Genomic DNA, 57,120 nt, shown 5'->3' with positions numbered 1-57,120 from the left:
AGCGACAGGATTCTCACGTTGCGTCCCTCCCGACGTTAGCCCGGTCGTCGCAGGACGGGCAGTTTCAGGCCGGTTCCCGGTCGGCCTCTGCCAGACGGGCGGCGTAGCGGGCCATGGTGTCGACTTCCAGGTTGACCGCTTCGCCGACCTGCCGCACGCCCCAGGTGGTGACGGACAGCGAGTGCTGGATGAGCAGCACGTCGAAGCGGCGGCCCTCGACCCTGTTGACGGTGAGCGACGTGCCGTCGAGCGCAACGGAGCCCTTCGGCGCGATGAAGCGGGCGAGCTCGGCCGGCGCCTCCAGCGTGAAGCGCACCGCGTCGCCCTCGTCCTTGCGCCCGACGATCGCCGCCTTGCCGTCGGCATGGCCCGAGACGATGTGCCCGCCCAGTTCATCGCCGATCTTCAGCGCGCGTTCGGTGTTGATGCGGGTGCCGACCTGCCAGTCCGACACCGTCGTCAGCCGCAGCGCCTCTTCCCAGGCCTCCACCTCGAACCAGCGCGCATTGGAACCCTCGGGCGGCAGCGTCACCACCGTCAGGCACACGCCCGAGCAGGCGATCGAGGCGCCGATGGCGATGCTCGCGGGATCGTAGGCGGTCTCGATGCGGAACCGCACGCCCTCGTTGAGAGGGCGCTTCTCGGCGACGGTGCCGACGTCGGTGATGATACCCGTGAACATGTCAGGCCCTGTCGTGGATGAACAACCGGTCTTCGCCGAAAGCCTCCGTCGCTGTCAACACGAAGCCCTGTGGCCGCGCATCCGGTGCGATCGGCGACGTCACGTGGCGGGCCGGGTCGATGCCCGCGCCCACCGGCCGGGCGCCGACGAAGAGCGCGATCCGGTCGACAAGTCCCGCCTCCAGGAAGGCCGCCGCCACGCGGGCGCCGCCTTCCACCATGACGCTCTGGATGCCGCGCGCACCGAGATCCTCGAGCAGTTCGGGAAGCGCGATACGCCCTTCGTCGAATTCGCAGGCGAGGAACTCCGCGCCGCTGTCGGCGAGCGCGGGATTGGCCGGTCCCGCCACCAGCAGCGGCACGTCACGCGCGGTGGCGACCAGCTTCAGCCCGGCATGAAGCCTGGAATTCGCGTCCAGCACGATGCGCAGCCGCGACTGGTCCTCCAGCCCCGCCAGCCGGCAGGTCAGTTCCGGATCGTCCTCGATCGCCGTCCCCGCGCCGATCAGGATCGCATGGTGCTCGGCCCGCATGAGGTGCACCTGCGCGCGCGCCTCGGCGGCGGTGATCGCCACCTGGCGCTCGCCGCGCAGGCCGAGCAGCCCGTCGGGCGAGACCGCGAGCTTCAGCGTGACGAAGGGCCGGCGCAGGCTCTTGTGCACGAGATAGGCGGCAAGACCGCGCCGCGCCTCGGCCTCCAGCAGGCCGGTCTCGACCGCGACGCCGGCCGCACGCAGCATGGCGTGGCCCTTGGAGTTTACCCGCTCGTCAGGGTCCACCACCGCCGTCACCACCCGCGCGATGCCGGCGGTGATCAGCGTGCGGGCACAGGGCGGCGTCGCGCCGTGATGGGCGCAGGGCTCGAGCGTGACGTAGGCGGTGGCGCCCTTCGCGAGATCCCCGGCCTCGGCCAGGGCGACAGGTTCCGCATGCGGCCGCCCGCCGAGCGCCGTGACGCCGCGGCCGACGACCATGCCGTCCCGCACGATCAGGCAGCCGACGGAGGGGTTGGTCCCCGTGCGGCCAAGGTTGCGGCGGGCCAGCCGGATCGCGGCGGCCATGAAGCGGAGGTCTTCGTCTGTCGTGCTCATGGAGCCTGCCATAGCGCAGGCCGGTGTCGCGGGGGAAGCGCCAGCAGCGGCCGGCCGATCAGTCCTGCCGGTCCATCTCGCGCAGGAAACCCTCGAAGTCCTCGGCCTTCTGGAAATCCTGGTAGACGGAAGCGAAGCGGACATAGGCCACTTCGTCGATGTTCTTCAGCCCTTCCATGACCAGGCGCCCGATGGTGCTGGACGAAACCTCGCTCTCGCCGGAACTCTCGAGCTGCCGCACGATGCCCGAGATCATCCGCTCGACTCGCTGCGGGTCGATCTGGCGCTTGCGCAACGCCGTCTGCACCGACCGGTCGAGCTTGTCGCGGTCGAAGGGCGTGCGCCGGCCCGACTTCTTCGTCACCACGAGATCGCGCAGCTGAACGCGCTCGAAGGTGGTGAACCGGCCGCCGCAATCCGGGCACACCCGCCGCCGTCGGATCGCCGCGCCATCTTCGGCCGGACGTGAATCCTTCACCTGGGTGTCTTCGGACTGGCAGTAAGGGCAGCGCATGGAAGGCCTGTCGCGTTGGGTTCGGACGCGCAAGGCTTACGGGATTCGGTTGGCGCGTGCAAAGCGACCGTTCGAACCTCCCTTCCCCGCGGCGCGCCCGAAGTCCCCGGCCGATGGCCGAGCGCGGTTTTCGGCACCACGCGGAGAGCCTGGACGTCTAGCGTTTCCAGACCCGTCGGGGGGCCGCTGCCGACGATCGTGGCGATCGCGGATGATTTCCCGCGATCGCCACGAGGTTCTCTCGGCCCTAGGCCGCGAGCCAGGCCTGGGTGAAATCCTGTTCGTAGGCCTGGTGCATCTGGTAGCCGTGCAGCCGCTGGTTCATGTGGCAGAACAGCTTTCGCCAGTAGGGCTGCACGATGATGCCCGAATCCCGCAACCGCGTCTGGAGCTCCTTCATGATCGGCCGACGCTGGTCGGCGTCCGCGATCGAGTTGGCCTTGTCCACGAATGCATCGAACTCGGGATCGGAAAATCCCGTCTCGTTCCAGGCGGTACCCGACTTGTAGGCGAGCGCATAGGTCTGGATGCCGAGCGGACGCGCGTTCCAGTTCGTCGTGGCGAGCGGATACTTCGTCCAGTCGTTCCAGAACGAGCTTTCGGGGATCACCGTGCGCTTCACCTTGAATCCGGCTTCACGCAGCTGCTGCGCGGCGGCATCGGAACTCTCCTTGCGGTAGTCCGCCTCGACCGAGATGATCTCGAACTCGTGCTCGAGCTGCCCAGCCTCGGCCAGCAACGCCATGGCTTTCGCGGTGTCGCGCGCGATCGGCGGCAGTTCAGCGTATTCGGGATGCATCAACCCGACATGGTGGTTGTGCGCGACTTCTCCCTGCCCGTCGATGCCGAGGATCATCACCGACTCGTTGTCGATGGCCAGCTGGATGGCGTTGCGTACGCGCTTGTCGTCATAGGGCTTAGCATTGACGTTCGTGCGCAGCACGATGGTCGCCGCCGTGACGATCTCCGATTTCTTCATCCCCATGTCGTCCAGCCCGCGCACGTCGTAGGATTGGGTCTGGGCGGTGAGGTCGATCTCGCCGGACTCCATGGCCGCGATCGTCGGCCCGGTCTCGGTGCCGTAGTCGGTCCAGTCGACGCCGTCGAGATGGACGTCGCCGCCCCACCAGGACCCATCCGGACGCTTGCGGACCGAGGCACCCACGCCGACGTCGTGTCGGGTGAGTTCGAACGGCCCGGTCCCGACCGGCGCCTGCGACAGCGTCGCCGTGGACGGGTCGAAACCGCGGTGGACGATCAGCGCCGGATAGTCCGTCATGCCCGGGATGATGGAAATGTCGGGCCGCGAAAGCTTGAGCGCGACCGTATGCGTGTCGAGCATCCGGATGGCGCCATCACGCGCCGTCTTCGTGTCCGCATCGATCAGCGTTCCCATGCGGCCGGCCATGGAATTCCCCGCGACGTCCTTTTCACACCAGCGGGAGATGTTGAAGACGACATCCTCGGCGGTGAAGTCATCGCCGTTCGACCACGTCACGCCCTTGCGGACGTGAAGCACGTATTCGGTCGCATCGGCGTTGACCTCCCAGCTCTCGACGAGCATCGGCCGGAAGGTGAAGTCCGGCTTCCAGCGCACCAGCGGCTCGATGAACTGCATGGCGATGTTGCCCATCTGCGATGTCCGGAAGAGGCGCGGATCCTCCAGCGCCATCACCTGCATCGAGACCCGCACGACGCCGCCGCGACGCGGTTCCTGCGCCGCCGCGACCGTCGGCGCCTCCAGCCCCAGAAGTCCGTAGGCTGCCGCCGTGGATGCGCCGAGCGCGCTGGCGGTCGCCAGAAACTCCCGGCGGTTCATGCGGCCCTCGCGCGCCTCCCGCGCATACATGCCGATCGCCGGATGAAGCCTGCGTGTCATTTGGTGTCTCCCTCTGTTGATTTTCCGTTCGAACCGGGCCGACAGTGGGGCGCCCCGCTGCCGGAGCTTCCTGGAGGTCCCCCGTGAACCTGCTTATTGCGATGAAGGTCTATGATCGCGTCTGTACGCTCGGCAGCCTGTCGGCGGCTGCGCGCGACCTCGCCATGTCGACGACGGCGGTGAGCAGGCTGCTGAAGGATCTGGAAGAGGATCTCGGGGTGCGGCTGCTCAACCGCACGACGCGGCGCATGAGCCCCACCGAAGCCGGCCGGGACTATGCCGAGCGCGTCAAGGTGCTCCTGGCGGACGTGGAGGAACTGCAGGACCAGACGCGGCGGCTCGACCGGGGAACCCGCGGCCTCCTGCGCATCTCCTGCTCCAACGTGCTGGCCCACGCGCGGATCACGCGGCTGATCCCGAAGTTTCTCGACGAGAACCCGATGATCTCGATCGAGTTCAACCTGACCTCGCGCTACGTGGTGGGCATCGTGGAAGAGGGATACGACGTCGCCATCCGCTTCGAGGCACAGACCGACTCGGAAATCGTCTCGCGCGGGCTGGGCAAGGTGCGGAACTTCGTCTGCGCTTCGCCCGACTATCTGCGCCGGCGCGGTCGTCCGCGAGACGTCGCCGAACTCGCAGTCCATGATTGCGTGCTGTCGAGTTTCGCAAAGCGGCTGGGGAGCTGGCCCTTCGGCGCCGGCGAGGCAAGAGTGTTCGTACCCGTCAGCGGGCGCGTGTCGACCAACAACATCGAGGCTGCATATCAGATGACGCTCGCGGGCGCGGGGATCGGCTACCTGCCGAGCCTTGTCGTCCGTGAGGCGCTCCAAGACGGCCGGCTCGAAGCGCTGCTCGAACAGCACGGCCCGGTGCCCAGTCCGATCTATGCGCTCTATCCGCACCGGACCTACGTCGCCATGAAAGTGCGGGTCTTCATCGATTTCCTCATGCGCGAACTCTCTCCCGATCTGGATTAGGGGATGCGCCGGCCGGACCGGCGCCCGGCCTCAACCGGCGATCGCCGGCTGGGAAGACGCGGCTTCGTCCGTCCAGCTTTCCCGTGCGTAGAACGGGCCGGGGAACTCCCGCAGCTGCTCGTACTTGCAGATCTCGGGTTCCGGCCCCAGCGGGACCGAACGGCCATCCCGGAAGACCCATTCGCCACGATCGGGCGAATCCTCCGCACGCACGTAGTTGTCGATGAGGAGGATGCGCGGATCGTTCGAGATGTTGGGACCGGACCCGTGGACGGTGAACAGCGTCCAGATCGCGAGATCGCCCGGCTCCATCTCGAGCTGCACGACCTCGGACGGATCTATGCCCGCGGACTTCAGTTCCGCCCCCTGCTCCATCGCCCCCACCATGATGCCGCCGCCGTCTTCCGCGAGGCCAAGGTAACCACGCTTGTGGTGACCGGGGACGACCTTGAGCGCGCCGTTCGAGGCGTCCTGGCGGTTGAGGGCGAGACCGAGATTGAGCGAGTAGCGGTCGAGATTCGCAAACAGCTCGGGACGTTGGCGGAACCTCACGTCCTGATGCATGCGATAGTAGGTGTACTTGCCGCCCGGCGCCTTCCAGTGAAGCTGATTGGCGATCTGCTTGATGTCGGGACCGAGCAGCGGCGCCAGCACCTCGAAGAGTTTCTGCGAGCGGCGGTACTGCTCGAACACCGGATTGATCCAGGAAAACCAGTGCGCCTGCGGAACGGCACGACGACCGCTCCCCGCATCCTCGATCACCTCGAAATAGAGGTTCTTGTCCCGGTAGGTGGCGTGGTGGCGCAGGCCTTCCTCGTAGACCTTCTCGCTCTCGCGACGCAGTTCCGCGACCTCGTCCCCGTTCAGGAACCCCCGAATGACGGCATAGCCGTCCTCTCGAACATCGATGACGTGCCTGGTACCCATGATTGTCCTGCCGCTGCCTGCGCCCATGCTCCGGTGAGCGTCCTCATTTCGTGGAGCAGATTTCTCTGCCTCGACGGGAGGGATGATATCCGGGGAGGAGCAGGACTGAAGCTGCCCAGGCAGGCAACGACCTTCCCGGAAAACGGGATAATCGTCGGCGGGAATCGGAGGATCCCTCGCGGGGGGCCGACGTCCTCTCATCGACCCTGGGTCGCTTCGGACCGGCGCAGGGGCAGCACGTGGAAGGCTGTTCCATGTCTGGAACGCGCTCCCGCATCGCCATTGCAGGGCCGTCGATGGTCGACGCGCGGCACAGAAAGGGAATAGCCGACCCTGGGCAGCGCGTTCGGGTGTTCCCTGTCGCCGACGCGCTGCCCCCGACCGTCACGGGTGGAGGGGCAGCCGGTCAACGATCGATGCTGCGGTCAGTCGCGCAAGCGGTAGGCGACCACCTGGTCGGACACTTCCGGCTTCAGGATCGAGTTCCCGCCGACCGCGAAGACCGCGTAGTCGACGCCCTCATGCGTGAAGACGGCCGGGATGGAGACCGCGGGAGCATCGACCAGATCGGACCAGAGTTCCTCGCCGGTCGCCGCATTGAGCGCCCGGACACGCGAATCGACCGATGCGCCGATGAAGGCGACGCCCCCTGCCGTCACGACCGGTCCGCCCAGCGTCGGCGAGCCCCAGGATTCAAGCCCGTAGAAGCCTTCCAGCTGTGCCCGGCCGAATGGCGTCTCGTAGAGGAGTTCGCCCGTGGCCAGATCATAGGCGGAGAACGTGCCGAAGGGAGGTTCCCAGCAAGGCATGCCGGCCCAGTTGCTCCAGTCGGTGAGGTAGATCCCGTAGGGGGAACCCTCCTGCGGGGAATAGCCCTCCTCGTTGCCGCTCTCGGCCGATTCGAGCTGATCGTACTCGGCCCGGGGGATGAGACGGATCAGCTGCACGATCCGCGACGCGTTGACGTAGAGGATGGCGTTGCGGGGGTCGACCGCGACACCGCCCCAGTTGGTGGCACCGGCGGTGCCGGGAAAGAAGAGCGTGCCCTGTTCGGACGGCGGCGTGTAGATGCCTTCGTAGAGGTATTTCTCCCGGTCCCGCGAGCACTGGCCGAAGCTCACGATGTCGGCGAGCGTCCAGACGTCCGGCAATTCCAGCGCCCCGCCCACCGGTGCCGGCGTCATGGCGAAGGGCTGGGTCGGCGCGGCAACCTCGCCGTCGGCGGTGCTCGGCGGCGTCGGGCGCTCCTCGATCGGGAACAGCGGTTCGCCCGTGCGCCGGTCGAGGACGAAGAGGAACCCCTGCTTGGTGGCCTGGACGAGCGCCGGGATGGTCTCGCCGTCGCGCTCGATGTCGACGAGCGAGGGGGCAGACGGTGTGTCGTAGTCCCAGATGTCGTGGTGGACGTGCTGGAAGCTCCAGACGATCTCGCCGGTCTCGATGTCGATGGCGCTCACCGACGTGGCGCGCGGCATCGGGTCGGTGCGATCGCCGCCCCAGTAGTTGGGGCTCGGCGAGGAAACCGGCGCGAAGACGAGGCCGAGATCCGCATCGGCGGTCATTGCCGTCCAGATGTTGGCGGTTCCCGTGCGCGGGATCATCTCCTCCGGGACGAAGCCGGTATCCCACAGCAACTCGCCGGAGCGCGCGTCGATCGCCAGCAGGTTGCCGGGCGGCGCGACGCTGTAGGCCCAGTCCTTGCCGGCCCAGCCGAGCAGTAGCGTGTCGCCCACCACGAGCGGCGGCTGCAGCAGCGAAAACGGGAAGACGTCGTTGACCTCGTTCCACTGGTTGACGTTCAGCACGCCGCCATCGGCGAAGTCGGCGCAGCGCAGGCCCGTGTCGGCATCGACCGCATGCAGCTCGGCGTCCATGGTGCCCAGGAACACGCGTTTTTCGCAGACCCCGTCGAGCCCGCTTTCCCAGTAGGCGACGCCGCGGTTCTTGAGCGCCGGCTGGGTCAGGGCCTCCAGCCGCGATTCGCTGTCATAGGCCCAGCGCTCCGCTCCGGTGGCGGGATCGAGCGCGACGATCCGATAGAAGGGCGTGCCGAGATACAAGGTCCCGTTGGCGTAGACCGGCGTCGCCGACCAGACCGTCTCCGGAAGATCTCCCGTCCCGTCCGACACGTCGCCGGTGCGGTACTCCCACGCCCGCTCCAGATCGCCCACCGTCTCCGGCGTGAAGCTCTCGACTTTCGAGAACTTGGTGGAGGCGAGATCGCCGTGGAATGCTGTCCACTCGGCCTGCTGGGCGAAAGCTGGAACGGTCCACACGAGAAGCGGGACGAGCAATGGGTTGAAACGCATCAGGCGGTCCTCCGCAGACGATGGTCGAGGGATCGCGCAACGACATGCCCGAGCAGCGCCAGCACCATGGCGATCGCCAGGGCGAACTGCATCAGGAAGTAGGCGGCAACCGCGGTGAGGCTTGCTGCGAGGATGATGAGAACGGTCAACCCGGTCCGGACGCGGGCGCTGTGCGGCTGCGACATGGCGGCGGCGATGCCGGCCGTCGTCGCGACGGTGCCGATCAGAGCCAGAAGCGCGCCGATCGAACCGTCGACGCCGGTGTTGCCGAGCGGCCCGAAATAGGCGGTGATGGCCAGGAGAAGGCCGATGGCGGAAAAGAACAGGCCGGCAAGATGGAGAATGCGCATACCGCCGAACGGTCGCGTGCCGAAATTGTTCCAGAGCGGAAGAGGAAACCGCGAGGCGGCGGAGGCTCGCACCCCCGCCGCGGTTCAATCCGTCGCGGCGCAGTCCCGATCCGTGGCCTGGCGCATGCCGAAGCCCGGCAAGCGCGTCTGCCGGAGCTTGCGGCAATCCGAGGGTCGTTCCGGTCGAAGCGGGGCGGCATCCCGGCAGGAAAGCCGCCCTGCGTCGCTCAATCCATGAAGGGATAGAGCGGGAACCGGTCGGTCAGCGCGATGACGCGGGCCTTGACGGAGGCTTCCACCGCAGCGTTGCCCTCGTCGGAATTGGCAGCCTTCAGCCCGTCCATGACCTCGGCGATCAGCTGGCCGATCTCGCGGAACTCGGCCTGGCCGAAGCCGCGGGTGGTGCCGGCCGGCGTTCCGAGACGGATGCCGGAGGTGACGAAGGGCTTCTCCGGATCGAAGGGAATGCCGTTCTTGTTGCAGGTGATGTTGGCGCGGCCGAGCGCCGTCTCCGCCCGCTTGCCGGTGGCGTTCTTCGGACGCAGGTCGACCAGCATCGAGTGGTTGTCGGTACCGCCCGAGACGATGTCGAGGCCGGTCTCCTGAAGGCTCGCCGCCAGCGTGCGGGCGTTGGCGACGACGTCGTGCGCGTAGGTCTTGAAGTCGGGACGCAGCGCCTCGCCGAAGGCCACCGCCTTGGCGGCGATGACATGCATCAGCGGTCCGCCCTGGAGGCCCGGGAACACCGCTGAATTGACCTTCTTGGCGATGTCCTCGTGGTTGGTGAGGATCAGGCCGCCGCGCGGGCCGCGCAGCGACTTGTGCGTGGTGGAGGTGACGACATGGGCATGCGGCAGCGGCGAGGGATGCGCGCCGCCGGCGACGAGGCCGGCGATGTGGGCCATGTCGACCATGAAGATCGCGCCGACCGCGTCGGCGATCTCGCGAAAGCGCTTCCAGTCCCAGATGCGCGAATAGGCCGTGCCGCCGCCGATGATGAGCTTCGGCTTGTGCTCGTGCGCGAGGCGCTCGACCTCCTCCATGTCGATCTGGTGGTCGTCGCGGCGCACGCCGTAGGAAACGACGTTGAACCACTTGCCCGACATGTTGACCGGCGAACCGTGCGTCAGGTGCCCGCCCGAGTTCAGGTCGAGGCCCATGAAGGTGTCTCCAGGCTGCAGCATCGCCAGGAAGACCGCCTGGTTCATCTGCGAGCCCGAATTCGGCTGGACGTTGGCGAAACCGCAGTCGAACAGCTTCTTCGCCCGCTCGATGGCGAGCGTCTCGGCAATGTCGACGAACTGGCAGCCGCCGTAATAGCGCTTGCCCGGATAGCCCTCGGCATACTTGTTCGTCATCACCGAGCCCTGCGCCTCGAGAACGGCGCGGCTGACGATATTTTCCGAAGCGATCAGCTCGATCTCGTGGCGCTGCCGACCGAGTTCCTTGCCGATGGCGCCGAAGATTTCCGGATCGGCCTCTTCCAGCGGCAGGTTGAAGGGGTTCTCCTCGAACGTCTTGGCGGCGGTCGCGGTGGCCATGGGCATCCTTCCTCGGATGGTGGTTGCAGTTGCGGGCGCAATATCACATCGCAGATGGCGGTGCCACGCCGTGGACTGCGAAACCGGCTGTCGCGAATGCGGCAGATTTGCAACGCGCCGGCGACGGCATCGGCGACGAGGCAAAAACGTCCCCATCATATCTTGACTCGATATGTCATGTTCTACATGTGGGCGCCACGGAAGCCAGACCGCGCGTCGAGCCACCACGAAATCCGTTCCAGCACGTGGGGGCACGATGCGCAGGCTCATCCTGGCTTTTTCCATCTCGACCATTCTCGTACCCGCCTCGGCGATCGCGCAGGAAGCGGCTGCCGACGGCGAAGCGACGGAACTCGAACGGCTGGTGATCGCGGCCGGCCGCGCCGAACGGTCGGTCTCGACCGTGGCACAGTCGGTGATCGTGCTCGAGCGCGACGAGATCGAGGCGGCGATGCGGATCTCGCCGAATGCGGCCGACCTCATCGCCCGCATCGTGCCGGGCTACGCGCCCAGCACCCAGACCATCTCGGGCGCTTCGGAGACGTTCCGCGGCCGCAACGTTCTGATCATGGTCGACGGCGTGCCCCGCAACACGCCGCTGCGCGACGTCTCGCGCATCCTGTCGATGATCGACCTCGCCAGCGTCGAGCGCATCGAGGTGGTGAACGGCGCGTCGAGCCTCTATGGCGCGGGCGCGACCGGCGGCACGATCAACTTCATCACCCGGCGGGGCGACAGTGAGAAGCCGAAAGTGACGGTGCGCACCGCCGCGAAGGCCTTCAGCGCCGACATCGCGGAATCGGCAGCCCCCGAGACGAGCGTCACCGTCAGCGGCAAGACCGGCAGGGTCGACTACTTCTTCGCCGCCACCGGCGACCTCTCGCGCCTGACCTATGACGGACGCGGCAACGAGATGGCGTCCGATGCGATGCTCGGACAGGGCGGCGGCGACCGCACCGGCTCGGCCAACCTCTTCGGCGTCGTCGGCTACGAGGTCGACCAGCGCCGCTTCGAGGTCAGCGCCGACTGGACCTATGCCCGCCAGAAGCCCGATTGGTTCACCGACTACACCACCGATCCGGTCTCGCCGGACTACTCCGCCCGCTATACGGGCGAGCCGCTGGTGGAGGATTCCAGATACGTCACGGCCAAGTACACCGATGCGGCCTTCGCGCTCGGAGGGCTTGAGGTGAAGGCCTTCTACAACCAGGTCTTCAAGCAGTCGCCGTTCACGACGCTGTCGGCGGTGAACTCGATCGTCTACTATTCCGGCGATCCGCTGAACCCGACGGCGAGCTACAACCAGTCGGCCCTGTCGAGCGACCGGACCGGTCTCAGCGCGACCGTCGAGACGCCGATGGATGCGCTGCGCGACGGCGCGACGCTGACCTGGGGGGTCGACTACGCCTATGACCAGACCCGCCAGCAGCTGACCAACGGCTGGGAGGTGATCTCGCCGATGAGCCAGCACTCGCTGGCCGGCTTCGCGCAGGCCGAGCTTCCGGTCACCGACCGGCTGCGCCTGCAGGGGGGCCTGCGCTACGAGCAGTTCTGGCTGACGGTCGACGACTTCACGCGGCCCGCCGCGGTGCAGTATCCGGCGACCTCGCTCGCCTATCTCTATCCGGCGATCAGCGTCCTCGGCGGCACGTTCGACTACAACGCCCTCACCTTCAATGCGGGCGCCGTGTTCGACGTCAACGACCATCTGCAGCTCACCGGCAATTTCTCGCAGGGCTACACCATCACCGACATCGGCGCCTTCACCCGCCGCGCCGGCGTGAACACGCGGGCCGAGATCTGCGACGCCTACGGCGCGCTGGCCTCCGTCTACGGCTGCTCGGGCACGCCCGACTACACGATCAGCTATGCCGACATCGCGCCGCGGCCGCAGCTCGTCAACACCTACGAGGCCGGCCTGCGGGGCGACTGGGGTGACATCCGCTCGACCTTCTCCGCCTATGTCTCGACCTCCGACGACGGCGTGAACTACGACGTCGCCGCAAACCGCGTCAGCCAGCAGAAGGAGCGGATCTGGGGCGTGGAGATGACCGGCGCGATCGACGTCAGCGAGACGGTCACGCTGGGCGGTCTCGTCGCCTACCAGGAAGGCAAGTACGACGCCGACCAGGACGGCACGATCGAGGAGGACGAATACCTGCCGAACAACCGCATCCCCTCGACGTTCAAGGGCCTCGTCTATCTCGACGCGACCTTCGGCGACGGGTTGACCGGGCGCGGAGAAGTCGAGTTCTTCAGCGGTCGCGACAAGACCCAGCAGGAACTTTCCGGCACGGCGCTGGTCAATTTCGCCGTCACGAAGACCTTCGGCAACGGCAACGAGCTGAGCTTTGCGGTGCGCAACGTCTTCGACACGTTCTACATCAACCCACGGCGTCGGCGACGCGCGGCGCGGACGTGCCCGGGCTCGGGCGCACCTTCCTCGCCGCATACACCCATACGTTCTGAGGCCGGCGATGACCGTGAGGCTCGACAGGACGCAAGGCGGGCTCGGGCTCCTCGTGGAAGAGCCCCGCCTTGGCGACGATCCGGAGCGATACCTGGAGGGGCTGGAGGCGATCGGCGCGCGGGAGGAACCTTTCGTGCTCCTCATCTCGATCACGATTCCCCTCGAGCTTCCGCACCCCCTCAGGAAGGCGCAGAACCTCTGGTTCAAGGCCACCCGGCAGCGTCTGAACGGTCTCTGCCGCGCCTGTGCAATCGTGCGGCTCCAGCCGACCGAGGACATGCAGAAGGCGTTTCAGGGGCTGTGGACCTTTCCGGTCAAGGTGACGGCAAGCCTCGCCGAGGCGCAAGCCTTCCTTGCGTCGCACGACCGGCCCGCGGAAGCCACGGACGGAGACGGAAGCAGATGACGACGACCGCGGCTGCGGCCGCCGCTGCCGGGCGCGGCGAGAGGCTGAGGCTCTTTGCCGTCCTCGCCGGCCTCTATCTCGCGCAGGGCATCCCGACCTACCTCATCGCGGCGGCCCTGCCCCCTGTGCTGCGCGAGCACGGCGTCTCGCGCACGTCCATCGGGCTGCTGTCGCTGCTCATGCTGCCGCTTGTGATCAAGTTCGCCTGGGCGCCGCTCGTCGACCGGTTCCCGCTGATGCGGATCGGCCACCGCCGCGGCTGGATCATCCCGACACAGATCGCCACCGCGGCGGGCATTGCTGCCCTCGCCTTCGTCGAGCCGACCGACATCGTCGCGATCTTCGTGATCTGCTTCGTGATCAGCCTGGCCATGTCGACGCAGGACATCGCCACCGACGGCTATGCCACGTCCAGGCTTGCAGCGGCCGACCGGGGCATCGGAAACGCCATCCAGGGCGGTTCGGTCGCCTTCGGCGTCGTCGTCGGCGGAACGCTCTCCCTCGTCCTGTTCGAACACATCGGCTGGCGCTCCACCATGCTGCTCGTCGCGGCCATGTCGGCGCTGCCGCTTGCCGCGACCCTGTTCATGGATGGCGACGAGGTGGCTCCGGCGCCCCCGAAGCCGCCGCGCCTGCGCGCCTTCTTCGCCCGGCCCGAGGCGGTGCGCGTCCTGATGATCGCTCTCGTCTACCGGCTGTCGGAAGGGCCGGTGAAGGCGATGGAAGGTCCCTACCTGGTGGATGCCGGGCTGCCGCTGTCGTGGATCGGCTATCTGAGCGGCGGAGCGGCGGCGACTGCGGGCCTGGCCGGTTCGGTCGCGGCGGCCTGGCTCCTGCGCGAGCGCGGAACGGCGGCGACGCTGGTGCTGCTCGGCGGGCTGCGCACGGTGTGCTTCCTCGCCTTCGGCATGCATGCGCTCGACGTCTGGAGCGGCATGTGGGTGGTGATGTCGGCGGCCGCCTTCCAGACCTTCATTCGCTACATGGAGATCGTCGCGCTCTATTCGCTCTTCATGGCCGTCTCGTCGAAGGAGCAGCCCGGCACCGACTTCACGATCCTGTCCTGCGGGCAACTGGTCGTCTATCTCGCCGGCACGTCGATGGCCGGAATCCTGGCCGATGCATTCGGCTACGCCGCCGTCTTCCTGGGGGCTGCGGCAGGCTCGCTGCTGGCCGTCGCCGTCACTGCGGCGATCCTGCGCGGAACGGCGTCGCCGCCTTCGAACGCGAAAGGCCGCCCCGAGGGAAGGCCATCGTAACGCGCATTGTGCCGGGCGCTCAGAGGGCGGCGGAGATCATCAGCTCGTCGACCCCGTCGCGGCCATAGATGTCGTTGCGGAAATGCACGACGCGGTCGCCGGTCGACCAGGCGGAGACATAGGTGAAGTAGACCGGCACGGGCGCGGTCAGCGCCACCGGCGTGCTCTCGCCGCTCTTGATCGACTGCTCGAAGCGCTGGCGATCCCAGCCCGGCGTGTCGCGCAGCAGCCAGGTCACCAGGTCGCGGACGTTCTGGACGCGCACGCAGCCGGACGAATGGAAGCGCTCGATCTGGTTGAACAGGCTCTGCTGCGGCGTGTCATGCATGTAGACGGCATGCGGATTGGGGAAGTTGATCTTCACCGAGGCCATGGCGTTGATCTTGCCCGGATCCTGGCGGAAATGCAGCTTGGCCGCCTCTTCCGTGTTCCAGTCGATGCTCATCGGATCGACCTCGCCCTGCGGGCCGAGGATGCGGATGTTGTTCTCCGTCAGATAGTTCGGGTTCTTGCGCATCAGCGGAATGATGTCCTTGCGGACGATCGATTCGGGCGCGTTCCAGAACGGGTTGACGATGACCTCGTTGATCTTGGAATTGAGGATCGGCGTCTGGCGGTCGATCTTGCCGACGATGGCGGTGTGGCGCAACACGACGCGGCCGGCCTCGACGGCCTCGATCTGCGCGGCCGGGATGTTGACCATCACGTAGCGGTCGCCGAGGAAGCCAGACATGGCGCGAAGGCGCACGAGATTGGTGTCGAGCTGGCCGAGGCGCACCGGAGCCGAGACGTTCATAGCAGCGTAGGAGTACTCGCCCATGACGCCGTCGGACGGCAGCCCGTGGCGAAGCTGGAAGCGCTTGACGGCGGCATCGACATAGGAATCGAAGGCCGGCGAGATGCCGGCGCTGGTGGACAGGTCGCCCGAGATCATCAACCGGCGACGCAGCGTCTCGACATCCCCGTCGACCACGCCGAGGCGCAGCTTCTTGGACGCCGGAACCGTCGGCCAGCCGCCCTGCGCGACGATGCTGCTGTACTGGCCGATCGCCTGCTCTACATGCGTGACCGTCTCGGCGCTGAAGATCGGCAGGCTGGTCGCCACGCGGCCGCCTTCGGAGGCGCGGGCGTCGAACTGCTCGTCCCAGTTGCCGCGGCGCGGCGACAGGATGAGGTCGCGGATCACGTCCTGCGCCTGGGCCGAGCCGGACGCCAAAGTGGCGGCAACCGCGCCGGCACCGGTCAGAAAGGAACGACGGTCAGTCTTCATCGGGCAAACGGCCTCATTCTGGAACGCGGGAGTCCGCGGCGGACGGGTCTCGACGATAGGCAGGGTCCGTTAAGAAAGCACCAACCATGCCCTGCGACCACGGGAAGCCACAGTCGCACAGCTAGGCTTGACCATCCGAATATGGCCGCAACATGGCTCCTGCCACACACGAACCGGTGAAGTCGCCACAAGCGAAAAGGGCCGGCCACTGGCCAGCCACGTTCCGCCGTCCGTGTCCGGATCGTCGCCGCAACCTACATGCGATAGGCGATGGTGTCGTTCCAGAAGCGGTCGAGGCGCAGCAGCGCCTTGTTCATGGCGCGGAATTCGTCGACGTTGATGCCGCCCACCTGCTCGATCGAACCGATGTGGCGATCATAGAGGCCCGCGACGATCTCGGCGATGTCCTGGCCCTTCGGCGTCAGGCTGATGCGGACCGACCGGCGGTCGATGCGCGAGCGCTGATGGTTGATGAAGCCCAGGTCGACCAGCTTCTTCAGGTTGTAGGAGACGTTCGAGCCGAGGTAGTAGCCGCGGGTGCGCAGTTCGCCCGCCGTCAGCTCGGAGTTGCCGATGTTGAACAGCAGCAGGGCCTGGATCGCGTTAATGTCGGAGCGGCCGTTGCGCTCGAACTCGTCCTTGATGACGTCGAGCAGCCGGCGATGCAGGCGCTCGACCAGCTGAAGTGCCTCGAGGTAGAGCGAGCGGATGGCTTCCTTGCGATCGTCCGGTGCGGGGACGGGCTTCGGTGCCTGTCGGGAGTTGATCATGGTTGTGCCTCTCGTTTGACGCCTGGCGAGTATTATTTTTACTTCTCACCTTGACCTCACCCTAGCGGGCACACCTAAAATTCGACTTAAACGTCAGGATTAACAAGGACTTTCGTTCGAGCAGCCGGCCAGCGCGGTTAACGTTCCGCTACTTTCGCGTCTGACGCGCGTGCCAGACCAGCGCGGCTCGGAAGCCGATATAGAGCAGCGCGATCAGGATATAGGACGCCACCAGCATCCACCGGCTGCCGAAGACGCCGCCCATCACGCCATACATGACGATCTCGATGGCGGCGCAGATGAACCAGATGACGGGTCCCCACGACGCGGTCATCCACAGGCCGATGCCGGCGACGGGATAGAGCGCCGCGAGGGTGACGGACACGACCTGCCATTCCACCGGCATCGTGTCGAAGCGCCACAGCGGCCCGGGGAAATAGCCGATCAGCCGGATCCAGTAGAACACGCCGAACAGCAGGCAGTAGGCTGCCACGATGCGCTGGAACGCGGCGAAGAGGCTCTCGATCAGCGCCGGCTGCAGCACCGATGCCTTGATGCCATCCTGCGTCAAACCGCGAGTTCCCCGTCGGCGAGCGGTGCGAAATAGGCCTCGATCGCGGCCGGATCGACGTCCTCGATGCGGGCAGGCCGCCAGTCGGGCGTCGAGCCCTTGTCGATCAGGACGGCGCGGATGCCCTCGTAGAAGTCGTGGCCGGTCAGCATGCGGTTGAGGATGCGGAACTCCATGCGCATGCATTCGTCCATGTCGAGCATGCCGCCGTCCAGGATCTGCCGCAGCGTGACGAGAAGGCTCGTGGGCGAACGCGTCCGGATCGTGGCCAGCGCGTCGCGCGCCGTCTCGTCGCCGTGATCGGCCGCCTGACCCAGGCTGGCCAGGATGTCTTCCATTCGCTCCAGCGAGAAGTGGCGGCCGATCGTGGTGGCGGCGGCATCGCTCGTCTCGCGCGGCGCCTCGACCGAGAAGCGCGCGCAGGCGGCGTCGGCATCCCCGGTCTCGCACAATTCCTCCAGAAGAGCCGGCAGGTCGCTGGCCTGAGCGGCATGCGTGGCGATCCCGCACCAGAGCGCGTCCCCACGGCGGATGCGGTTGCCGGTCAGCGCCAGATAGGCGCCGAAGCTGCCCTTCAGGCGGGGCAGGAAGTAGCCGCCGCCGACATCGGGAAAGAAGCCGATGCCCACCTCCGGCATGGCGAAGACGGCGTTTTCGGTGAAGACCCTGTGGCTGCCATGGACCGAGACGCCAACGCCCCCGCCCATGACGATGCCGTCGACGAGCGCGACATAGGGTTTCTTGAAGCCGGCGATCGCGGCGTTCAGGCGGTATTCGTCGGCGAAGAACGAGAAGAGCGGCGTGCCGGCCTTCCCCGCCTCGTAGACCTTGAGGATGTCGCCCCCCGCGCAGAAGGCGCGGCCCTCGCCCATGATGACGACGAGTTCGACCGAATCGTCCTGCGCCCAGGCGTCCAGTGCGCGCGAAAGCGCCCGCACCATGTCATGGGTCACCGCATTGAGCGCCTTGGGGCGCGTCATCGTCACGATGCCCGCCCGTCCCCGGCGCTCGAAGCGGATCTCCTGGCCTCCTGCGAAATCCATCTGCGGCCCTTCCTAAGTCTCGTCACGAGGCTTAAGCAGGGTTGGCCGTAGCGTCAATGCCGGCAAAGGCACGGCGGTGGTGTGGCAATCGAAGGGCGTCGCTTGGAGCGGGGCGCCGTGAATTTCGGAGGACGCGTCATGAACAGGATGTTTCGCGGGGCCGGTCCGGCGGCCCGCTCGGTGGACGAGATCACCGGCTCGCGGCGGATGCGGCGCATGCGCAAGGCCGACTGGTCGCGCAGGCTGGTGCAGGAGAACCGGCTCACCGTCGACGACCTGATCTGGCCGATTTTCGTGATCGACGGCGAGAACCGCCGCGAGCCGATCGAGGCCATGCCCGGCGTCTTCCGCATGACCATCGACATCGCGGTCCAGGAGGTCGAGAAGGCCGCGCGGCTCGGCGTGCCGGCGATCGCAACCTTCCCTAACGTCGATCATTCGCTGCGCGACCAGACCGGCTCGGAAATCCTCAATCCCGACAATCTTCTCAACCGGGCGTCGCGCGCCATCAAGGCGGCGGTTCCGCAGATCGGCATCATCACCGACGCCGCGCTCGATCCCTTCACCAGCCACGGCCATGACGGCATCCTGCGCGACGGCATCATCGTCAACGACGAGACCGTGGCGCAGATCGCCGAGGCGGCGGTGCTGCAGGCGGCAGCCGGCGCCGACATCATCGCGCCATCCGACATGATGGACGGGCGCATCGGCGCCATCCGCGACGCGCTCGACGATGCCGGCTTCCACGACGTGGCGATCATGTCCTACGCCACCAAGTTCGCGTCGGCCTTCTACGGCCCCTACCGCGAGGCGATCGGCACGGCGGGCCTGCTGAAGGGCGACAAGAAGACCTATTACATCGACCACGCCAATTCCGAGGAGGCCGTGCGGGAGGCGGAGCAGGATGTCGACGAGGGCGCCGACATGCTGATGGTCAAGCCCGGACTGCCCTATCTCGACATCATCCGGCGGCTGAAGGACGAGCTCGGCCTGCCCACCTTCGCCTACCAGGTGTCGGGCGAGTACTCGATGGTCAAGGCCGCCGCTGCCAACGGCTGGATCGACGGCGAGAAGGTGATGATGGAGACGCTGCTCGCCTTCAAGCGCGCCGGATGCGACGGCATCCTGACCTATTTCGCGCCAGAGGTTGCCGCACTGCTGCAGAAGCGCGGCTGACTGCCGGCCAGGGACATTCGAAGGGGAAGACGGGAATGAACGATCGGGTGGCGTATCTGCAGAGCCTGTTCTCGGGCGCGCGCCAGGAGGACCGGTTCGACCGGCAGCACGAGCTGTTTCCGGTCGCCACGATGACCGCGGCTCCGGAGCCGCAGCCCTTTCCGCAAGGGACGGCGATAAGCCTGCCCGCGACCTACCGGTTCGGCGATGCCGACAGGGACACGGCCGCCTTCCTGGCGGAGACGGATACGGTCGCGCTGATGGTGATCCACGGTGGCCAGGTCCGTTTCGAGGACTACTGGCTGACCGGCGGCCCGGGTGTCACCTGGGTGTCGATGTCGGTCGCCAAGAGCTTCGTGTCGGCTGCCCTCGGCATCGCCCAGGCGGAGGGACGCTTCGCCTCCGTGGAGGAGCAGATCGTCGACCACGTGCCCGAACTGAAGGGCTCCGCCTATGACGGCGCGCGCATCAAGGACGTGCTGCAGATGTCGTCCGGCGCGCGCTGGAACGAGGATTATTCCGACCCGAACTCGGACATCAACCGCTTCATCGCCGTCTTCGCGCATGGCGGCTCGTTCAACGACTTCACCGCGACCCTGACGCGTGCGCGCGAGCCCGGCACCTACAATCTCTACAACTCGACCGACACCCAGGCGCTCGGCATGCTGCTGAAGAACGTCACCGGCCGGAGCATAAGGGACTATGTCGAGGAGAAGCTCTGGCATCCGCTCGGCATGGAGGACGATGCGCACTGGCTCGTCGATTCCGCCGGAATGGAGATGGCCTTCGGCGGGCTGAACGCCACCGCGCGCGACTATGCCAAGCTCGGCGAGCTCTATCGGCTGGGCGGGCGCTGGAACGGGCGGCAGATCGTGCCGGAGGCCTGGGTGCGCGATTCGGTCACCGCCGACGCACCGCACCTGAAGGCGGGCGCCGGCGGGCTCGCCGGCACGATCTTCAACTACGGCTATCAGTGGTGGCTGCCTGGCGACGACGGAGAGTATTCGGCGATCGGCGTCTACAACCAGTTCGTCTATGTCGACCCGCGGCGCGACCTCGTCATCGCCAAGCTGTCGGCCAACCACCGCTACGGCACGACCAACGACGAGAGCTCCTACCGCGAGGCCGAGACGATCGGCCTCTTCCGTGCGATCGGGCAGGCCCTGGCGGGCTGAACGGGGTTGCGCTGCGCATGCGCCTGGCGCCGCGGTGAAACCCCGTGCCGCGCGCTTTCGTAGCTTGCAGGTGGGCCGTCGCGGCGGGGCTTGAAACGGGTCCTCGCGATGGGCATCTGCCTGCAGGGCGCAGTGCCGGACATGCGGTGATCCGCGGCAGGGACCCGGAGGAGAACAGGCCATGGCGAACCCGCTGCCCGACGACTTCTATGCGCGCCTGAAGCCGGAGAGCGAATTCGACCGGCTGGCCGACGCCGGCGCCTATGTTCCGTTGCCGGACGACTGGTATGTCGGATCCGCCGACATCGTCGGGTCGACGGCGCACATCGCGGCGGGGCGCTACAAGACCGTCAACACGGTCGGCGCGGCCGTCGTTTCCGCCCAGATGAATGCGGCCGGCGGCATGACCTTCCCGTTCGTCTTCGGCGGCGACGGCGCGGGCTTCGCGTTTCCGCCCAGTCATCTGGACCGCGCGCAGGACGCGCTTGCGCGGGTGCTGCGCTGGGCCGACCAGTCCTTCGGCTTCGAGATGCGCGGGGCGATCGTCCCGGTGGCAGACATCCGCGCCGCCGGTTTCGACGTCTCGGTGGCGCGCTACCGTCCCTCGCCGACAATCGACTACGCGATGTTTGCGGGCGGTGGCCTGGCCTGGGCCGAACGGCAGATGAAGGCCGGGCGCTACCGGATCGAACCGGCGCCTGAAGGCGCGGTGCCCGACCTTGCCGGCCTGTCCTGCCGCTGGACACCCATGAAGGCCCGCAACGGTTCGATCCTGTCGATTCTCGTCCTCCCCAGGCCCGGCGCCGCACCGGCCGCCGTCGCGGCCGTGTCTCACCGGGTCGTCGCCATGACGCGCGAACTGGCGGGCGGCGGTCACCCGGTTCCGCCGGAGGGTCCGAGCGTCACCTGGCCGAATGACGGCATCGCCATCGAAGCGCATGCCTCCCGCGGCAAGGGGTCGCTGCTGCGGCGCAAGATCGAACTGCTCGCCACGACGCTGATCGCGAACTTCTTCTTCGTCACCAGGATGAAGACCGGCGTCTTCGACCCGACGCACTACATCAAGGTGACGCGCGACAATGCGGATTTCCGCAAGTTCGACGACGGGCTGAAGATGACGATCGACTGCGACCCCCGAACCCGCACCCGGATCGAGGCGGTGCTGCAGGAAGCCTCCGCCGCCGGAATCGTCTCCTACGGGCTGTTCGAGCAGGATGCGGCGATCATGACCTGCATCGTGCCGTCGGTCACGAGCGACAACCACGTCCATTTCATCGACGGCGCGGCCGGCGGCTACACCAGCGCGGCGATGGCGATCAAGGACCATCCGCAGACGGAGCCTCTCGGCTGAGTTCGCCGAAGGCGGTTGGCCGGTCAGGCCGTCTGAAGGCGCACCGGCGCGCCCATCCGGTTCCAGGCGTCCAGCCCGGCGATCTTGTAGGCCTCGGCCAGCGTCGGATAGTTGAAGGTGTTCTCTACGAAGAAGTCGACGGTGCCCTTCAGGTTGATCACCGCCTGGCCGATGTGGATCAGCTCCGTGGCGCCCTCGCCGACGATGTGAGCGCCGAGCAGCCGACGCGTCTCGAGCGAGAAGATCAGCTTCAGGAAGCCGGTGTTGACGCCCATGATGTGGCCGCGCGACGTCTCGCGGAAGCGCGCGATGCCGCATTCATACGGAACGCCGCTCTTGCGCACCTCCTCCTCCGACTGGCCGACCGTGGAAATCTCGGGAACGGCGTAGATGCCGTACGGAAACGTCTCGGGCGGCGGCGGCAGCGGCATGCCGAAGGCATGGCAGGCCGCGACGCGGCCCTGCTCCATCGAGGTGGAGGCGAGGCTCGGGAAGCCGATGACGTCGCCGGCGGCATAGATGTTGGGCACGGCGGTCTGGAAGGTGACGGGGTCGACCCTGATGCGGCCGCGCGGATCCGCCTCGATGCCGACGACGTCGAGACCGAGGTCGCCGACGTTGCCGGTGCGGCCGGCCGCATAGAGCACGACCTCGGAGCGGATAAGCCGCCCGTCGGCGAGCCTGACCTCGACATGCCCGCTGCCGGCGGCGATCCCGGCCACCCCGCAGCCGAGCCGGACGGTCATGCCGCGGTCGCGCATCTGGTGGACGAAATCCTCCGCGATCTCGCGGTCGACGAAGTCGAGGATGGTCGGCCGGCTTTCGACGAGCGTCACCGGCACGTCGAGGGCCGAGAAAATGGTGGCGTATTCGACGCCGATCACGCCGCCGCCGATCACGGTCAGCGAACGGGGCAGATGCGGAAGGTCGAGGATCTCGTCGGAATCCAGGATGTGCCTGCCGTCGAAGGGAATGGTGTCCGGCCGGTAAGGCCGGGTGCCGACCGCGATCAGCGCATTGGCAAAGCCGACCTCGCTCTGCTCTCCCCTCTCGGTGACGAGCCGCACCCGGTTCGGTCCGGTGAAGCTGGCGGTGGCATGCAGGCTGCGGACCGTATTGCGCATGAACTGGTGCTGCAGCACCTCCACTTCGTGGTCCAGCGTCTTGTGCAGCCGCGAGACCAGATCGGCCATGCCGATCTCCTGCTTGACGCGGTAGCCCTGACCGTAGAAGCCGCGCTCGCGGAAGCCCGACAAGTTCAGCACGGTTTCGCGGATCGTCTTGGACGGGATGGTTCCGGTGTGCACCGACACGCCGCCGAGGCGCCTGCCGCGATCGACGACCAGGACCGACTTGCCGAGCTTGGCAGACTGGACCGCGGCGCGGCGTCCCGAGGGGCCGCTGCCGATCACCATCATGTCGTAGTCATGCATCCCCGTCTCCCCAGATTCCCCGTGCAGGATGCCGCACTGCACATGCTGCAACGCACATAACCCTGCGTCAATGACGGGAAGAACTCAACAGGAGGAGAAGCGGTTCTTTCGCATCGGAACAAGCGAGGCCCGGCAGGGGTCGCCGCGGGAGCGAAACTGCGATATGATCGCGCACGATATATTAAACCGACCATGCGAGCCCCGCCCATGACGCAAGACGATCCGACCCCGTCGCTGGCGCTCGACCATTTCCTCTGCTTTTCCATCTACGCGGCCAACCATGCGTTCAACCGCGTCTACAAGCCGCTGCTCGACGCGATCGGTCTGACCTACCCGCAATATCTCGTCATGGCGGTGCTCTGGGAGAAGGACGACGTCACCGTCGGCGCGATCGGCGAGCGGCTGTTCCTCGAATCGAGCACCCTGACGCCGCTCCTCAAGCGGCTCGAGGGGATGGGGCTGGTGACGCGGTCGCGCGACCGGCAGGACGAGCGCCAGGTGCGGATCGGCCTCACCGAAGCCGGCCGCACACTGCGCGGGAAGGCCGCCGGCGTCCCGGCCTGCATCTTCGAAGCGTCGGGTCTCGACGTCGAGACGGGGACGCGTCTCAAGCAGGACCTTGACGCGCTTCGCCAGCGGCTCGCCCGCTGACGACGGACCGGCCCCGAAGACGCCAATCTTGCATTTGGGGCGGACATCCCCATCTCTGCCACGTAGCGACCGCCACGCGGCAAGGGCAAGGATCATGACGGAACGCATTCTCGACGGCGAAATCATCCAGACGCGGCTCGACGACTGGCGCGCCTATGATGGCGTGCGCACGCGCCGCGTCTTCGCGTTCCTGCTCGACTATCTGATCATCGGCCTGCTGTGCATTCCCTTCGCCGTGCTGGTCGCGGTGCTCGGCGTCATCACGCTCGGGCTGGGCTGGGCGCTCTACGGCGTCCTCGGCCCGCTCGTCGCGCTGATCTACGTCTGGAACACGCTCGGCGGCGACAGGCAGGCCACGGTTGGCATGCGCATGATGGGCATCCGGCTGGACCGGCTCGACGGCCGGCCCGTGGAGGGGATGCTCGCGGTCGTCCACACGGTCCTGTTCTGGGCCGGCAACGTGCTGCTGACGCCGCTGGTCCTGATCGCGCCCCTGTTCATCGACCGCAAGCGGACCCTGCACGACCTGCTGCTCGGCACGGTCGTGACCCGCGACGACTTCTGAAGCAGCGCCGCCGCACCGCCCCGGCGCTGGGCCGGCGTCATTTCTCGACGACCCGGCGCCTCACCCTGTTGACCTTTCGCCCCGCGCGGACGATTTTGCGGGATAGCCCTAGAGTCCGCGATCGATGACGCATCACCCGACACAGTCGCCGCAGTTCTTCCTGACGGCCCCCTCCCCCTGCCCCTATATCGACGGGCAGTTCGAGCGGAAGGTGTTCACCCATCTCGTCGGGGACAAGGCGCCGGAGATGAACGATCTCCTGACGCAGGGGGGCTTCCGCCGGTCGCAGAACATCGCCTACCGCCCGGCCTGCGAGACCTGCCGCGGCTGCGTGTCGGTACGCATCCTCGCCAACGAGTTCGAACCGTCGAAGAACATGAAGCGGGTGCTGCGCCGCAATGCCGATCTCGTCGGCGCCGTCCACGACGCCGAACCCACCACCGAGCAATATTCGCTCTTCCGCACCTATCTCGACGCCCGCCACCGCAAGGGCGGGATGTCGGACATGACGGTGCTGGACTATGCGATGATGGTGGAAGACACCCATGTCGACACCAAGATCATCGAGTACCGCCGCCGCGGCCCCGATTCCTTCATCACCGGCCGCGGCGAAGGCGAACTGATCGCGGTCGCGCTGACCGACCGGATGGCAGACGGGCTCTCGATGGTCTATTCCTTCTACGTTCCCGACCAGGAGGATCGCTCGCTCGGCTCCTTCCTCATCCTCGACCACATCGCCCGCGCGCGATCGGCCGGGCTGCCGCACGTCTATCTCGGCTACTGGGTCGCGGGCTCCCGCAAGATGGCCTACAAGATCCGCTTCGGTCCGCAGGAACATCTCGGCCCGCGCGGCTGGGAGCGATATGACGACGCCCGCGGCTGATCGCTGGACCAGTCCTTGCCGTTGACGAAGCGCTGTCGGGAGCGCAGATCCTCGCCTAGATTGACCGCCCGTTCGAAACCCTTCCCCGCGGAACAAGCCCGGCCCGGTGAGGCTGCCGCCCTCCGTCAGCCTCCATCATGACGGAACGACCGCATGTCCGCACCTGCAAGCGATCACACCAAGGGCCTCGTCATCACCGCGATCGGCGGCATGGCGCTGACGGTGGACATTCCGCTGATCCGGCTTGCCGACGGCGAACCGTGGTCGATCCTGCTCCTGCGCTGCGGCGCGACGGTCGCGGCCACGCTCGTCATCTGGACGCTGTGGCGGCTTCTCGGCGGCAGGCCGCCGGCGCTGGTGCCCGGGCGTGTCGGCCTCGCGGTCGCCGGTCTCTACGCGATCTCGACGCTGACCTTCATGACGGCGGTCTACAACACCTCGACGGCCAATCTCGTCTTCATCCTGGCGTTCAACACCATGTTCGCCGCGCTGCTGTCCTGGATCTTCCTCAAGGAGCGGCCGCGGCCGGCGACGCTGATCGCCATGGCGCTGATGATGGTCGGCGTGCTGGTCATCGTCGGCGACGGCATCTCCAGCGGCAATTTATTCGGCGACCTGATGGCGCTGTCGTCGGCCTTCTTCATCGCCTGCGCGATCACCATCACGCGCGCGTCCGGCGCCGAGATGGGTTTTACCGCGCTCATCGCGGTCGTGGCGCCGTTCCTCGTCGCCCTGGCCATGGTCGGGCAGGTCGGCTACGCCGTCGAGGCACCCTGGTGGATCCTGTTCAACGGCGCGGTGGTCATGCCGATCGCCTTCTTCTGCCTCGCCACCGGACCGCGCTACATCTCCGGCCCCGAGGTGGCGATGTTCTACCTGCTGGAAACCGTGCTGGCGCCCGTCTGGGTCTGGCTGATCTTCACGGAGGTGCCGTCGCGGGCGTCGATGATCGGCGGCTCGATCCTGATCGTCACGCTGGTCGGCCACTCGATCTGGCAGTTGCAGTCCGGCCGGCGCCGCCGCGCCGCCGCGGCGGTGCGGCATCCCGTCTGAGCGACCCGAACCTGCCGCCGGCCTGCCAGGCACCGCGGGCTATCGGCATTGCCGATGCCCCCGGCCGACACTATCCTTTGCCTGTCGCGGCGCGGAGGGTTACCGGCACATGAGGCCGACGCCAGCCGACCGACGGACGACCTGGCCGCTCGAGACGTTCCCGGAGGCGACCCCATCATGATCGACAGCGCGGCCGGCTGGCTGCTCGTCCTGAACCGGGAGCTCGTCGCCCCGCTTGCCGGCGCGCTGTCGCTCGGCCTGTCGGCGATCGCCTTTGACCCGGCCGCCTTCCGTGCCGCTGCGACGCCCGCCGGGCGCGATCTCGCGCTGCTGCTGGCCTTTCTCGCCGGCGTCTCCCAGGCGGCAGGGCACGGGCTCGTGCTGTTTCTCAACCGGGTGCCGCTCGCCCGCTTCGCGCTCAGCCTTGTCCTGATGGCCTCGATCTACCTCGCCAGCGCGGTCGTCACTGCCGTCACCACGACGCTTGCCGTCGACTACGCCTTCCGGCGCGAGATCGCCTACGGACCGGTCATCGGCATCATCGCGCTCGCGCAGGCGCCTCGCCTGTTCGGCATCCTGACGCTCGCGCCCTATTTCGGCGAGGCGCTCAGCCGTCTGCTCGACGTCCTCGTCTTCGGGCTGATCCTGTTTGGCCTGTATCACGGGATCGGCATTCCCGTCGGCATCGCCGCGATGGCGGCCCTTCTCGGCTGGGCCGCGATCCGGCTGATGTCGCTGCTGTTCGGCCGCCCGCTCGGCAGGGCGATCGAACGCCTGCGCCATGCGGTTGCCGGCGGTTCGCTCACGGTCACGTCGCAGAACCTCGCCGAACACCTGAAGGGGCAGGCCAGAAAGCTCACCGTCGGCAAGAGGCCGCGCGAATGATCGGGGTCCTCGACCACGTCGTCCTGCTCGGCGTCCTGATCTTCGTGGTGTCGATGATCATGGCGCCCTTCGAGACGCTCGGCTGGTGGGCGGGCTGGCTCGGCCCCGGCGAGGAGACCGAACGGCCGCCGGCGGCCGACGGGCCGGTCGAGCCGGAGCGCTCCGCCCCGCCGGCGGTACCGCGCGCCCATGTCGTGTTCCTGTCGGGCATCGGGTCGATCTCCGGCGAGGAGCAGATCCCCTCGGACGAGGCCTTCCTCGCGCGCCTGCGGGCCGCGCTGCCGCGGCTGGCGATCGTGCACGACATCTTCCCCTACGCGCCGTCGGGCCTGCCGCTGTTCACCGGGCAGCGCGTCTTCCGCTGGCTCTGGCGCACCGCGCGGCGCTGGCACGGCGGGCAGACCTACCTGCTGCCGCCGATCCTGCACATGCGCAACATCTTCCAGGTGCTGGTGGCGGCCGACAACCGCTACGGCCCGATCTATGGCTACGGCCTGTCGCGCGTCATCCTCGACCGGCTGATCGCCAACGGCTACGCCGCGGATGGCGGCGGGCCGATCATCCTTCTGGGATCCAGTGGCGGAGGCCAGATCGCGGTCAGCGCCGCGCCCTATCTCGGCGCCGCCACCGGGGCGCCGGTGTCGGTCGTGGCCTTCGGCGGCGTCATGGCCTCCGACCGTGGTGTCACGGAAACCGGCCGCCTGATCTCGCTCTACGGATCGCGCGACTTCGTCTACCGGCTGGCCCGGTTCGCCTTCCCGGGCCGCTGGCCGGTCTTTGCATCCTCGCACTGGAACCGGGCGCTGCGCGCGCAGAGGCTGGTCGAGCGGGAGATCGGGCCACTCGAGCACTCCGGCCGGGGCGGCTATCTCGACGAAAGGTCCAGGTGGGACGGCGTCTCCCACCTGGACCTGACAGTTCGCGAGGTCGGCGCCGCCATCCGGTCGGTCGTCGAAGAGACCGCGCCGGACCTTCAGCCCGCCTGAGCCCCTACTCGGCCGCGAGCGGCATGGGCGAGGTCGCCGGCCGGTCTGTGTCTGGCCGTTCGGCCGCCGCATGAACCGGCTGGGCCTCGTCCGCCTCGTCGCGCTCGTTCGGCCGCAGCACCCACCGCGCCACCTTGCCGGTGAAGATCGAGGCGTCGTCCATGATCGTGTACATCGACGGGATGAAGACCAGCGACAAGACGGTCGACACCAGGAGGCCGCCGATCACCGCCACCGCCATCGGCGCGCGGAACTCGCCACCGTCGCCGAGCGCCAGCGCGGCCGGGATCATGCCCGCCGACATGGCGATGGTCGTCATGATGATCGGCCGGGCCCGCTTGCGGCAGGCATCGACGATGGCCTCGCCGCGCGGCACGCCGTGGCGCACCTCCTCGATGGCGAAGTCGACGAGCATGATCGCGTTCTTGGTGACGATGCCCATCAGCATCAGGATGCCGATGACCACGGGCATGGAGACCGCGGCATTGGTCAGCCAGAGCCCCGCCACGACGCCGCCGATCGACAGCGGCAGCGATCCGAGGATCGTGATCGAGTGGAAGATCGAGCCGAACAGCAGGATCAGCACCACCAGCACCAGCATCAGGCCGGTGATCATCGCCAGCGCGAAGCCGGAAAAGACCTCGCCCATGATCTCGGCATCGCCGGTCTCCTGGACCCGCACGCCGGCCGGCAGGTTCTGCACCAGCGGCAGCGCGTTGACGAGCGCCAGCCCCTCGCCGATCTCGTAGCCCGGCGCCATGTCCGCGCCGATGACGACGCGGCGCTCGCGGTTGAAGCGCTGGATCGACGACGGTCCCTGGCCGTAGCTGATCTCGGCGACCGACGACAGCGGCACGGTCACCCCGGTTGCCGTCTGCACCGGCAGCGCGCTGACCACCGAGAGATCCTCGCGGGAGGCCTCGTCGATCTGGACGCGGATCGGGATCTGCCGGTCGCCGACCGTGTATTTCGCCAGGTTGGCGTCGACATCGCCGATGGTGGCGATGCGCAGGGTCTCGGCCAGCGTCGCCGTCGAGATGCCGAGTTCCGACAGGCGGTCGAGATCGGGCCTGACGATGACCTCCGGCCGGTCGAGCGCGGCGTTCGAGGTGATCGCCCGGTACTTGCCGGTCTGCGCCATTGCCGTCTGGATCTCGCGCGCCGTCTGGTCGAGCAGCGGGCCATCGGTGCCCATGACGCCGAACTCCAGCGCGCGCTGGCCGCGATCGTTGACGAAGTAGACGCGCAGGTCCGGCACGACCTCGAGCTTCGTCAGCAGGATCTCCTCGATCTGCTCCTGCTTGATGTCGCGCTCCGACTTGTGGACCAGATCGGCGATCACCGTCGCGCGGCGCGGTTCCAGCGTGCCGGTCGGGCTCGACCCGCCGATCACGTAGACGTTCTCGACCTCGGGCAGTTCGAGCATGACGTCGGTGACGCGGTCCGTGGTCTGGCGCGTGTCCTCCAGCAGGGTGCCGGGCGGAAGCTCCAGCGAGAACACGATGCGGCTCGCGTCCTCCTTGGGGATGAAGCCCGACGGCAGGAGGCCGATCGCATACATCGAGCCGGCGAAGAAGGCGACGCCTGCCAGCATGGTCAGCCAGCGGAAGCGCAGCGAGGTCGCCAGGAAGCCGAGATAGCCACGCATGATGGCGCCCGGCTTCGGCTCCTCATGGCCGTGGCCGCGCAGGAAATAGGCGGCGAGCATGGGGGTGATGAGGCGCGCGACCAGCAGCGAGAAGAACACCGCCACCGCGACCGTCAGGCCGAACTGCTTGAAGTACTGGCCGGCCACGCCGCCCATGAAGGAGACCGGCGCGAAGACGGCCATGATCGTCGCCGAGATCGCGATGACGGCGAGGCCGATCTCGTCGGCCGCCTCCAGCGAGGCGCGGTAGGGCGACTTGCCGAGCTTGATGTGGCGGACGATGTTCTCGATCTCGACGATGGCGTCGTCGACCAGGATGCCCACCACCAGCGTGATGCCGAGCAGGCTGACCAGGTTGAGCGAGAAGCCCATCAGGTCGAGCGCCCAGAAGGTGGGGATGGCGGAGAGCGGCAGGGCGGAGGCCGCCACCAGCGTCGCGCGGAAATCGCGCAGGAAGAGGAACACCACGATGACCGCGAGGACGGCGCCTTCGACCAGCGTTTCCATCGCCGAATCGTAGTTGCCCTCGGTGAAGGTGACGGAATCGTCGACCTTCTCGATCGAGACGTCCGGATTCTGCTGGCGCAGTTCCGCGATCGCCGCCGTGGCGCGCTCGTTGACCTCGACGTCGCTCTCGCCCTTGCCGCGGAAGATGCCGAAGGAAACGACCGTCTGGTTGTTCAGCCGGGCAAAGGACTTGGGCTTTGCCCAGGAATCCGTCACCGTGGCGATGTCCGACAGGATCACGCGGCGCCCGCCCGAAAGCGGGATTTCCAGGCTGCGCAGGCCCTCGATGCTGCGCGTGCTGCCCAGCGTCCGGATGGTCTGGTCGCGGCCGCCGAACTCGCCATTGCCGCCGGTCAGGTCGACATTGGCGGCCCGCAGCGCCCGGTTGACGTCGCCCGCCGAGGCGCCGAGCGCCCGCAGCCGATCAGGATCGATCTCGACCTTGATCTCGCGCGTCACGCCGCCGTTGCGGTCGACGCGGGCGACGCCCTTCAGGCCCTGCAGCTTGCGGATGACGACGTCGTCGACGAACCAGGACAGTTCCTCCAGCGTCATCGCCGGCGCCTGCACCGCATAGGTCAGGATGGCCTGCCCCTCGACGTCGACGCGGTTGACGACCGGATCGTCGGCGGTGGCAGGCAGGTTGGCCCTGATGCGCTCGACCGCGTCCTTGATGTCCTGGACGGCGGTCTGGGTCTCGACCTCGAGCCGGAACTCGATCACCGTCTGCGAATTGCCTTCGGTGATCGTCGAGACGACGTTCTTGACACCCGTGACGTTGGCCACGGCATCCTCGACCCGCTTGGTGACCTGGGTCTCGAGCTCGCTCGGCGCGACGCCCGGATCCTTCACCACCACCGAGACGAGCGGGATGTCGATGTTTGGGAAACGCGTGATCGGCAGGCTGGCGAAGCTGTAGAGCCCCAGCGCGGTCAGCACGATGAAGAGGAGGACGGACGGAACCGGGTTGCGGATCGACCAGGCGGAAAAGTTCCAGTTCATCGGGTGACCGCTCCCGTGTCTTCTTCACGCACCGGCGTGACCATGTCGCCGTCGGCCACGAAGGTGCCGGCGCGCGAGACCACCTCGTCGCCTGCCGCAATGCCGTCGACGACTTCCACGAAGCCCTCCGAGCGGACGCCGATCTCGACCGGCACGGTCGAGACCCTGCCCTCCGCCACCTTCTGGAGGTACCCGTCGGTGCCCCGGTAGATCAGCGCGGCGGAGGGGACGGCGACGCCGTCGCGGCGCATCGTCTCGATGGCGCCGCGGGCGAAGTTGCCGACGCGGACCGCCTCGCCCTCGTCCAGCGCGATGCGGACGATGCCCATCCGCGAAGTCTGGTTGACCTCGGGCTCGATCATGCGCACCTGGCCCCTGGTCGGCGCCGCGGCTCCGGCCACGCTGACCTCGACCGGCATGCCGGCCTTCAGCCGCCCGAGCGAGGTCTCGGCGACGCTGGCGGAAAGCTCCAGATCGCCATCGATGGCGATGCGGAACAGGGCGCCGCCGCTGGCACCGACGATGCCGCCGAGCGTGGCGTTGCGGTCGAGGATCAGTCCGTCGGCGGGCGACCTGACCTCCGTCTTTTCGATCTGCAGCTCGACATTGCGCTTCTGCGCGTCGATCACGCCCAGCTGCGCCGTCGACGCCGCGAGCGCCTTGCGGGCGGATTCGAGCTTGGCCACCGCGCTGTCATAGGCGTTCACCGCATTGTCGAGCTGCGACTGGGCGGCGATGCCCTTCTTTTGCAGCTCGCGCGCCCGTTCCAGCGATTCGGAAGCCTGGCGGACGCCGATCTCGGCGTCGGTGATCTGGGCGGCCACCTGCGCGATGCTCGCCTCGGCCTGGGCGCGGTTGGCTTCGGCCTGAGCGAGCTGCGTGTCCAGCATCGACCGGTCGAGCACCGCAAGCACGGCGCCCTTCTTCACGACGTCGCCTTCGTCGGCGAGCAGTTCCTGGACGATCATGCCGGAGAGGTCGATGCCGACGGCGGCTTCCTGCCGGGGCACGATGCTTCCGGTGACGACGAGTTGCTCGACGAGTTCACGCCGCTCCGCCGCCACCACCCGGATGGCGGGCGGGGCCGGCGTGCGGACGGCCTCGGCGGGCGCCGGCGCTGCCGTCTCGGCGGTCTGCGTGTAGCCGAAGGCCGCAGCACCGCCGAGGAGGAAGAGAGTGGTCAGGACCAGGATGCGACTTGTCTTCATCGGGCGCCTCTGAGGGGTGGCGTTGCGGTTTGGCGTATGCAGAGCTTACGGCTTGGCATGCGGTTCGGATTGCAGGGTCGCGGCGCGGCCGGTCGGCCGCAGCACGGCGATGGCGATGGCGCGGATGACGGTCTCGAGGCGGTCGAGCGACACGCCCTGCGCCGGCAGATCGTTGATCGCCAGGCCTTCGCCGAAGGCCACCATGACCGGCAGGATGGTGCCGAGTTCGGCGCAAGGGTCGATCTCGCCGCGATCGATGCCCGCCTGCAGGAAGGAGCGGAAGCTCGCATCGACGTCCTTCATCGACATCTTGCAGGCGAAGTCGATCGAATCGTTGCGCATCGACTCGGCGCGGATCTCGGCAAAGAGCGGCGCGTTGCCGCTGTCGTGCATGTAGCGGATATGCGCCATTGCGGCGGCAACGAAGCCGTCGACGACGTCCCCGCCCTGCGTCAGGAGCGAAAACACCTCCGCATCGCGGCGCCGGTCCGCCTCGGTGATCGCCTCGATGATCGCTTCCTTGGAGGGGAAGTAGCGATAGAGCGCGCCGGGGCTCATGCCGACTTCCGAACAGATCTGCTGCATCGACGCGCCCTGGAAGCCGGAGCGGACGAAACAGGTCTTGGCCGCGTCGAGAATGCGCGCGACCTGCTGGTCGCGCCGCTCGCTGCGGCTCACCGCGGCGTCCGCTTCGGCATCGGAACTGGCTTCAAGGGGAAGGACGGGAGGCATCTCGATCCATTTATGCGAATGATCATTCGCAATTTATGCGAACGATTGATCTCAGTCAAGATGCTGCAGTGCAAGAGAAGAGAGGCGGGACGCAAAACGTATCCGCGCGGATACAGGTGGCGCGCGAAGGCCGGCTTGCCAATGGGCGCGAATGTAAAGTTGTGTTGCTGCCGACGGCACGGTGTCAGGAGCACCGAAAAAGCCGTCGGAAATGCGGGGACAGTTTACCGATTTCCGGCACGTACTTCCCCCGCAGCGGGCGGTCCTCATCGAAAATCGGCGGGCTCTTCCCGCAATTCCGCCCTTCCCCGCGTCAGCGCAACGCCGTCAGGAAGGCGTCGGCGGTCGCCCGCATGGCGGCGAGCTGCGCGGGATCCATGCGATCGAGCGTCGCGATCATCATCGCCATGCGGCGGTTGCCGGCGAAGCGCTTCCGGTGGCGGGCGAGAAAGTCCCAGTAGAGCGGGTTGAAGGGGCAGGCATCCGGGCCGACGCGCTGCTTCACGTCGTAGCGGCAGCCATTGCAATAGTCCGACATGCGGTCGATGTAGGCGCCGGACGCCGCATAGGGCTTGGAGGCCAGCAGGCCGCCGTCGGCGAACAGGATCATGCCGACGACATTGGGCATCTCGACCCATTCATAGGCGTCGTGATAGACGAGAAGATACCACTCCTGTACTGCGCGCGGATCGAGCCCGGCGAGCAGGCAGAAATTGCCGATCACCATCAGGCGCTGGATGTGGTGGGCATAGGCGTTGGCCTTGGTCTCGCCGATCGCCTTGCGCAAGCAGTTCATGTCGGTTTCGGCGGTCCAGAAGAAGGCGGGCAGCGGGCGGTCGGCGCCGAGTGCATTCTCGGCCGCATAGTCGGGCATCTTCAGCCAGTAGATGCCGCGGACATATTCGCGCCAGCCGACGATCTGGCGGATGAAGCCCTCCACCGCGTTCAGCGGCGCGTGGCCGGCGTGGAAGGCGTCCTCGGCGCGGCGGCAGCACTCGGCCGGCAGCAGCAGGCCGCAATTGATCAGCGCCGACAGGTTGGAGTGGAACAGCAGCGGCTCGCCCTGCCGCATCGCGTCCTGGTAGTCGCCGTAGAGTGGCAGCGCGTTTTCGACGAACCAGTCGAGCGCCTTCAGCGCGTCGGCGCGCGTCACCGGATAGTCGAAGGGCTCGAGATCGCCGAAATGCTCCGCGAAGTCGCGCGCGACGAGGGCGAGAACGAGCCGTGTCGTCTCGTCCGGCGCAAAGGACGGACGCGGCGGCGCATCGAGTGAGGCCGGCAGCGCCTTGCGGTTCTCCTTGTCGAAGTTCCAGGCGCCGCCCTCGGGGTCCCTGCCGCGCATGAGGTAGCCGGTCCTGCGCCGCATCTCGCGGTAGAAGAACTCCATGCGCAGGTCCTTGCGCCCCTCCGCCCAGCGGGCGAACGCCTCCGTGGAACAGAGAAAGCGCCTGTCCTCGCGGATCTCGACCGGGCAGCCGAACAGCTCGCTCCAGTCGCGCATCACCTGCAGCACGCGCCACTCGCCGGGCTCGGTGACGACGATCCGCTCCGGCCGGTGCCGCTCCACCGCCCGCCGCAGCGCCTCGGTCAGGCTCGACGGACCGCCCGCCTCGGCGAAGGCGGCATAGTCGACCGCGATCCCCTCCCCGCGCAGCTCGTCCGCGAAGTGGCGCATGGCCGAGAACAGGAAGGCGATCTTCTTCTTGTGATGCGGCACATAGGTCGCCTCCTCACCCACCTCCGCCATGACGACGACGTCGAGGGTCGGATCGAGCCCGTCGAGGCTCGCGATCGAGCGCGAGAGCTGGTCGCCGAGAAGGAAGCGCAAGGTGCGGGTCATGGCGGGGGATATGGAAGCCGGCGCGGAAAGGTCGAGGCCACGGGTGAGCGGAAAGGCGGGGACGGTCTCTACCCGTTTGCGGGTTCTCTCCGAAGAAGATAGCCAAGCCGCCGTCCGCAACTCGTCCGTCCCCGTGTTTCCTGCCGGAAGGACCCGCCCATGCACGAGATCGGAGACATCGACGCGGAAACCGCTCACGCCGCGTCATTCCGGACCGGACGCCGAGCGAAGCGGAGGCATCCGGATCCGGAATCCATTCCGTGACGCAAGCAGCAGGCGCCGCAAGATCGCTGACGTAACGGAATGGATTCCGGATACGAGGGTCTTCGCTTCGCTTGCCCCTCGTTCCGGAATGACGCCCGGAAGGGAGGCAGCGCTGCGCGGCTGACCTGCGATGCCACGCCTGGAACGTTCGGATGCAGATGCGTTGGTGATGGTGCCGAGGCTGGTCTCGAGACGACGGCCTACGATTGGAACCGTGCGCACGACGCGGCTCCATCCATGCCGCGTCATTCCGGACCGGATGCCGAGCGAAGCGGAGGCATCCGGATCCGGAATCCATTCCGTGGCGTGGAAGGGGCCTCTCCACCCTCCGCGTTGCGGTAGGGATTCCGGACAGACGCTCCACGTTCCGCGCGGCCCGCCTTCCGGAATGGCGCGGGCCGAGCCGCGCGGCCAGAACGCGGGGACAGTCTTCTTGTTTACGATGCCACCGCGGCCGTGCCTGCTGGGCTTCCAATCGGAAACAAGTAAAATGTCCCCTGTCGCAACTCCCGGAGACCCGCATGCGCCGGACCATCGTCCCGCCCGCCCTGAAGAACGTCTACGAGCAATGGCACTTCGCGCCGGCCGTCGTCGCCAACGGCTTCGTCTTCTGCTCGGGCATCGTCGGCACCAGCCCCGGCGGCGAGACGCCCGGCGAAGACGGGCTGAAGGGCGCTGCAGCGACGCTGTCCGACGCCGGCGCGCCGCTCGCAGCGCTGATGGCGGTCATGGACTCCGAGGCCCAGTTCGCCACCGCCTTCGAGGCGCTGAAGGCGATCCTCGCCGAAGCCGGCTGCGACCTGTCGGACATCGTCGAGATCACCACCTACCACGTCGACATCGCCCGCCACATGGAGACCTTCATGAAGGTCCGAGACCGCTACCTGTCGGAACCCTGGCCGGCCTGGACGGCGATCGGGGTGAGCGAACTGATCGTGCCGGGGGGACTGGTGGAGATCCGGGCGGTGGCGGTGGTCCGGGGGTAAGAAAATACGGTGACAGTTTACTTGTTTCCGGCTTCTCTCCGAAAAGAACGGCCACGACAACGACCGGAAACATGTAACCTTCCCCAGGATTACTCGGTCATTCGCCCTGTAGATACTTGTGGATGATGGAGTTGATCAGGGTTTGGTAGGGCATGCCCTCTTCCGCTGCGCGCGTCTTCAGCCGCGCCAAATCGCGTTCAGGCACCGCGATCGAGATGCGGCGTCTCTTGCCATCGATCACCGATCGGGCGGCCGATTTCCAGAAATCCCGACGCTCGTCCGTGAGCCCGATGGAAACCCACTCGCCGCGCTCGGTGCTCTCGACGAGGTCTCTTTCCTCATCGACGGAGATGTCACGCCTTTCGATCACGGTCATTGTCTCCAAAGTAGGTTCGGGTCGCTTTGCGGCTCGGAAACATCGTCTTCAGAAATACCGATTCGTCGTCAGCCACGAAAGGCACGATCCAGACGTAGTCGTCGAAAAGCATCACAAGCTGTCTTTGATGCCCATAGCGCTGGGTGTGGGGGTGCGCCCTTTCGTCGATCAGCCCATCTTCCTCGAGAGCGACCACCACGCGCTCGAATCCGAAGCCATAGCGCTGCTTCAGCTCGGCATTCTTCGCGTCGCTCCAGACGATCTCTGCCATCGGACTTCAGTACATGTATATCGGATATCGAGGGCGCGCAAATCTTCGAGGCAAGGCGCTTGGGTTGAGAGGCAAAGGCTCCACTTCGACTTCGGTGGCGATATGGGCCGGACGAGTCATGGGTGGATGCCGTCGATCACCTCCCGCAGGATGCCATTCAAGACATCCGGTCGTTCCAGCGGCACGTAGTGCCCGCAGTCGGGGATCACGTGGAGCCGGCCATGCCGCGCCAGCGCCGCTTGCCCGGCACTCGTCGCCGGCCCCGGGGCGACATCGTCCGCTCCCGTGACGATGACGATCGGGCATGCGAGATCCTCAAGCACCTGCCCCCGGCTCGGCCGGGTGTGGAACGCGGTGATCCCGCAGGCCAGTTCGTCGGGAGATTGCCGAAGCGCCAGCGCCCTTGCCTGCTCCACCACCTCCGCAGGGGTGTGCGGCGAAAACAGCGGCGCCCAGTAGGCCGCCCAGGCCGCCTCCAGCCCGCCCGTGGCGATCGTCAACAGGGCGGCGTCGCGAAGGCCGGGATCCGGCCGGTTAACAGCCTTGGTTCCGATCAGCACCAGCGCGGCGATACGCTCCGGTGCGAGAGCTGCGATCTCCAGCGCGCAGGACCCGCCGACCGAACAGCCAACGACGACGAGACGGTTTCCCCTGGCCGCGGCCAGAGCGGATGCGGCCCAGGACCCGATGCGATCGCCGAAACGATAGAGCGTCGGCGCGACGGTACGGGACGGACGCAGGTCCATCTGGTTCGCCCACATGGACGCGTCGAGGGGAAGCGCGTGCAACAGCAGCAGTTCCGCCCGGTCGCTCGTCATGAAGGCTTTCCGGGCGCCGGAGCGGGGACCATCGCCCGGGCGCGCTACCCGAACTTCCCCGTCCTTGGAAATCCCTTCGGCACCATCCGTCCCGCCGTCGCCCGGTCGCCGGTCCACTCCACGAGGTCGGCCTTGCCCTTGACGAAGGCGCGGCCGGCGGAGTCGGTCCAGGTCAGGCCCTTGTCCAGTTCGAAGGTCTTGATGTCGGAGACGCCGCCGTCCTTGTAGCGCTGCAGCCGCACGCCCTTGCCGCGCGTCATCTCGGGAATCTGGGCGAGCGGGAAGACCAGCATCTTGCGGTTCTCGCCGACGATGGCAACATGGTCGCCGGACACGGTGAGGCACCGGGCGGCCTCGTCGGGCGTCTTCACGTTCATCACCTGCTTGCCCTTGCGGGTGTTGGCGGCCACCTCGGCCTCCGGCACCACGAAGCCATAGCCCTCGTGCGAGGCGACGAGCAGCTTGCGCTCGGCATCGTGGACGAAGGCGGTGACGATGTCCTGGTCGTTCTCCATGTCGACGATGATGCGGATCGGCTCGCCATGGCCGCGCCCGCCGGGCAGGCGGTCGGCGCCGATGGTGTAGAACTTGCCGCCGGTGGTGAGCACAAGGATCTTGTCCGTCGTCTGGGCATGGAAGGCGAGCCTGAGCTTGTCGCCCTCCTTAAACGCCAGGCTGTCGAACTCGGCCAGATGGCCCTTCAGCGCGCGCAGCCAGCCCTTCTCGGAGACGACGACGGTGATCGGCTCCTTCTCGATCATCGCCTGGTGGATGTGGCTCTCGTCATGCTCGGGCGCGTCGGCGAACTGGGTGCGGCGACGGCCGAGGTCGGTGTGCGAGCCGAAGCGGTCGCGCAGCTTCTCCACCTCCCAGCGGATGGTCTTCCACTGCTTCGCGTCGGAAGCCAGCAGCGCCTCGATCTGCCCCTTCTCGATCGTCAGCTTGTCGAACTCGGTCTTGATCTCGAATTCCTCGAGCTTGCGCAGCGCGCGCAGGCGCAGGTTGAGGATCGCCTCGGCCTGGGTGTCGGTCAGGTTCCACCTGGCCATCATCACCGGCTTGGGTTCGTCCTCCTCGCGGATGATGCGGATCACCTCGTCGATGTTGAGATAGGCGATCAGGTAGCCGCCGAGGATTTCCAGCCGCCGCTCGATCTCGGCCAGCCGGTGCTTCGAGCGGCGGACGAGCACCTCCTTGCGGTGCTCCAGCCACTCCTGCAGCGCCTGCTTGAGCGAGACGACGTTCGGCACCCGGCCGCGCGACAGGACGTTCATGTTGAGCGGGAAGCGGTTCTCCAACTCGGAGAGCTTGAACAGCGATTCCATCAGGATTGCCGGATCCACCGTGCGGCTCTTCGGCACCAGCACCACGCGCACGTCTTCGGCGCTCTCGTCGCGCACGTCGTCGAGCAGCGGCAGCTTGCGCGCCAGAAGCAGCTCGGCGATCTTCTCGATCAGCTTGGCCTTCTGCACGCCATAGGGAATCTCGGTGACGACGATCTGCCAGGTGCCGCGGCCCTGGTCCTCGACGGTCCACTTCGCCCGCACGCGGAACGAACCGCGGCCGGTCTTGTAGGCCTCCACGATCGTCGGCCAGCGGTCGACGATGATGCCGCCGGTCGGAAAGTCCGGCCCGCGCACCATGTTCTCGTCGGCATCCTCGGCGTTCGGATCCTTGGTCAGCAGATCCTCGACCGTCGCATCGGGGTGGTCGATCAGATGCAGGCAGGCCTTGGCGAGTTCGGCCACGTTGTGCGGCGGGATCGAGGTGGCCATGCCCACCGCGATCCCGGTCGACCCGTTGGCGAGCAGGTTCGGGAAAGCACCGGGGAGAACGATGGGCTCCTCGTTCTCCTCGTTGTAGGTCGGGCGGAAGTCGACCGCGTCCTCGGTGATGCCGGCAAGGAGTTCGGTCGCGGCCTCGGTCATGCGCGCCTCGGTGTAGCGCATGGCGGCTGCGTTATCGCCGTCGATGTTGCCGAAATTGCCCTGGCCGTCGACCAGCGGGTAGCGCACCGAGAAGGGTTGGGCCAGCCGCACCAGCGCATCGTAGATCGACTGGTCGCCATGCGGGTGGAACTTGCCCATCACCTCGCCGACGATCGAGGCGCACTTGGCGAAGCGCTGGTCGGGGTTGAGCCTCAAGAGGCGCATGGCATGGACGATGCGGCGATGCACCGGCTTCATCCCGTCGCGCACGTCGGGCAACGCCCGGTGCATGATGGTCGACAGCGCATAGGCCAGATAGCGCTCCTCGAGCGCCTTCTTCAGGTCGACGGGCTCGATGCCTGAACTGTCATCGCCGGAGTCCGGCGGCGTTTGGGATTTCGACATATGCGGCAGTTAGCGAATCAGGCGATTCGGAGCAAGCGATCCGGCCGTCGCGCGTGTATCGGTTCAGCTCCTAGGGGGCTGCATGAACGGCAGGGAACCGACTGTGGTGTTTGGCCCACGCACACGTGTCCGCGCACATCCAGCTTACCGCCTCGAGGCACTCTGTGTGCATTTGCATGGCATTGCTGAAAATCGGCTCATGATGTGCAACCCTGTTGCGAAACCGCCGCAGCGCATTGAGACGGCTGTGCACAAGGTTTCTTTTCTTCGGGCCGGCGGCCCTGAACGCCTTGTGCAGCGCAGAGCGCCAGAGGGTCGCGTCATATCCTGGGCCGAGCAACGACACCCAGAAGGCAGACTTCAATTCAGCGACCAGATCATCCATCGATGGGGCCGTAAAATGCGTCCGCGCGCCGGCAACGTTGTCTATGGCGAATCGAGCGAAAGGAGGAGCGCCGTTGACCAGCCAGTCGTTTCCGTAGGCCACCCTCATCTCCTGGCTGAGGCAGTTTCGCAAACAAACTTCCAACGCTTGAAGAGGCCCATAAAGAGCTTCCGATAGCCGCGTGTTCCGTTCATAAAGCGCGAGAGCGGCATCCAGGTCGCCTCCGGATGCCGTCAGATATCTGTCGAGCCGTCTTCGGGTGAGCGTTCGCTCCAGCGAGGCGTTTGTTTGAGACGTTCGCAAAATGTTCACTTGCGGTTAACAGAAAACGTATTAGATTTCCCTTTGTATACCCCGGGTCGGCCTCTGCTGAGAAGCATGCTCCCGGGGTCAGTCGTTTCTGGGCCTTCGGTTTTGGGGGGCTGCCCGCGCCCCGGCTTCAGCCGAGGCGCAACCCTATCGACCCTGTTCCAGGGCGTGCAGGCTACGCCTTCCGCAATTGCCGGCACAACATGAACCGTCTTCGGCATCTAGAGCCACACAGCGCCGACACCCTTCAGGCTGCTCTGCGCCAGCGGAACGCTACATGCGCTTTCGCGGTGACTGAATTCAAGCCGAGACACGACGGAGTCGCACATGTGCCCGCCGACAATGACGGCGACACCATTCCGAAAGTGGCGAAGTTTACAGATGGCCGGCGAAATCTGCGGCTAGACATCATCCTGACGATTTCGGCGTCGACCATTCGGACAGCGCGCAGGCGCGACCAACTCAGGGAACAAACGATGACGTACCTCAAGTCGAAACTTCGCAGCCTCGCCGTCAGCGGCCTCGTGCTCGCCGCCATGCCCAGCCTTGCCCATGCGCAGAGCGCGGACGAGGTCGGCCAGCGGATCAAGGCACTGCTGGCCGCCCAGGGGCTGCAGCTTTCCTGGAGCGGGATCGCCGAACAGGGCGACGGCTTCGTCCTGCAGGGCGTCAGCGCCTCGGCGGACGGGGTCGACGGCAGCGCGCCCATCGGCGACATCACGCTTTCCGACATCAGCCAGGACGGCGACGTGATCCTGGTCGGCGACGTCACCATGCCTGGCTATTCGCGCACGGAAGACGGCATGACGCTGTCCATCGACGGCATTTCGATGACCGGCCTGCAGCTGCCGGAAGCGGATGCCAGCGATCCGATGAACACCCTCATGATCTACGCCACGGCCGACATCGACCGGATGTCCTTCTCGGCCGGCGGCCAGGAAGTCTTCTCGATGAGCCAGGTGCACAGCGACTCGAGTTCGGCCGACGACGGAACCCTGACCTTCGGCGCGGCGGTGGAGGAGTTCTTCGTCAATCTCGCGATGGTGGAAGATGCCCAGTCGAAGGCCGTGATCGACGCACTCGGCTACCAGACGCTCAAGGGCTACGTCGAGATGTCCGGCACCTACAATCCGCAGGACGGCCGCATGACCATCGACGAGTACAACACCTCGATCGCCGAGGCCGGCACCTTCGGCATGACGCTCGACATCAGCGGCTACACGCCCCAGTTCATCCAGGCGCTGCGCGAGATGCAGACCCAGATGGCCGCAACCGAGGGCCAGGACCAGTCGGCGCAGAGCATGGCGATGCTCGGCCTGATGCAGCAGATCAACCTGCACGGCGCCAGCGTGCGCTTCGACGACGACAGCCTGACGAACAAGGTCCTGTCCTTCGTCGCCGCCCAGCAGGGCGTCCAGCCGTCCGACATCAAGAACCAGGCCAAGGCGGTGCTGCCCTTCGCGCTGGCCCAGGTCGGCGATCCGGCGCTGACGGCGGCGGTGAGCGCGGCGGTCAACACCTTCCTCGACAATCCCGAAAGCCTGGAGATCAGCGTCGAGCCGGAAAACCCGCTCCCCTTCGCCCTCGTCGCCGCCAGCGCCATGACCGCCCCGCAGGCCCTGCCGCAGCAGCTGGGGTTCGGGATCGCGGCGAACGAGTAGTAAGTCGGTGAGTGGTGAGTGGTGAGTGGTGAGTGGTGAGTGGTGAGTGGTGAGTGGTGAGTGGTGAGTGGTGAGTGTAGGACGAACGGCCTCGAACGCAAGCCCCCCTACTCACTACTCACTACTCACTACTCACTACTCACTACTCCCACACACTCCCCCACCACCGCCAGCGCGCCGGCCAGGAGGCCGGCGTCGCTGAGCGGGAACCCGGCCCCCTCCCCGGTCAGCGGCACGTGGACGAAGCCGCTCATTCCGGGCGAAAAGCCGTCGCAGGCATGGGCGCGCGAGAGCATGAAGACGGTGTTGCAGAGATAGCCGCCGGCATCGTCCGACCATTCGACCGGCAGGCCCATGGCCGCGAGCCGGCGGGCGATCGCGTCGAGCGGCAGCCCCGACGCCAGGGTCTCCGGCCCCTCGCAGACCTTGCCGGCCGCGCGCAGAATGCCCGCATTGTCCGGCCGGTCGGCCTCGAAGCGGTTGCGCGCCAGCCGCTCCAGCCGGAAGCCGGCGCATTCGGTGGCGAGGCCGAAATGGATGGCGATGTGCGGCGAAAAATCGCGGCCGATCGCCGAAAGCCGCGGCCCCACCGTGTCGTAGTCGACCGGCAGGATCTCGGCGCGGAACGCCGCCATGCCGTCGAGCGCAGGCGGCGCGGCGCGCAACCCCGCCACCAGCCGCTCCGTCGGGTTGACCGGCGCGCCCGGGAAGGGCTCGAAGCCGGTCACCAGGACGCGCAGGCCGGCGGCCATCGGACTATTCGTCCTTCTTCTGCGGGATCACCCGCACGCCGAGTTCGCGCAGCTGCGCCGGCAGGGCCTCCGACGGCGCGCCCATCAGAAGGTCCTGTGCCTGCTGGTTCATCGGGAACAGCGTGATCTCGCGCAGGTTCTTGGCACCCACCAGCAGCATGATGATGCGGTCGACGCCGGCCGCCATGCCGCCATGCGGCGGCGCGCCGTACTGGAAGGCGCGGTAGAGGCCGCCGAAGCGCTCCTCGACGTCGGCCTTCGACAGGCCGACGGTCTCGAAGGCCTTGACCATCAGCTCGGGCGACTGGTTGCGGATCGAGCCCGACGCGATCTCGAAGCCGTTGCAGACCATGTCGTACTGGAAGGCCTTGATCGTCAGCGGATCCTGGTTCTCCAGCGCCTCCATGCCGCCCTGCGGCATCGAGAACGGGTTGTGCGCGAAGTCGACCTTCTTTTCCTCCTCGTTCCACTCGAAGAAGGGGAAGTCGACGATCCAGCACAGCTCGTAGCGGTCGCGGTCGACGAGGTTCAGCTCCTCGCCCGCCCGCGTCCGTGCGTCGCCCGCGAACCGGTAGAACTTCGCCGGATCGCCGGCCACGAAGAAGCAGGCGTCGCCGTCACTTAAACCGAGTTGTGCCGCAATGGCTGCTGTGCGTTCCGGGCCAATGTTTTTGGCGAGCGGACCCGAACCCTCGATTTGCTCAAAGTATTTCTCGTGGGCCGCTCGAACAGCCTCCTCGCTTTCAGTTCCGATGGCCTTTGCGAGCATCGAATGCATCAACTTAGCATCCACGTCCGTGCGCTCAGCCTCTGCCTTGCGCCAGAAGATATACCCCAGCCCCGGCTGGCCCTGTTGCTGCGCCCAGGCGTTCATGCGGTCGCAGAAGGCACGGCTTCCACCCGTCTTCGCGGGAATCGCCCAGACCTCGGCCTTCGGGTCGTTGGCCAGGATGTTGGCGAAGACCTTGAAGCCCGAACCGGCGAAATGCTCCGACACCGCCTGCATCTCGATCGGGTTGCGCAGGTCCGGCTTGTCGGAGCCATATTTGCGCAGCGCCGTATCGTAGGGGATGCGCGGAAAAGCCTGCGTCACTGGCTTGCCGTTGGCGAACTGCTCGAAGACGCCGCGGATCACCGGCTCCATCGTCGTCCAGACGTCTTCCTGGGTGACGAAGCTCATCTCCAGGTCGAGCTGGTAGAACTCGCCGGGCAGCCGGTCGGCGCGCGGGTCCTCGTCGCGGAAGCAGGGCGCGATCTGGAAATAGCGGTCGAAGCCCGCCACCATCAACAGCTGCTTGTACTGCTGCGGCGCCTGCGGCAGGGCGAAGAACTTGCCCTGGTGGATGCGCGACGGCACCAGGAAGTCGCGCGCGCCCTCGGGCGACGAGGCGGTCAGGATCGGCGTCGAATATTCGGTGAAGCCGACATCGGTCATGCGGCGGCGCATGTCGGCGATGATCTTCGTGCGCTGGACGATGTTTTTGTGCAGCGTCTCGCGGCGAAGGTCGAGGAAGCGGTACTTGAGGCGGATGTCCTCGGGATAGTCCGGCTCGCCGAACACCGGCAGCGGCAGTTCCTTGGCCGTCGACAAGACCTCGATCTCGTCGGCATAGATTTCGATCTCGCCCGTCGGCATGTTCTTGTTGACCGTCTCGGCGGTGCGCGCCTTGACCTTGCCGTCGACGCGGATCACCCACTCGCCGCGCACCGTCTCGGCCACCTTGAAGGCCGGCGAATCCGGGTCGGCGACGATCTGCGTCATGCCGTAATGGTCGCGCAGGTCGATGAACAGCAGCCCGCCATGGTCGCGGACCCGGTGAACCCAGCCCGACAGGCGCACGGTGGTGCCCTCGTCGGACTTGCGGAGTTGGGCGCAGGTATGGCTGCGATAGCGGTGCATGAGGATATCCGGTCTTCTCGAGAAACGATGCCGGGGCCGCAGGCGGCGACCGCCCGGCCCTCCAAAATCCGCGCGAAAAGCGCATGGGCGGGGTGGTTTGTCAAGAATGGAGCCGGGGGCCGACAGGGCAATCGGGTGAATGCGAGCGTGACAAAGCTTTGAAGTGCTGAATCTGTCGGTGTCCTCTGATTCGGTTGCGGAGGACGGCGATGGAAGATGGCGTGCAAGATGGTGGCGCATTCGACGAGACGGTCGTTTTCCTGCGCCATTTCGAGGATTTGCCGGACCCGCGTCAGCGTGGCAAGGTGATCTACCCGCTCGACGAGGTGCTGTTGCTGTGCCTGCTCGCCGTGCTGGCCGGTGCCGACGCGATCACCGACATTGCCCGGTTCGGCGAGCGGAAGCTCGAATTGCTGCGGCGGTTCCGGCCGTTTGCGGACGGCACGCCCGCGCACGATCATCTGGGCGACATCCTGGCCAGCCTCGATGCCGAGCAGTTCCAGCGCTGCTTTGCCGCCTGGGTCTCGTCGCAGACCGGCGTCGCGGCCGACGTCGTCGCGATCGATGGCAAGACGCTGCGCCGCTCGAAAGGTGCCAAGGCGCCGGTCCACATGGTCTCGGCCTTCGCCGCGCGCCAGCGCCTCGTGCTCGCCCAGGTCAAGGTGGCCGACAAGGCCAACGAGATCGTCGCCATCCCCAGGCTCCTGGACATGCTGGCCATCGAGGGCGCCATCGTCACCATCGACGCGATGGGCTGCCAGCGCGACATTGCCCGCAAGATCATCGACCGGCGAGCCGACTATGTCCTTGCCCTCAAGGGCAACCAAGGATCGCTGCGCGAGGATGTCGAACTCTTCGTCCGGGAGCAGAAGGCCAGGTCCTTCAGGGACACGACCGTCACCACGGCCGCGCCGCGCGTCGATGGCGACCACGGCCGCATCGAGACCAGAACCACCACCGTCATCCATGACGTGGCATGGCTGCAGGAGCGCCACGGCTGGCCGGGCCTCAAGGGCGTCGTCGTCGTCGACAGCAGGCGCGAACTGAAGGACAGGATCGAAACCGAGACCCGCTTCTTCATCACCTCGCTCACGCTTCCCGCCAGCGAGATGGCGGCCGTCGTGCGCGATCACTGGGCCGTCGAGAATGCCCTGCACTGGGTCATGGACATGGTCTTCCGCGACGATGAATGCCGCCTGCGCACCGATCACGCACCGGCAAACTTCACCACGATCAAGCACATCGCNTCGTCGGACTTGCGGAGTTGGGCGCAGGTATGGCTGCGATAGCGGTGCATGAGGATATCCGGTCTTCTCGAGAAACGATGCCGGGGCCGCAGGCGGCGACCGCCCGGCCCTCCAAAATCCGCGCGAAAAGCGCATGGGCGGGGTGGTTTGTCAAGAATGGAGCCGGGGGCCGATGGGCGTCTCGGCCGGTCGGGCCATGCGGCGCGTCCGTCCGAGACGCAGCCGGCGCCTTTCCGGGACGGTCGAAGCCATAGTATGATATGTAAATTGGATGACGACCGATAGACGGATCGCTTCGTTGGCTGGCAAGAGACACACCATGGTCGAGGCGCGCTCTGCGAAGCAGCGGGTCGAAACACAGTTGCGCGGCATGCCCGGCATCAGCCTGGGCATCGGCCAGACCGACAACGGCACGGACTACGCCGTCCTCGTTCTTGTCGAGGACGAGCAGACCGCGCGCCGGCTGCCGGTCATCTCTTCCGAGCTTCCCGTGACGATCAGGGTCAGCGGCAAAGTCTCCGCCTACTGACCGGCTCCTCGCCGACCGCCGTGCCGCGGATCCCGCTGCGGGCCGCGCGAGGAGCAGCGCGGCGTGAGGGGACGGGCGGCGTCGGAGCTCCGACCGCCCGCGGCGTCACTCCGGAAGGCGAGCCGCGCGGAGGGCGGAGCGACTGTCCGGAATCCATTCCGTGACGCCGATCGTGTCGAGGCCCCTGCGGCAGACGTCACGGAATGGATTCCGGACCCGGACGCCGCCGCTGTGCCCGGCATCCGGTCCGGAATGACGCGGCGGGGGCGACGTGCGCCTGGAAGGCATTGCCTCAGCCTGCTTCGCCTGCGCGGCGGCCCCACATCACCATTGACGCGCCCCTCACCGCCGTCATCCCGGGCGGAGCCGGGAGGATGCGGGCCGGGAGCAGTCTCTCCGGGCCTCATCCTGAGGCGCGAGCCCGCACGGTCGTGGGCAGGCAAGCATCTCCTTCGGCGGGAGAGCCTCGAAGGACGCACCACGCCTATTCCGCGAGACGAGCCGCCAAGCCGGGCGGCAANCCCTCAACCTCATCCGACGCGCCAACAGCAAGGACTCAATCCGACTTCGACGAAAAGTCGCAGCCTGGGACGACGAGTTCCTCGCAAGCCTCATCACAAAATAGCTTCACCCGATTCCCCTGGCTGGATCCGCAGAAGCTGGCCAAGACGCTCGGCCGAGCGCTGAATTTAGTTGGAGAGGCGGACAAGGCTCGTCTGGGACACACTGCTTTCCTCGGGCGGTATGAACTCAGCGCCGGGCGAGGTTTTCCGGTCTTCCTTTATCTTCCGCAGCACGTCTTCGGCTTTGAAGTGGAGGCGTTCGATCCGATCGGGGCGGCACCAGCAGGGCCACGTTTGGTGCTGGTCCCGACACGGCGGTGCATGGGGTCTCGGGACATCAAACGCCTCGAAAGACACCAGGCCACGATCATGACGCTGGATGAGACGTTCCAGTGGGACAGTCGTCGGGGATCGTCGCTGATTGGCGACCCCGCAACCCTTTTCGCCCCCCTGATCGGAACGCTTCAAGTCGCCGCGCAAGGGAAGCCGCCGGCGATCACTTTGCCAAGCCAAACACCATGGTCGGCGATCAGCATCGATTTTGATAATCCCGAGTTGGCCATTTTGCGCGGCCCCGGTGTGCAGCGCAGCATTACGCCGGCAGATTTAGGCATGGTCGATAACCGCAATGGCCGCACGGGTAGAGCGTGGCTCTGGCTGCGCCAATTCGCTACCCACAATGGTCGTATGCCAACAGGAAAGAGTAGTGTCCAAAAGCATAAGCAGTCCGTCAGCGAGAAGCTTATGGCTTTCACGGGGCTCGACAGCGACCCGATCGATGCCGACGATGGTTACTACATCGCCAAGTTCAAGCTGTCGGGGGATGGCCTGACACAGGGCCGCCGCGGCGCCTCTCGACGAAATTTCGTCGACGAAGACTGACCCACCTTCAAACTTTTTTCCCTCCGCCAACCCCATGAAACCATTCGGTTTTGTGGGGTTCTTTCTATGCACCCACCCCTGATTTCGAGGCCCTCCAACGAATTTTCGCCGCGTCCAGACACTCGGGCCGCGTGCCCGTCCACCTGGACGAAGGCGAAACTTCATGGAGCATTTCCAGCACCCCATCACCGATCCGCACTCGCGGGTTTCTCGCAACATAATGGTCCGCGCCGCGCGTCTCGCGCGCTCCGGCGCGGTGCCTGGCATGACCGCCGAGGATATTGCGCAGGACCTTCGCGAACATCTATGGCGCCGTGACGGCGCGTTTGATCTGACGCGCGGCAGTTACGACACTTTCGCTGACCGGGTCATCGCCAATCGCATCGCCACGCTGGCCAGTCCCACGGAACGCCTGCGGGCCGAGCGCAGCTGGGTCAGCTTCGACGAGCCGACCCAGCAGAAGGAAGATGGGACGCCGCTGCCGCTGTCCGAGACCCTGGCCGAAGCGGATGGTTTGAATGGCCCTGCGTTCCGGCCCGCCGATGAAGGGTTCGGCCTCGTGCGGGATGTGCGGCGTCTGCGTACGGCGCTGACACCGGCCTGCAGGTCGATGGCCGATGTTCTGGTCGAGCAGACACCCACCGAGGCAGCAACCACGCTCGGCATCCACCGCAGCACCATCTACGCGCGCCTTGCCTCGATGCGTTCGGCCGCCGTTGCGCGCGGCCTCGAAGTTTATCTCGGGGCGACCCCGACAGTTCCGGCGCCCGGCCGGTAGGTGAGCACAGGACCGGAATGCTCCGGTTCGCGAGTTCCATGCCGGGCCCTCGGAGGAATGCAACACCCCGCACGGGGAAACACTCCGACCGCGAGCTCCAGGGCGGCGTCAGGCCCGGCAGCAGTCTCTTCGACGAACCCTGGAGGCCACGACGGCAAACAGGAGCATGTGATGTTCTCTTCTTCTCCCCTGAAGCGCTTGCGCCAGCGCTATAATCTCGAGCCGCTGCCCGAGGTGATCGACGTTCCCGCCATTGGCGGCCGCGCCGCCCGCAGCGTGCCCATCGAACAGGCGACGCTCGACGACATCGAGTTCGCGCTGGTCGCCTTCGGGCGCCAGCAATCGGCGCTTTACGATGTGTCGAATGCGCTCTCGACCCTGTTGCGCATGGCGCGGCGTCAAGGTGCGCTCGGCCGGGATGTCGGCATTCACGCCGCCGTCCGCGATCTGGAGGCGGGCCAATGAGCCCCCCCTTCAGCAAGGCATCGCTGCGCATCATCACCGCCGATGAGCGGCTGCGCGAAACCCGCGGCATCAAGGGTGTGCTGACCGGCACCTCCGGCATCGGCAAGACCACGCAGCTGCTCACCCTCGATCCGCAGCGCACGATGTTCGTCAATCTCGAAGCCGGCGAATTGGCCGTCCAAGGTTGGCCCGGCGACGAGGTACGGGTGCGCGATTGGGAACTGGCACGCGATCTCGCCGCCTGGATTGGTGGGCCGAACCCCGCGATGCGCGATGGCCAGTCCTACGGGCAGGCCCACTACGCCCGTGTGTGCGCGGCCTTCGGGCCCGCCAGCCAGCTCGACAAATACGAAACCGTCTTTGTCGACAGCATCTCGGTCGCCTCCCGCATCTGCCTGCAATGGTGCAAGGGCCAGCCGCAGGCACAGTCCGACCGAACGGGCAAACCGGACATGCGGGCGACCTACGGCTTGCTCGGCCAGGAGATGATCGGCTGGCTGACGCATCTGCAGCACACGCCGGCCAAGAACATCTGGCTGGTCGGGCTTCTCGACCGGAAGCTCGATGACTTCGGCAAGCCCTTCTTTTCCTTGCAGATCGAAGGCTCGAAGACTGGCCTCGAACTGCCCGGCATCGTCGATGAGGTCATCACGCTGACCGAGTTGCGTCCGGAGAAGGGCGAGGCGTTCCGGGCCTTCATCTGCACCACGATCAACGATTTCGGCCTGCCCGCCAAGGATCGCAGCGGCCGTCTGTCGATGATCGAGCCCGCCCATCTCGGGCGCCTCATGACGAAAATCCGCGGGCCCCGGCCCGACAGCCATCAGCGGCTGAGTTTCGACCTGCCTGCCGGCGCCAACCCCAATCCCACGACGACCCAAGGAGCATGACCCATGGCCAGTGACATGGACTTCAATGGCGCCGACACCCAGGACGCCGCATTCGACCTGATCCCGGCGAACACGCTGGTGCGTGTGACCCTCACCATTCGCCCCGGTGGCGCAGGCCCGGAGGGCTGGCTCACGCAGAGCAAGACCAGCACCGCGCTCTATCTCAACACCGAGGCCATCATCATGGAGGGACCTTTCGCGCGGCGGCGGATCTACACCCGCATCGGGTTCCGCGGCAAGAACGCGGGCAGCGGTGACGACACTTATGGCAACCGTGGCCGGGCGCTGATCCGCGGCATCCTCGAATCTGCCCGGGGCATCCGGGCGGAGGATCAGTCGGATGCAGCGCGTTCGGCGCGCATGATCCGCAGCCTTGGAGAGATGAGCGGCCTCGAATTCGTTGCCCGCATCGGCATCGAGCGCGACAAGGATCGTCCCGATGAGCTAGGCCGCAATGCGATCAAGGCCGCAATTGGCCCCGCACATGGCGATTATGCCCGCGTCATGGGTCGCATGCCGCAGCCGAGCCTCGGCCTCGGCACGGGCGCCCCGCGCATGGCAGAGCCGAATTACGGCCAGGCTGCGCCCGCCAGCAATTCCTCCGCCCCGTTCTGGGCACGCTGAGGGAGGGCTGGCACATGATCCCGCGCGACTACCAGAAGGCGGCAGTGGCCGCTGCTCGTGACAGGCTCGCCACCCACGGCAACACGCTTCTCGTGCTGCCGACCGGTGCGGGCAAGACGGCCATCGCCGGTTTTTGCATCGGCGAGGAACTCGAACATTGCCGTGAGGACCGCGTTCTCGTCCTCCAGCACACCGATGAGCTGGTCGATCAAAACCGCTCCTCCATCGGCGCGATCACTGGCCTTTCGACCTCGGTCGTGAAGGCCGAGCAAGACAACTGGGACGGACGCATTGTCTTTGGCAGCGTGCAGACGCTGGCCCGCGCCAACCGGCGCGCCCATATGGCGGCGGTCTCGCATCTGGTGATCGATGAATGCCACCGCGCCGCATCGACCAGCTATCAGGCCGTCATTGATGACGCCCGCAGCCTGAACCCCAACCTCAAGCTCCTTGGCCTCTCGGCCACACCGAGCCGGGGCGATGGGCGCAGCTTGCGCAAGACCTTCAACAATGTGGGCTACCAGGTCCGGATCGGCGCATTGATCGCGCAAGGGCTTCTGGTGCCACCGCGCACCTTCACGATCGATCTCGGGGTGGGTGACGAACTGGCGGGCCTCGATGCGACAGCAGGCGATTTCGACATGCGCGCTGCAGATCGGGTGCTGAACCGCGCCGTTCTGACCGATGCCGTGGTCGAGCATTGGGAAGAAAAGGCCGCCGAACGGCAGACGATCTTCTTCTGTGCCACCGTCGATCACGCAACGGCCGTGGCAGAGGCCTTCTGTGCGGCAGGCCATGCTGCGGAGATGATCAGCGGAGACATGCCCACCAAGGAGCGGGCCGCCGCCATCGCACGCTTCGATCGCGGCGAGACCCGCATCCTCACCAACTGCATGGTGCTGACGGAAGGCTTCGACAGCCAGCCTGTGGGCTGCATCGGCATCCTGCGCCCGATGCTGCACAAGGGGACCTTCATCCAGGCGGTCGGGCGCGGCCTGCGCCGCGTCGACCCGGCGCGCTATCCCGGCATCATCAAGACCGACTGCGTTGTTCTGGATTTTGCAGGCGCCGCTTTGCGCCATGGCTCGCTTGAGCAGGAGATCGACCTCGACGCCGACGACCCCGAACCGGGTCAGGCGCCGTGGAAACTCTGCCCCTGCTGCGAGGCCGAACTGCCCCTGGCGGCGCGCATCTGCGATTTCTGCGGCCATGTTTTCACGCGCGAGGCCAGCGACAAGACGGTGCTCGACAGCTTCGAGATGATGGAAATCGACCTTCTGGATCGCTCGCCTTTTGCGTGGGAACCCTTGCAGGCCGATGGCAGCGCGCTGATGGCAAGTGGCTTCGAAGGCTGGGCCGGGGTATTCCACGACGGCACGCTCTGGCACGCGCTCGGCCAGCCCCGCGGCAAACCGGTCAAGCCGCTGGCCATCGGAACCCGCGTTCAGGCTCTGGCCGCGGCGGATGATTTCCTGCGGACGACAGAGACGGGGACAGCGTCGATCAAGAGCCGTCGCTGGCTCAATGATCCCGCCAGCCTTCGGCAGATCGAATTGCTGGCCCGCGCCGGGCACAAGGCAGAGGGGCATGACTTCGGCCTGTCGAAATACGCCGCCAACTGTCACCTGAACTTCCTGTGGAACCGGGCCGCCATCCAGCGCTCGGTCCTTGGGGCTGCCGCACGGGTGGCCGCATGAAACGTCCGAACCCGCTGTCGCCGGACAAGATGAGCCCCGCTGAACGGCGCGTAGAACTGTGCGGGCTGCTGGCCCTTGGGCTGGTCCGCCTGCGGCAGCGGGATCAGGTCCAACCTTCTGACGACCATGGAGAAATTCGCCTACACTATCCGGCCGACCGGAGCCTTCATGCAACTCCAACTCAACGGAGAAATGCATGACGACCCATGACCCAATCCCCGCGCGCCTGGCCGCGCTGAAGACAACCCCGACGCCAGACTTGAAGGTGCAGTGGCGCGAGTTGTTTGCCAGCGAGCCGCCGCCTTTCAACCGGCAGTATCTGGTCACCCGCCTCGCTTACCGTATCCAGGAACTGGCTTACGGCGGGTTGAAACCCGAGACCATCAAGCGGCTGGAGAAGCTGGGCGAAGACCTGGATGGTGGCAATCCCATCAAGCGCCGCATCCGCACCGACCTCAAACCCATCACCGGCACGCGGTTGCTGCGCGAATGGCAGGGCGTCGAGCATGTCGTGACCGTCACGGCGGACGGCTTCGAATGGCAAGGTCGCCCGTACCAGTCGCTCTCCTCGATCGCGCGCGCCATCACCGGCACACGCTGGAATGGGTGGGCCTTCTTTGGCCTGAAAAATCGGAGGGGCGCATGACCAAGCCCATCATCCGCAAACTGCGCTGCGCCATCTACACTCGGAAATCCTCGGAGGAAGGGCTGGAGCAGGAGTTCAACAGCCTCCACGCCCAGCGTGAAGCCTGCGAGGCCTACATCGCCAGCCAGCGCTCTGAAGGCTGGGTGCTGGTCCGCGACCAGTATGACGATGGCGGTGTCTCTGGCGGCACGCTGGAACGCCCCGGCCTGAAGCGGCTGATGGCCGACATCGAGGATGGGCTGGTCGACATCATCGTCTGTTACAAGATCGACCGCCTCAGCCGATCGCTCGCCGACTTCGCCAAGCTGGTCGAAGTGTTCGACCGAAACGGCGTGACGTTTGTGTCCGTCACCCAGCAGTTCAACACCACCACGTCGATGGGGCGGCTGACGCTGAACATCCTGTTGTCCTTTGCGCAATTCGAACGCGAGGTGACGGCCGAACGGATCCGCGACAAGGTGGCGGCCTCACGCCGCAAGGGCATGTGGATGGGCGGCGTCCCGCCCTATGGATACCGGGTGGAAAGCCGCAAGCTCCTCGTAGAAGAAGAAGCCGCCGCCCATGTCCGGTGGATCTTCGCGCGGTTCATTGAAATCGGCTCGGGCACGCTGCTGGCCCGCGAAACGGCCGAGCGCGGGCTCCGCACTCCACGAGGTAACCTGATCGACAAGAAGTACATCTACCGCTTGCTGAACAACCGCGCCTATATCGGCGAGGCAGTACACAAGGGCGAAAGCTATCCCGGCGAGCACGACGCGATCATCGACGCCGACACATGGGACAAGGTTCGCGCAATCCTGACGGTGAGCCCGCGCAAACGCGCGATGCACACCCGCGCCAAGACGCCCGCGCTACTGAAAGGGCTGGTCTACGGCCCTGACGGCGCGGCGTTCTCTCCAGCCCACACGAAAAGACGGGGCCGACTGTATCGCTATTACGTCAGCCAGACCGTCCTGAAACATGGCGCGGGATCCTGCGCAGTCAGCCGCGTGCCCGCTGGTGAGATCGAGGCGGCCGTGATCGAGCAAATCCGCAATGTGCTTCGCCAACCGGAGATCGTGGCCGGGACATGGAAAGCGGCCCGCGTGCATGACAGCAGCATCAAAGAAGCCGATGCCCGCGCGGCACTGCAAATGCTCGATCCGCTTTGGGATGAACTCTTCCCTGCGGAACAGACCCGCATACTGGCGCTTCTGGTCGAACGCGTGGACATCAGCATGAATGCGCTTGATGTGCGCCTACGTACCGATGGTCTTGCCGCCGTCGCCCGGGAGATGATGGCGCGTGATATGGAGCGGGCAGCATGACCGGGGTGAGCACGCCAAGCGCCATCACCGTCCGCGTGCCCTTCCGCATCGTGAAACGCGGCGGCCGCAAGGAAATCCAGGCGCCCGCGGACGCACCGGTTCCGCGCAGAACGGACAACACTTTGATCAAGGCGCTGGCGCGCGCCTTTCGCTGGAAACGCATGCTGGATGCTGGCCGGTTCACTACTATGGCGGAACTCGGCGAACATGAGAAGATCGCGACGTCCTATCTGACCCGCGTCCTTCGCCTCACCCTGCTTGCGCCTGACATCGTGGATGCCATCCTCGACGGGCGACAGGGGCCGGAAATCACGCTTGCAAACCTGCTGGACCCGTTCCCGCTCGATTGGGACGAACAGCGGCGGTGTTTTGATCGCGACGCCAGCTGAAGGTGCGGTGGCCCCAAGTTGCCAGCAGCCGTACGCAGGGAACGGGGTCAGTTTTCGTTCAGGCCGTGCGCCCGCGCGCCCAGTTTATCCTTCCAGTGGGCCTCGCGCGCGAGGATGTCGTCGGGCGACATGTCTGGTGAGGCGACTTCAAGGATCGAGACCGCATAGTCGCGGTGACCGCGCTGGCGGAGCAACACGTTCCCGCCGTGCCCGTTCGCGGCGTAGACCAGCCATCGGCCGAGCAAGCCCTCTTGGCCTGTGGCAGACCCGACGTACTGCTCGCCCGCCTCTGAAACGAGCAGATAGACCCCGCGCACCGACGCCAGCGCGCCTTGCCACGCCTGCGGCAGCACCGGGATCTCGCTGATCCGGCTCATGAACTTCGAAAATCCGGGAAAGGGCGGCTCCCTTCGATCAAGCCTGAGTTCGAGGATCTCCTTGTGCCGGCGCGCCGCCCATTGCGACCAAGCCCGAGCAGCGGCTGGCGGGCCCCAGCGCACCAGGATGCGCTCCGTGTGTCCCAGCCCGGCCTCAATCCATTCGAGGTCGAAAGCATGCACATCCTGTCGGTCGCGCTCGCTCTCGATGATTTCGGGATCGGCAATTGCAGGCAGACGGCCGCCATCCCAATCCCATCGATCGCAGATGCGGGTGATCCCGACGAACAAACCGGTTGCGTCACCGTCGGCCAGCATGGGCCCAGGGACGAAATGGCAGGCAAGCTGCGCCTCGGCGTAGGGCGATGGGGTGCGGCGCTGAAAACTCGCAAAGCAGCCGAACTTCTGAAAGCCGCCCCGCCTCCAAGCGACCAAGCCGCGATTGTCATGCCGCAGGAGGCGCGTCTGCTCGAGGTCGAGGTCGAGCCCCGTCAAGAACTCATGGAAATAGAACACCTTGCCGCCCTCCGTTGAAGCGATGGTGCGCAGCGAAGCCGCGGTCGTCAATGCTTCTTGGCGACAGAGTGGGACATCAGGAAGCGCGATCTCGTCCGAACCGAGTCACGTCTTGTTCCCCGACTCCAATCGTAGTGATCAGCTTTGCCGGCTGATTATTTCAAGCAATTCAGTAGTTTGTGGAGTTTAATCAGTTCAGGGAAGGCAACGGGTCGGGAGAGTATCGGGCGTCAGAGAACGCGATCGAGCCATTCGGCGCTGAGGCTGGTGAACAGGTCGATCCGCATAACCCCCGAAAACAACGGAAAAATCCGGCCGCAGCCGGATCGGGAGAACGCTTTCGCGAGGGCAAGTGGCGGAGAGGATGGGATTCGAACCCACGAGAAGCTTTTGACCTCTACTCCCTTAGCAGGGGAGCGCCTTCGACCACTCGGCCACCTCTCCGTTGGAGCCCGGATAGACCGGAATGTCCGATCGCACAAGGTTTTTTCCGGCCCTAACAAGGAGAGTATCCGCGTGCCGGCCGCGCGCGCGCGAAATGCGGCAGATCGCGGCGGATCTGATGCGGGGGCCTTCGATTCGGCGCAACCAGGCGCGATGGGTCGGAAAGACGATGCCGCGGCCGTGGCGGGGTATCTGGATCGAAAGCAGGAGCCGGCTCGACAATGCGATTCCCGCTTCGGCGGCCCGATTCCAGGCCGTCCGGGACGCTTCAGGAGTTACCAATTCCTAAAATGCGACCGTGTTTGAGGCACTTGCCCGCGATTTTCGTGGCTTTTGTGCAACAGAGGTTGGGCATCAAGCAGCGGAAGCCACGGATGGAGCCGTTCGGCAGTTGAACCGGCCGGCGCGGCGAGTATGGTTGGTCTCGGAGAAGGGGCGCAGAGACGCATCTTTTTCGGAAAAGGGGATGGGGCAGTCCATGCTGTCCTTCAGCCAGAATACCCAGACCCACTTTGAAACTTTGACTGGAGGTCAGAAAATGAACATCAAGAGCCT

Annotated in this window: 51 protein-coding genes and 1 tRNA gene (1 of these 52 only partly in view); 25 read left to right on the top strand and 27 right to left on the bottom strand. The window is 66.4% G+C overall.

Annotation, left to right across the window (positions count from 1 at the left end):
* The 5 genes from N1F91_RS22740 to N1F91_RS22720 form a co-directional block, all read right to left on the bottom strand.
* On the bottom strand, nt 1-17 hold the 5' end (the start) of the coding sequence (locus N1F91_RS22740) for an endonuclease/exonuclease/phosphatase family protein (RefSeq protein ID WP_289995624.1). 808 nt of this gene lie to the left of the window's left edge; 17 of the gene's 825 nt are visible here — the first part of the coding sequence; the start codon lies at nt 15-17; its stop codon lies off the left edge, out of view.
* 47 nt (nt 18-64) lie between these two features.
* Nucleotides 65-682: a riboflavin synthase gene (locus N1F91_RS22735; protein ID WP_289995623.1), complete on the bottom strand. Its 618-nt coding sequence runs from the start codon at nt 680-682 to the stop codon at nt 65-67.
* A gap of 1 nt (nt 683) precedes the next feature.
* Nucleotides 684-1,772: a bifunctional diaminohydroxyphosphoribosylaminopyrimidine deaminase/5-amino-6-(5-phosphoribosylamino)uracil reductase RibD gene (ribD, locus tag N1F91_RS22730; protein ID WP_289995622.1), complete on the bottom strand. Its 1,089-nt coding sequence runs from the start codon at nt 1,770-1,772 to the stop codon at nt 684-686.
* A 58-nt stretch (nt 1,773-1,830) separates the two neighbouring features.
* Nucleotides 1,831-2,286: a transcriptional regulator NrdR gene (gene nrdR, locus N1F91_RS22725; RefSeq protein WP_289995620.1), complete on the bottom strand. Its 456-nt coding sequence runs from the start codon at nt 2,284-2,286 to the stop codon at nt 1,831-1,833.
* A 247-nt stretch (nt 2,287-2,533) separates the two neighbouring features.
* Nucleotides 2,534-4,165, bottom strand: coding sequence for an ABC transporter substrate-binding protein (locus N1F91_RS22720; protein ID WP_289995619.1), 1,632 nt, complete (start codon nt 4,163-4,165; stop codon nt 2,534-2,536).
* Nucleotides 4,166-4,248: 83 nt separating this feature from the next.
* Between N1F91_RS22720 and N1F91_RS22715 the strand changes: the two genes are divergently transcribed.
* Nucleotides 4,249-5,145, top strand: a complete 897-nt coding sequence (locus N1F91_RS22715) for a LysR family transcriptional regulator (protein WP_289995618.1) — start codon at nt 4,249-4,251, stop codon at nt 5,143-5,145.
* 30 nt (nt 5,146-5,175) lie between these two features.
* Here the strand turns inward: N1F91_RS22715 and N1F91_RS22710 are convergent, their stop codons facing one another.
* The 4 genes from N1F91_RS22710 to glyA all read right to left on the bottom strand — a co-directional run bounded on the left by N1F91_RS22710 (nt 5,176) and on the right by glyA (nt 10,272).
* Nucleotides 5,176-6,072, bottom strand: a complete 897-nt coding sequence (locus tag N1F91_RS22710; protein WP_289995617.1) for a phytanoyl-CoA dioxygenase family protein — start codon at nt 6,070-6,072, stop codon at nt 5,176-5,178.
* Between the two features lie 425 nt (nt 6,073-6,497).
* Nucleotides 6,498-8,381: a PQQ-binding-like beta-propeller repeat protein gene (locus N1F91_RS22705; protein WP_289995616.1), complete on the bottom strand. Its 1,884-nt coding sequence runs from the start codon at nt 8,379-8,381 to the stop codon at nt 6,498-6,500.
* On the bottom strand, nt 8,381-8,731 hold the full coding sequence (locus N1F91_RS22700) for a hypothetical protein (protein ID WP_289995615.1): 351 nt from the start codon (nt 8,729-8,731) through the stop codon (nt 8,381-8,383). Before N1F91_RS22700 ends, N1F91_RS22705 begins: the two co-directional genes overlap by 1 nt.
* 227 nt (nt 8,732-8,958) lie before the next feature.
* Nucleotides 8,959-10,272 carry a serine hydroxymethyltransferase gene (glyA, locus tag N1F91_RS22695; RefSeq protein WP_289995614.1) on the bottom strand — a complete coding sequence of 438 codons (1,314 nt, stop codon included), beginning with the start codon at nt 10,270-10,272 and terminating at the stop codon, nt 8,959-8,961.
* A gap of 256 nt (nt 10,273-10,528) precedes the next feature.
* On the opposite strand from glyA, the gene N1F91_RS31170 reads away from it, so the two are divergent.
* Nucleotides 10,529-14,407, top strand: coding sequence for a RhtX/FptX family siderophore transporter (locus tag N1F91_RS31170; RefSeq protein WP_354670557.1), 3,879 nt, complete (start codon nt 10,529-10,531; stop codon nt 14,405-14,407).
* Nucleotides 14,408-14,426: 19 nt separating this feature from the next.
* On the opposite strand, the gene N1F91_RS22680 is transcribed toward N1F91_RS31170, so the two are convergent.
* The 4 genes from N1F91_RS22680 to N1F91_RS22665 all read right to left on the bottom strand — a co-directional run bounded on the left by N1F91_RS22680 (nt 14,427) and on the right by N1F91_RS22665 (nt 18,061).
* A complete protein-coding gene (locus N1F91_RS22680) occupies nt 14,427-15,677 on the bottom strand; it encodes a L,D-transpeptidase family protein (protein WP_289995613.1) in 1,251 nt (416 codons plus the stop codon).
* Between the two features lie 254 nt (nt 15,678-15,931).
* Nucleotides 15,932-16,447, bottom strand: coding sequence for a MarR family winged helix-turn-helix transcriptional regulator (locus tag N1F91_RS22675; protein ID WP_187970484.1), 516 nt, complete (start codon nt 16,445-16,447; stop codon nt 15,932-15,934).
* Between the two features lie 148 nt (nt 16,448-16,595).
* Nucleotides 16,596-17,018 carry a DUF6163 family protein gene (locus N1F91_RS22670; protein ID WP_289995610.1) on the bottom strand — a complete coding sequence of 141 codons (423 nt, stop codon included), beginning with the start codon at nt 17,016-17,018 and terminating at the stop codon, nt 16,596-16,598.
* Nucleotides 17,015-18,061: an enoyl-CoA hydratase/isomerase family protein gene (locus tag N1F91_RS22665; protein ID WP_289995609.1), complete on the bottom strand. Its 1,047-nt coding sequence runs from the start codon at nt 18,059-18,061 to the stop codon at nt 17,015-17,017. Before N1F91_RS22665 ends, N1F91_RS22670 begins: the two co-directional genes overlap by 4 nt.
* A gap of 138 nt (nt 18,062-18,199) precedes the next feature.
* Between N1F91_RS22665 and hemB the strand changes: the two genes are divergently transcribed.
* The 3 genes from hemB to N1F91_RS22650 all read left to right on the top strand — a co-directional run bounded on the left by hemB (nt 18,200) and on the right by N1F91_RS22650 (nt 21,763).
* Nucleotides 18,200-19,237, top strand: a complete 1,038-nt coding sequence (gene hemB, locus N1F91_RS22660; RefSeq protein ID WP_289995608.1) for a porphobilinogen synthase — start codon at nt 18,200-18,202, stop codon at nt 19,235-19,237.
* 35 nt (nt 19,238-19,272) lie between these two features.
* Nucleotides 19,273-20,412 (top strand): serine hydrolase, encoded by a 1,140-nt coding sequence (locus N1F91_RS22655; RefSeq protein ID WP_289995606.1) that lies wholly within the window; start codon nt 19,273-19,275, stop codon nt 20,410-20,412.
* Nucleotides 20,413-20,593: 181 nt separating this feature from the next.
* Nucleotides 20,594-21,763, top strand: a complete 1,170-nt coding sequence (locus N1F91_RS22650; protein ID WP_289995603.1) for a DUF3095 domain-containing protein — start codon at nt 20,594-20,596, stop codon at nt 21,761-21,763.
* A gap of 23 nt (nt 21,764-21,786) precedes the next feature.
* Here the strand turns inward: N1F91_RS22650 and sthA are convergent, their stop codons facing one another.
* Nucleotides 21,787-23,196 carry a Si-specific NAD(P)(+) transhydrogenase gene (sthA, locus tag N1F91_RS22645; protein ID WP_289995601.1) on the bottom strand — a complete coding sequence of 470 codons (1,410 nt, stop codon included), beginning with the start codon at nt 23,194-23,196 and terminating at the stop codon, nt 21,787-21,789.
* 207 nt (nt 23,197-23,403) lie between these two features.
* On the opposite strand from sthA, the gene N1F91_RS22640 reads away from it, so the two are divergent.
* From N1F91_RS22640 to N1F91_RS22615, 6 genes are all read left to right on the top strand, one after another.
* The gene (locus tag N1F91_RS22640; protein ID WP_289995600.1) at nt 23,404-23,847 is read left to right on the top strand and encodes a MarR family transcriptional regulator; all 444 of its coding nucleotides are present in this window, start codon (nt 23,404-23,406) and stop codon (nt 23,845-23,847) included.
* Between the two features lie 94 nt (nt 23,848-23,941).
* Nucleotides 23,942-24,412 (top strand): RDD family protein, encoded by a 471-nt coding sequence (locus N1F91_RS22635; RefSeq protein ID WP_289995599.1) that lies wholly within the window; start codon nt 23,942-23,944, stop codon nt 24,410-24,412.
* Nucleotides 24,413-24,536: 124 nt separating this feature from the next.
* Nucleotides 24,537-25,295 (top strand): arginyltransferase, encoded by a 759-nt coding sequence (locus N1F91_RS22630; protein WP_289995598.1) that lies wholly within the window; start codon nt 24,537-24,539, stop codon nt 25,293-25,295.
* Between the two features lie 153 nt (nt 25,296-25,448).
* A complete protein-coding gene (locus N1F91_RS22625) occupies nt 25,449-26,348 on the top strand; it encodes a DMT family transporter (protein WP_289995597.1) in 900 nt (299 codons plus the stop codon).
* A 177-nt stretch (nt 26,349-26,525) separates the two neighbouring features.
* Nucleotides 26,526-27,233, top strand: a complete 708-nt coding sequence (locus N1F91_RS22620; RefSeq protein ID WP_289995595.1) for a hypothetical protein — start codon at nt 26,526-26,528, stop codon at nt 27,231-27,233.
* Nucleotides 27,230-28,219, top strand: a complete 990-nt coding sequence (locus N1F91_RS22615) for a hypothetical protein (RefSeq protein ID WP_289995594.1) — start codon at nt 27,230-27,232, stop codon at nt 28,217-28,219. Before N1F91_RS22620 ends, N1F91_RS22615 begins: the two co-directional genes overlap by 4 nt.
* A gap of 4 nt (nt 28,220-28,223) precedes the next feature.
* Here the strand turns inward: N1F91_RS22615 and N1F91_RS22610 are convergent, their stop codons facing one another.
* The 4 genes from N1F91_RS22610 to N1F91_RS22595 all read right to left on the bottom strand — a co-directional run bounded on the left by N1F91_RS22610 (nt 28,224) and on the right by N1F91_RS22595 (nt 35,156).
* A complete protein-coding gene (locus tag N1F91_RS22610) occupies nt 28,224-31,376 on the bottom strand; it encodes an efflux RND transporter permease subunit (protein WP_289995593.1) in 3,153 nt (1,050 codons plus the stop codon).
* Nucleotides 31,373-32,584, bottom strand: a complete 1,212-nt coding sequence (locus tag N1F91_RS22605) for an efflux RND transporter periplasmic adaptor subunit (protein ID WP_289995592.1) — start codon at nt 32,582-32,584, stop codon at nt 31,373-31,375. Before N1F91_RS22605 ends, N1F91_RS22610 begins: the two co-directional genes overlap by 4 nt.
* 45 nt (nt 32,585-32,629) lie before the next feature.
* Nucleotides 32,630-33,262: a TetR/AcrR family transcriptional regulator gene (locus tag N1F91_RS22600; protein ID WP_289995591.1), complete on the bottom strand. Its 633-nt coding sequence runs from the start codon at nt 33,260-33,262 to the stop codon at nt 32,630-32,632.
* 367 nt (nt 33,263-33,629) lie between these two features.
* Nucleotides 33,630-35,156, bottom strand: coding sequence for a cryptochrome/photolyase family protein (locus N1F91_RS22595; protein WP_289995590.1), 1,527 nt, complete (start codon nt 35,154-35,156; stop codon nt 33,630-33,632).
* 785 nt (nt 35,157-35,941) lie between these two features.
* On the opposite strand from N1F91_RS22595, the gene N1F91_RS22590 reads away from it, so the two are divergent.
* Entirely contained in the window at nt 35,942-36,406 is a 465-nt protein-coding gene (locus tag N1F91_RS22590) for a RidA family protein (protein WP_289995589.1), read from the top strand.
* Between the two features lie 97 nt (nt 36,407-36,503).
* Here the strand turns inward: N1F91_RS22590 and N1F91_RS22585 are convergent, their stop codons facing one another.
* From N1F91_RS22585 to N1F91_RS22565, 5 genes are all read right to left on the bottom strand, one after another.
* Nucleotides 36,504-36,782 (bottom strand): DNA-binding protein, encoded by a 279-nt coding sequence (locus N1F91_RS22585; protein WP_289995588.1) that lies wholly within the window; start codon nt 36,780-36,782, stop codon nt 36,504-36,506.
* Nucleotides 36,760-37,053, bottom strand: a complete 294-nt coding sequence (locus N1F91_RS22580) for a toxin (RefSeq protein ID WP_289995587.1) — start codon at nt 37,051-37,053, stop codon at nt 36,760-36,762. Before N1F91_RS22580 ends, N1F91_RS22585 begins: the two co-directional genes overlap by 23 nt.
* Nucleotides 37,054-37,169: 116 nt before the next feature.
* Complete coding sequence (locus N1F91_RS22575; RefSeq protein ID WP_289995586.1) at nt 37,170-37,871, bottom strand: alpha/beta hydrolase; 702 nt, start codon at nt 37,869-37,871, stop codon at nt 37,170-37,172.
* 44 nt (nt 37,872-37,915) lie between these two features.
* Complete coding sequence (gene parC / locus N1F91_RS22570) at nt 37,916-40,204, bottom strand: DNA topoisomerase IV subunit A (RefSeq protein WP_289995585.1); 2,289 nt, start codon at nt 40,202-40,204, stop codon at nt 37,916-37,918.
* 70 nt (nt 40,205-40,274) lie between these two features.
* Entirely contained in the window at nt 40,275-40,691 is a 417-nt protein-coding gene (locus N1F91_RS22565; RefSeq protein ID WP_289995584.1) for a hypothetical protein, read from the bottom strand.
* Nucleotides 40,692-41,374: 683 nt separating this feature from the next.
* On the opposite strand from N1F91_RS22565, the gene N1F91_RS22560 reads away from it, so the two are divergent.
* Nucleotides 41,375-42,559: a hypothetical protein gene (locus N1F91_RS22560; protein WP_289995583.1), complete on the top strand. Its 1,185-nt coding sequence runs from the start codon at nt 41,375-41,377 to the stop codon at nt 42,557-42,559.
* Nucleotides 42,560-42,687: 128 nt separating this feature from the next.
* Here the strand turns inward: N1F91_RS22560 and N1F91_RS22555 are convergent, their stop codons facing one another.
* Together N1F91_RS22555 and aspS are read right to left on the bottom strand one after the other, a co-directional pair.
* Nucleotides 42,688-43,311 (bottom strand): hypothetical protein, encoded by a 624-nt coding sequence (locus tag N1F91_RS22555; protein WP_289995582.1) that lies wholly within the window; start codon nt 43,309-43,311, stop codon nt 42,688-42,690.
* 4 nt (nt 43,312-43,315) lie between these two features.
* On the bottom strand, nt 43,316-45,211 hold the full coding sequence (aspS, locus tag N1F91_RS22550; protein ID WP_289995581.1) for an aspartate--tRNA ligase: 1,896 nt from the start codon (nt 45,209-45,211) through the stop codon (nt 43,316-43,318).
* A 209-nt stretch (nt 45,212-45,420) separates the two neighbouring features.
* Here aspS and N1F91_RS22545 point away from each other — a divergent pair, with 209 nt between their 5' ends.
* From N1F91_RS22545 to N1F91_RS22495, 11 genes are all read left to right on the top strand, one after another.
* Nucleotides 45,421-46,500, top strand: coding sequence for an ISAs1 family transposase (locus tag N1F91_RS22545; protein WP_289995580.1), 1,080 nt, complete (start codon nt 45,421-45,423; stop codon nt 46,498-46,500).
* A gap of 277 nt (nt 46,501-46,777) precedes the next feature.
* Nucleotides 46,778-46,987, top strand: coding sequence for a hypothetical protein (locus N1F91_RS22540; RefSeq protein ID WP_289995578.1), 210 nt, complete (start codon nt 46,778-46,780; stop codon nt 46,985-46,987).
* Between the two features lie 932 nt (nt 46,988-47,919).
* The gene (locus N1F91_RS22535; protein WP_289995577.1) at nt 47,920-48,432 is read left to right on the top strand and encodes a hypothetical protein; all 513 of its coding nucleotides are present in this window, start codon (nt 47,920-47,922) and stop codon (nt 48,430-48,432) included.
* A 163-nt stretch (nt 48,433-48,595) separates the two neighbouring features.
* Nucleotides 48,596-49,210, top strand: coding sequence for a sigma factor (locus N1F91_RS22530; RefSeq protein ID WP_289995576.1), 615 nt, complete (start codon nt 48,596-48,598; stop codon nt 49,208-49,210).
* 171 nt (nt 49,211-49,381) lie between these two features.
* The gene (locus N1F91_RS22525; RefSeq protein ID WP_289995575.1) at nt 49,382-49,675 is read left to right on the top strand and encodes a hypothetical protein; all 294 of its coding nucleotides are present in this window, start codon (nt 49,382-49,384) and stop codon (nt 49,673-49,675) included.
* Complete coding sequence (locus N1F91_RS22520) at nt 49,672-50,565, top strand: ATP-binding protein (protein ID WP_289995573.1); 894 nt, start codon at nt 49,672-49,674, stop codon at nt 50,563-50,565. The genes N1F91_RS22525 and N1F91_RS22520 overlap by 4 nt, the downstream gene beginning before the upstream one ends.
* Nucleotides 50,566-50,568: 3 nt before the next feature.
* Entirely contained in the window at nt 50,569-51,189 is a 621-nt protein-coding gene (locus N1F91_RS22515; RefSeq protein WP_289995571.1) for a hypothetical protein, read from the top strand.
* Nucleotides 51,190-51,203: 14 nt separating this feature from the next.
* Nucleotides 51,204-52,886: a DEAD/DEAH box helicase gene (locus N1F91_RS22510; protein ID WP_289995570.1), complete on the top strand. Its 1,683-nt coding sequence runs from the start codon at nt 51,204-51,206 to the stop codon at nt 52,884-52,886.
* A 196-nt stretch (nt 52,887-53,082) separates the two neighbouring features.
* Nucleotides 53,083-53,532: a DUF2924 domain-containing protein gene (locus N1F91_RS22505; RefSeq protein WP_289995569.1), complete on the top strand. Its 450-nt coding sequence runs from the start codon at nt 53,083-53,085 to the stop codon at nt 53,530-53,532.
* Nucleotides 53,529-54,839 carry a recombinase family protein gene (locus N1F91_RS22500; RefSeq protein WP_289995568.1) on the top strand — a complete coding sequence of 437 codons (1,311 nt, stop codon included), beginning with the start codon at nt 53,529-53,531 and terminating at the stop codon, nt 54,837-54,839. The genes N1F91_RS22505 and N1F91_RS22500 overlap by 4 nt, the downstream gene beginning before the upstream one ends.
* Entirely contained in the window at nt 54,836-55,228 is a 393-nt protein-coding gene (locus tag N1F91_RS22495) for a hypothetical protein (RefSeq protein ID WP_289995567.1), read from the top strand. Before N1F91_RS22500 ends, N1F91_RS22495 begins: the two co-directional genes overlap by 4 nt.
* A gap of 47 nt (nt 55,229-55,275) precedes the next feature.
* Here the strand turns inward: N1F91_RS22495 and N1F91_RS22490 are convergent, their stop codons facing one another.
* Both N1F91_RS22490 and N1F91_RS22485 read right to left on the bottom strand, forming a co-directional pair.
* Complete coding sequence (locus N1F91_RS22490; RefSeq protein ID WP_289995566.1) at nt 55,276-56,172, bottom strand: GIY-YIG nuclease family protein; 897 nt, start codon at nt 56,170-56,172, stop codon at nt 55,276-55,278.
* A 302-nt stretch (nt 56,173-56,474) separates the two neighbouring features.
* Nucleotides 56,475-56,565: transfer RNA gene (locus tag N1F91_RS22485), tRNA-Ser, on the bottom strand.
* 298 nt (nt 56,566-56,863) lie between these two features.
* Between N1F91_RS22485 and N1F91_RS22480 the strand changes: the two genes are divergently transcribed.
* A partial coding sequence (locus N1F91_RS22480) for a hypothetical protein (protein WP_289995565.1) occupies nt 56,864-57,120 on the top strand: 257 nt, incomplete at its 3' end.

Source organism: Aquibium sp. ELW1220, from assembly GCF_030398385.1.
Lineage (GTDB): Bacteria > Pseudomonadota > Alphaproteobacteria > Rhizobiales > Rhizobiaceae > Aquibium.
This window is presented reverse-complemented; position numbering and strand designations above follow the sequence as displayed.

Excerpts from the sequence above, each read along its gene's own strand:
- N1F91_RS22655 (WP_289995606.1), top strand. The coding sequence starts at position 19,273 with ATGAACGATCGGGTGGCGTATCTGCAGAGCCTGTTCTCGGGCGCGCGC.
- ribD (WP_289995622.1), bottom strand. The coding sequence starts at position 1,772 with ATGAGCACGACAGACGAAGACCTCCGCTTCATGGCCGCCGCGATCCGG.
- N1F91_RS22495 (WP_289995567.1), top strand. The coding sequence starts at position 54,836 with ATGACCGGGGTGAGCACGCCAAGCGCCATCACCGTCCGCGTGCCCTTC.
- N1F91_RS22515 (WP_289995571.1), top strand. The coding sequence starts at position 50,569 with ATGGCCAGTGACATGGACTTCAATGGCGCCGACACCCAGGACGCCGCA.
- N1F91_RS22635 (WP_289995599.1), top strand. The coding sequence starts at position 23,942 with ATGACGGAACGCATTCTCGACGGCGAAATCATCCAGACGCGGCTCGAC.
- N1F91_RS22535 (WP_289995577.1), top strand. The coding sequence starts at position 47,920 with ATGACGCTGGATGAGACGTTCCAGTGGGACAGTCGTCGGGGATCGTCG.
- N1F91_RS22680 (WP_289995613.1), bottom strand. The coding sequence starts at position 15,677 with ATGAAGACTGACCGTCGTTCCTTTCTGACCGGTGCCGGCGCGGTTGCC.
- N1F91_RS31170 (WP_354670557.1), top strand. The coding sequence starts at position 10,529 with ATGCGCAGGCTCATCCTGGCTTTTTCCATCTCGACCATTCTCGTACCC.
- N1F91_RS22720 (WP_289995619.1), bottom strand. The coding sequence starts at position 4,165 with ATGACACGCAGGCTTCATCCGGCGATCGGCATGTATGCGCGGGAGGCG.
- N1F91_RS22665 (WP_289995609.1), bottom strand. The coding sequence starts at position 18,061 with ATGGATTTCGCAGGAGGCCAGGAGATCCGCTTCGAGCGCCGGGGACGG.
- N1F91_RS22590 (WP_289995589.1), top strand. The coding sequence starts at position 35,942 with ATGCGCCGGACCATCGTCCCGCCCGCCCTGAAGAACGTCTACGAGCAA.
- N1F91_RS22580 (WP_289995587.1), bottom strand. The coding sequence starts at position 37,053 with ATGGCAGAGATCGTCTGGAGCGACGCGAAGAATGCCGAGCTGAAGCAG.
- N1F91_RS22705 (WP_289995616.1), bottom strand. The coding sequence starts at position 8,381 with ATGCGTTTCAACCCATTGCTCGTCCCGCTTCTCGTGTGGACCGTTCCA.
- N1F91_RS22640 (WP_289995600.1), top strand. The coding sequence starts at position 23,404 with ATGACGCAAGACGATCCGACCCCGTCGCTGGCGCTCGACCATTTCCTC.
- N1F91_RS22610 (WP_289995593.1), bottom strand. The coding sequence starts at position 31,376 with ATGAACTGGAACTTTTCCGCCTGGTCGATCCGCAACCCGGTTCCGTCC.
- N1F91_RS22595 (WP_289995590.1), bottom strand. The coding sequence starts at position 35,156 with ATGACCCGCACCTTGCGCTTCCTTCTCGGCGACCAGCTCTCGCGCTCG.
- N1F91_RS22630 (WP_289995598.1), top strand. The coding sequence starts at position 24,537 with ATGACGCATCACCCGACACAGTCGCCGCAGTTCTTCCTGACGGCCCCC.
- aspS (WP_289995581.1), bottom strand. The coding sequence starts at position 45,211 with ATGCACCGCTATCGCAGCCATACCTGCGCCCAACTCCGCAAGTCCGAC.
- N1F91_RS22735 (WP_289995623.1), bottom strand. The coding sequence starts at position 682 with ATGTTCACGGGTATCATCACCGACGTCGGCACCGTCGCCGAGAAGCGC.
- N1F91_RS22560 (WP_289995583.1), top strand. The coding sequence starts at position 41,375 with ATGACGTACCTCAAGTCGAAACTTCGCAGCCTCGCCGTCAGCGGCCTC.
- N1F91_RS22520 (WP_289995573.1), top strand. The coding sequence starts at position 49,672 with ATGAGCCCCCCCTTCAGCAAGGCATCGCTGCGCATCATCACCGCCGAT.
- N1F91_RS22605 (WP_289995592.1), bottom strand. The coding sequence starts at position 32,584 with ATGAAGACAAGTCGCATCCTGGTCCTGACCACTCTCTTCCTCCTCGGC.
- N1F91_RS22710 (WP_289995617.1), bottom strand. The coding sequence starts at position 6,072 with ATGGGTACCAGGCACGTCATCGATGTTCGAGAGGACGGCTATGCCGTC.
- nrdR (WP_289995620.1), bottom strand. The coding sequence starts at position 2,286 with ATGCGCTGCCCTTACTGCCAGTCCGAAGACACCCAGGTGAAGGATTCA.
- N1F91_RS22615 (WP_289995594.1), top strand. The coding sequence starts at position 27,230 with ATGATCGGGGTCCTCGACCACGTCGTCCTGCTCGGCGTCCTGATCTTC.
- N1F91_RS22585 (WP_289995588.1), bottom strand. The coding sequence starts at position 36,782 with ATGACCGTGATCGAAAGGCGTGACATCTCCGTCGATGAGGAAAGAGAC.
- N1F91_RS22620 (WP_289995595.1), top strand. The coding sequence starts at position 26,526 with ATGATCGACAGCGCGGCCGGCTGGCTGCTCGTCCTGAACCGGGAGCTC.
- hemB (WP_289995608.1), top strand. The coding sequence starts at position 18,200 with ATGAACAGGATGTTTCGCGGGGCCGGTCCGGCGGCCCGCTCGGTGGAC.
- N1F91_RS22500 (WP_289995568.1), top strand. The coding sequence starts at position 53,529 with ATGACCAAGCCCATCATCCGCAAACTGCGCTGCGCCATCTACACTCGG.
- N1F91_RS22650 (WP_289995603.1), top strand. The coding sequence starts at position 20,594 with ATGGCGAACCCGCTGCCCGACGACTTCTATGCGCGCCTGAAGCCGGAG.
- N1F91_RS22675 (WP_187970484.1), bottom strand. The coding sequence starts at position 16,447 with ATGATCAACTCCCGACAGGCACCGAAGCCCGTCCCCGCACCGGACGAT.
- N1F91_RS22525 (WP_289995575.1), top strand. The coding sequence starts at position 49,382 with ATGTTCTCTTCTTCTCCCCTGAAGCGCTTGCGCCAGCGCTATAATCTC.
- sthA (WP_289995601.1), bottom strand. The coding sequence starts at position 23,196 with ATGCATGACTACGACATGATGGTGATCGGCAGCGGCCCCTCGGGACGC.
- glyA (WP_289995614.1), bottom strand. The coding sequence starts at position 10,272 with ATGGCCACCGCGACCGCCGCCAAGACGTTCGAGGAGAACCCCTTCAAC.
- N1F91_RS22530 (WP_289995576.1), top strand. The coding sequence starts at position 48,596 with ATGGAGCATTTCCAGCACCCCATCACCGATCCGCACTCGCGGGTTTCT.
- N1F91_RS22575 (WP_289995586.1), bottom strand. The coding sequence starts at position 37,871 with ATGACGAGCGACCGGGCGGAACTGCTGCTGTTGCACGCGCTTCCCCTC.
- N1F91_RS22555 (WP_289995582.1), bottom strand. The coding sequence starts at position 43,311 with ATGGCCGCCGGCCTGCGCGTCCTGGTGACCGGCTTCGAGCCCTTCCCG.
- parC (WP_289995585.1), bottom strand. The coding sequence starts at position 40,204 with ATGTCGAAATCCCAAACGCCGCCGGACTCCGGCGATGACAGTTCAGGC.
- N1F91_RS22510 (WP_289995570.1), top strand. The coding sequence starts at position 51,204 with ATGATCCCGCGCGACTACCAGAAGGCGGCAGTGGCCGCTGCTCGTGAC.
- N1F91_RS22540 (WP_289995578.1), top strand. The coding sequence starts at position 46,778 with ATGGTCGAGGCGCGCTCTGCGAAGCAGCGGGTCGAAACACAGTTGCGC.
- N1F91_RS22700 (WP_289995615.1), bottom strand. The coding sequence starts at position 8,731 with ATGCGCATTCTCCATCTTGCCGGCCTGTTCTTTTCCGCCATCGGCCTT.
- N1F91_RS22505 (WP_289995569.1), top strand. The coding sequence starts at position 53,083 with ATGACGACCCATGACCCAATCCCCGCGCGCCTGGCCGCGCTGAAGACA.
- N1F91_RS22625 (WP_289995597.1), top strand. The coding sequence starts at position 25,449 with ATGTCCGCACCTGCAAGCGATCACACCAAGGGCCTCGTCATCACCGCG.